At 65.9% G+C, this 57,671-nt stretch carries 49 protein-coding genes (1 of these 49 only partly in view); 31 read left to right on the top strand and 18 right to left on the bottom strand.

Annotated elements, in window-relative coordinates:
• Positions 1-201 precede the first annotated feature (201 nt).
• Positions 202-1,356 (top strand): sigma-54 interaction domain-containing protein, encoded by a 1,155-nt coding sequence (locus tag EIP75_RS17080; protein WP_125244489.1) that lies wholly within the window; start codon positions 202-204, stop codon positions 1,354-1,356.
• Between the two features lie 122 nt (positions 1,357-1,478).
• Here EIP75_RS17080 and EIP75_RS17075 read toward each other — a convergent pair whose 3' ends face one another.
• Positions 1,479-2,264 (bottom strand): cytochrome b/b6 domain-containing protein, encoded by a 786-nt coding sequence (locus EIP75_RS17075; RefSeq protein ID WP_125244488.1) that lies wholly within the window; start codon positions 2,262-2,264, stop codon positions 1,479-1,481.
• Between the two features lie 41 nt (positions 2,265-2,305).
• Positions 2,306-2,764 (bottom strand): rhodanese-like domain-containing protein, encoded by a 459-nt coding sequence (locus EIP75_RS17070; protein WP_125244487.1) that lies wholly within the window; start codon positions 2,762-2,764, stop codon positions 2,306-2,308.
• Positions 2,765-3,204: 440 nt separating this feature from the next.
• Here EIP75_RS17070 and EIP75_RS17065 point away from each other — a divergent pair, with 440 nt between their 5' ends.
• The 12 genes from EIP75_RS17065 (at position 3,205) to EIP75_RS17010 (ending at position 18,661) form a co-directional block, all read left to right on the top strand.
• Positions 3,205-6,030 carry a TonB-dependent receptor gene (locus EIP75_RS17065; protein WP_199758627.1) on the top strand — a complete coding sequence of 942 codons (2,826 nt, stop codon included), beginning with the start codon at positions 3,205-3,207 and terminating at the stop codon, positions 6,028-6,030.
• Positions 6,031-6,530: 500 nt separating this feature from the next.
• Positions 6,531-8,885, top strand: coding sequence for a DUF1549 and DUF1553 domain-containing protein (locus EIP75_RS17060; protein WP_199758626.1), 2,355 nt, complete (start codon positions 6,531-6,533; stop codon positions 8,883-8,885).
• A gap of 41 nt (positions 8,886-8,926) precedes the next feature.
• Complete coding sequence (locus EIP75_RS17055) at positions 8,927-10,372, top strand: DUF1501 domain-containing protein (protein WP_125244486.1); 1,446 nt, start codon at positions 8,927-8,929, stop codon at positions 10,370-10,372.
• 134 nt (positions 10,373-10,506) lie between these two features.
• Entirely contained in the window at positions 10,507-10,932 is a 426-nt protein-coding gene (locus EIP75_RS17050; protein WP_125244485.1) for a hypothetical protein, read from the top strand.
• Positions 10,933-10,956: 24 nt separating this feature from the next.
• Entirely contained in the window at positions 10,957-11,556 is a 600-nt protein-coding gene (locus EIP75_RS17045) for a peroxiredoxin (protein WP_125244484.1), read from the top strand.
• Between the two features lie 108 nt (positions 11,557-11,664).
• Positions 11,665-12,342 carry a c-type cytochrome gene (locus tag EIP75_RS17040; protein ID WP_125244483.1) on the top strand — a complete coding sequence of 226 codons (678 nt, stop codon included), beginning with the start codon at positions 11,665-11,667 and terminating at the stop codon, positions 12,340-12,342.
• A gap of 10 nt (positions 12,343-12,352) precedes the next feature.
• The gene (locus tag EIP75_RS17035; protein WP_125244482.1) at positions 12,353-13,399 is read left to right on the top strand and encodes an SMP-30/gluconolactonase/LRE family protein; all 1,047 of its coding nucleotides are present in this window, start codon (positions 12,353-12,355) and stop codon (positions 13,397-13,399) included.
• A gap of 44 nt (positions 13,400-13,443) precedes the next feature.
• On the top strand, positions 13,444-14,337 hold the full coding sequence (locus EIP75_RS17030; RefSeq protein WP_125244481.1) for a dienelactone hydrolase family protein: 894 nt from the start codon (positions 13,444-13,446) through the stop codon (positions 14,335-14,337).
• A 56-nt stretch (positions 14,338-14,393) separates the two neighbouring features.
• Positions 14,394-14,876: a c-type cytochrome gene (locus EIP75_RS17025; RefSeq protein ID WP_125244480.1), complete on the top strand. Its 483-nt coding sequence runs from the start codon at positions 14,394-14,396 to the stop codon at positions 14,874-14,876.
• A gap of 27 nt (positions 14,877-14,903) precedes the next feature.
• Entirely contained in the window at positions 14,904-15,620 is a 717-nt protein-coding gene (locus EIP75_RS17020; RefSeq protein ID WP_125244498.1) for a lectin, read from the top strand.
• A 159-nt stretch (positions 15,621-15,779) separates the two neighbouring features.
• Positions 15,780-18,002: a protein-disulfide reductase DsbD family protein gene (locus EIP75_RS17015; protein WP_125244479.1), complete on the top strand. Its 2,223-nt coding sequence runs from the start codon at positions 15,780-15,782 to the stop codon at positions 18,000-18,002.
• 38 nt (positions 18,003-18,040) lie between these two features.
• Positions 18,041-18,661, top strand: a complete 621-nt coding sequence (locus tag EIP75_RS17010; protein WP_125244478.1) for a redoxin domain-containing protein — start codon at positions 18,041-18,043, stop codon at positions 18,659-18,661.
• A gap of 34 nt (positions 18,662-18,695) precedes the next feature.
• Here the strand turns inward: EIP75_RS17010 and EIP75_RS17005 are convergent, their stop codons facing one another.
• The 14 genes from EIP75_RS17005 to EIP75_RS16940 all read right to left on the bottom strand — a co-directional run bounded on the left by EIP75_RS17005 (position 18,696) and on the right by EIP75_RS16940 (position 33,464).
• Positions 18,696-19,133 carry a DUF6491 family protein gene (locus tag EIP75_RS17005; protein ID WP_148100974.1) on the bottom strand — a complete coding sequence of 146 codons (438 nt, stop codon included), beginning with the start codon at positions 19,131-19,133 and terminating at the stop codon, positions 18,696-18,698.
• A complete protein-coding gene (gene ccmI / locus EIP75_RS17000; protein WP_125244476.1) occupies positions 19,130-20,065 on the bottom strand; it encodes a c-type cytochrome biogenesis protein CcmI in 936 nt (311 codons plus the stop codon). The genes EIP75_RS17005 and ccmI overlap by 4 nt, the downstream gene beginning before the upstream one ends.
• Complete coding sequence (locus EIP75_RS16995; RefSeq protein ID WP_338014937.1) at positions 20,062-20,511, bottom strand: cytochrome c-type biogenesis protein; 450 nt, start codon at positions 20,509-20,511, stop codon at positions 20,062-20,064. The genes ccmI and EIP75_RS16995 overlap by 4 nt, the downstream gene beginning before the upstream one ends.
• On the bottom strand, positions 20,504-21,031 hold the full coding sequence (locus EIP75_RS16990; RefSeq protein WP_125244475.1) for a DsbE family thiol:disulfide interchange protein: 528 nt from the start codon (positions 21,029-21,031) through the stop codon (positions 20,504-20,506). The genes EIP75_RS16995 and EIP75_RS16990 overlap by 8 nt, the downstream gene beginning before the upstream one ends.
• A complete protein-coding gene (locus EIP75_RS16985; RefSeq protein ID WP_125244474.1) occupies positions 21,028-23,049 on the bottom strand; it encodes a heme lyase CcmF/NrfE family subunit in 2,022 nt (673 codons plus the stop codon). The genes EIP75_RS16990 and EIP75_RS16985 overlap by 4 nt, the downstream gene beginning before the upstream one ends.
• Positions 23,046-23,543 (bottom strand): cytochrome c maturation protein CcmE, encoded by a 498-nt coding sequence (ccmE, locus tag EIP75_RS16980; RefSeq protein WP_125244473.1) that lies wholly within the window; start codon positions 23,541-23,543, stop codon positions 23,046-23,048. The genes EIP75_RS16985 and ccmE overlap by 4 nt, the downstream gene beginning before the upstream one ends.
• A complete protein-coding gene (ccmD, locus tag EIP75_RS16975; protein WP_125244472.1) occupies positions 23,540-23,764 on the bottom strand; it encodes a heme exporter protein CcmD in 225 nt (74 codons plus the stop codon). Before ccmD ends, ccmE begins: the two co-directional genes overlap by 4 nt.
• On the bottom strand, positions 23,761-24,564 hold the full coding sequence (ccmC, locus tag EIP75_RS16970) for a heme ABC transporter permease CcmC (protein ID WP_125244471.1): 804 nt from the start codon (positions 24,562-24,564) through the stop codon (positions 23,761-23,763). Before ccmC ends, ccmD begins: the two co-directional genes overlap by 4 nt.
• Positions 24,565-24,595: 31 nt before the next feature.
• Positions 24,596-25,264 (bottom strand): heme exporter protein CcmB, encoded by a 669-nt coding sequence (ccmB, locus tag EIP75_RS16965; protein WP_125244470.1) that lies wholly within the window; start codon positions 25,262-25,264, stop codon positions 24,596-24,598.
• On the bottom strand, positions 25,261-25,899 hold the full coding sequence (gene ccmA / locus EIP75_RS16960; RefSeq protein ID WP_125244469.1) for a cytochrome c biogenesis heme-transporting ATPase CcmA: 639 nt from the start codon (positions 25,897-25,899) through the stop codon (positions 25,261-25,263). The genes ccmB and ccmA overlap by 4 nt, the downstream gene beginning before the upstream one ends.
• Positions 25,896-27,347 carry a sulfatase-like hydrolase/transferase gene (locus EIP75_RS16955; RefSeq protein WP_125244468.1) on the bottom strand — a complete coding sequence of 484 codons (1,452 nt, stop codon included), beginning with the start codon at positions 27,345-27,347 and terminating at the stop codon, positions 25,896-25,898. The genes ccmA and EIP75_RS16955 overlap by 4 nt, the downstream gene beginning before the upstream one ends.
• 45 nt (positions 27,348-27,392) lie before the next feature.
• A complete protein-coding gene (locus EIP75_RS16950) occupies positions 27,393-28,850 on the bottom strand; it encodes an aryl-sulfate sulfotransferase (RefSeq protein WP_233584920.1) in 1,458 nt (485 codons plus the stop codon).
• Between the two features lie 160 nt (positions 28,851-29,010).
• Positions 29,011-30,225, bottom strand: coding sequence for an efflux RND transporter periplasmic adaptor subunit (locus EIP75_RS16945; protein ID WP_125244467.1), 1,215 nt, complete (start codon positions 30,223-30,225; stop codon positions 29,011-29,013).
• A 17-nt stretch (positions 30,226-30,242) separates the two neighbouring features.
• Positions 30,243-33,464: an efflux RND transporter permease subunit gene (locus tag EIP75_RS16940; protein WP_125244466.1), complete on the bottom strand. Its 3,222-nt coding sequence runs from the start codon at positions 33,462-33,464 to the stop codon at positions 30,243-30,245.
• 355 nt (positions 33,465-33,819) lie between these two features.
• On the opposite strand from EIP75_RS16940, the gene EIP75_RS16935 reads away from it, so the two are divergent.
• The 9 genes from EIP75_RS16935 to EIP75_RS16895 all read left to right on the top strand — a co-directional run bounded on the left by EIP75_RS16935 (position 33,820) and on the right by EIP75_RS16895 (position 46,908).
• A complete protein-coding gene (locus EIP75_RS16935) occupies positions 33,820-34,449 on the top strand; it encodes an energy transducer TonB (RefSeq protein ID WP_125244465.1) in 630 nt (209 codons plus the stop codon).
• Positions 34,450-34,545: 96 nt separating this feature from the next.
• Positions 34,546-35,418: a MotA/TolQ/ExbB proton channel family protein gene (locus EIP75_RS16930; protein WP_125244464.1), complete on the top strand. Its 873-nt coding sequence runs from the start codon at positions 34,546-34,548 to the stop codon at positions 35,416-35,418.
• 34 nt (positions 35,419-35,452) lie between these two features.
• Positions 35,453-35,875, top strand: coding sequence for an ExbD/TolR family protein (locus EIP75_RS16925; protein WP_125244463.1), 423 nt, complete (start codon positions 35,453-35,455; stop codon positions 35,873-35,875).
• A 33-nt stretch (positions 35,876-35,908) separates the two neighbouring features.
• Positions 35,909-36,343 carry an ExbD/TolR family protein gene (locus EIP75_RS16920; RefSeq protein ID WP_199758624.1) on the top strand — a complete coding sequence of 145 codons (435 nt, stop codon included), beginning with the start codon at positions 35,909-35,911 and terminating at the stop codon, positions 36,341-36,343.
• 20 nt (positions 36,344-36,363) lie between these two features.
• On the top strand, positions 36,364-37,623 hold the full coding sequence (locus EIP75_RS16915; protein WP_125244462.1) for a hypothetical protein: 1,260 nt from the start codon (positions 36,364-36,366) through the stop codon (positions 37,621-37,623).
• A 130-nt stretch (positions 37,624-37,753) separates the two neighbouring features.
• Positions 37,754-39,112 (top strand): MdtA/MuxA family multidrug efflux RND transporter periplasmic adaptor subunit, encoded by a 1,359-nt coding sequence (locus EIP75_RS16910; protein ID WP_125244461.1) that lies wholly within the window; start codon positions 37,754-37,756, stop codon positions 39,110-39,112.
• Between the two features lie 12 nt (positions 39,113-39,124).
• The gene (locus EIP75_RS16905) at positions 39,125-42,259 is read left to right on the top strand and encodes an MdtB/MuxB family multidrug efflux RND transporter permease subunit (protein WP_125244460.1); all 3,135 of its coding nucleotides are present in this window, start codon (positions 39,125-39,127) and stop codon (positions 42,257-42,259) included.
• On the top strand, positions 42,256-45,423 hold the full coding sequence (locus tag EIP75_RS16900; RefSeq protein ID WP_125244459.1) for an efflux RND transporter permease subunit: 3,168 nt from the start codon (positions 42,256-42,258) through the stop codon (positions 45,421-45,423). The genes EIP75_RS16905 and EIP75_RS16900 overlap by 4 nt, the downstream gene beginning before the upstream one ends.
• A 9-nt stretch (positions 45,424-45,432) precedes the next feature.
• A complete protein-coding gene (locus EIP75_RS16895; RefSeq protein ID WP_233584919.1) occupies positions 45,433-46,908 on the top strand; it encodes an efflux transporter outer membrane subunit in 1,476 nt (491 codons plus the stop codon).
• Between the two features lie 21 nt (positions 46,909-46,929).
• Here the strand turns inward: EIP75_RS16895 and EIP75_RS16890 are convergent, their stop codons facing one another.
• Positions 46,930-48,189, bottom strand: coding sequence for a sigma-54 interaction domain-containing protein (locus tag EIP75_RS16890; RefSeq protein ID WP_125244458.1), 1,260 nt, complete (start codon positions 48,187-48,189; stop codon positions 46,930-46,932).
• Positions 48,190-48,441: 252 nt separating this feature from the next.
• On the opposite strand from EIP75_RS16890, the gene ssuE reads away from it, so the two are divergent.
• The 7 genes from ssuE to EIP75_RS16855 all read left to right on the top strand — a co-directional run bounded on the left by ssuE (position 48,442) and on the right by EIP75_RS16855 (position 54,510).
• Complete coding sequence (gene ssuE / locus EIP75_RS16885; protein ID WP_125244457.1) at positions 48,442-49,074, top strand: NADPH-dependent FMN reductase; 633 nt, start codon at positions 48,442-48,444, stop codon at positions 49,072-49,074.
• Between the two features lie 59 nt (positions 49,075-49,133).
• On the top strand, positions 49,134-50,114 hold the full coding sequence (locus EIP75_RS16880; protein WP_125244456.1) for a sulfonate ABC transporter substrate-binding protein: 981 nt from the start codon (positions 49,134-49,136) through the stop codon (positions 50,112-50,114).
• A 58-nt stretch (positions 50,115-50,172) separates the two neighbouring features.
• On the top strand, positions 50,173-51,156 hold the full coding sequence (locus EIP75_RS16875; RefSeq protein ID WP_125244455.1) for a sulfonate ABC transporter substrate-binding protein: 984 nt from the start codon (positions 50,173-50,175) through the stop codon (positions 51,154-51,156).
• A 42-nt stretch (positions 51,157-51,198) separates the two neighbouring features.
• A complete protein-coding gene (gene ssuD / locus EIP75_RS16870) occupies positions 51,199-52,380 on the top strand; it encodes an FMNH2-dependent alkanesulfonate monooxygenase (protein WP_125244454.1) in 1,182 nt (393 codons plus the stop codon).
• 22 nt (positions 52,381-52,402) lie between these two features.
• On the top strand, positions 52,403-53,203 hold the full coding sequence (gene ssuC / locus EIP75_RS16865; protein WP_125244453.1) for an aliphatic sulfonate ABC transporter permease SsuC: 801 nt from the start codon (positions 52,403-52,405) through the stop codon (positions 53,201-53,203).
• A gap of 18 nt (positions 53,204-53,221) precedes the next feature.
• Positions 53,222-54,154 (top strand): ATP-binding cassette domain-containing protein, encoded by a 933-nt coding sequence (locus tag EIP75_RS16860; RefSeq protein ID WP_125244452.1) that lies wholly within the window; start codon positions 53,222-53,224, stop codon positions 54,152-54,154.
• Between the two features lie 137 nt (positions 54,155-54,291).
• Positions 54,292-54,510, top strand: a complete 219-nt coding sequence (locus EIP75_RS16855; protein WP_125244451.1) for a TOBE domain-containing protein — start codon at positions 54,292-54,294, stop codon at positions 54,508-54,510.
• A 136-nt stretch (positions 54,511-54,646) separates the two neighbouring features.
• Here EIP75_RS16855 and EIP75_RS16850 read toward each other — a convergent pair whose 3' ends face one another.
• Positions 54,647-55,342: an XRE family transcriptional regulator gene (locus EIP75_RS16850; RefSeq protein WP_125244450.1), complete on the bottom strand. Its 696-nt coding sequence runs from the start codon at positions 55,340-55,342 to the stop codon at positions 54,647-54,649.
• 290 nt (positions 55,343-55,632) lie between these two features.
• On the opposite strand from EIP75_RS16850, the gene EIP75_RS16845 reads away from it, so the two are divergent.
• Together EIP75_RS16845 and EIP75_RS16840 are read left to right on the top strand one after the other, a co-directional pair.
• Complete coding sequence (locus EIP75_RS16845) at positions 55,633-55,806, top strand: DUF3606 domain-containing protein (RefSeq protein ID WP_125244449.1); 174 nt, start codon at positions 55,633-55,635, stop codon at positions 55,804-55,806.
• Between the two features lie 87 nt (positions 55,807-55,893).
• Positions 55,894-57,671, top strand: the 5' portion of a protein-coding gene (locus EIP75_RS16840) for a DUF3772 domain-containing protein (protein ID WP_125244448.1). It continues 622 nt past the right edge of the window; 1,778 of the gene's 2,400 nt are visible here — the first part of the coding sequence; it begins with the start codon at positions 55,894-55,896; its stop codon lies beyond the right edge, outside the window.

Genomic DNA, 57,671 nt, shown 5'->3' with positions numbered 1-57,671 from the left:
GCTTTGCATATCCGCAGGCCGCATAAAAAGCCGATGGATAAGCCACACCTCTGGTCAAAAACGAACAGAGTTGCTGAGAACAAAACGTTCAGCTTCAGTTCAAAGACGCCACCCGCATATCACGACGCAAAAACCTTCCTTGGATTGGGAAGGCCGGCTGCCTAGACTTGGCGCCCACCAAAGCCCCAGCCTGAGTGCAACGTGAACAAGCTCCTCACATTCCCGGATCCACAGGCCCATCCGCTGTCGGTGCGCGCTCGCGCGCTGGTGTTCGAAGATCCCAAATCCGCACGCCTGCTCGACACCGTCGAGCGTGTTGCCCCGACCGAAGCGGCCTTGCTCATCATTGGTGAAACCGGCACCGGCAAGGAGTTGATTGCCCGGCACCTTCACGAACACAGCACGCGCAAAGGGCCCTTCGTGGCTGTCAACTGCGGGGCCTTCAATGAAACACTGATCGAATCAGAGCTGTTCGGGTATGAGGCTGGCGCATTCACAGGGGCGGTGCGGGCACGATCCGGCTGGTTCGAAGCTGCACATGGTGGCACCCTGTTCCTTGACGAGATCGGCGATCTGCCGATGTCCCAGCAAGTCAAGCTGTTGCGCGTACTGCAGGAAAAACAGGTGGTGCGTGTCGGCTCCCGCACCCCCATCGACATCGATGTGCGACTGGTGGCCGCCACCAACGTGGATCTCACGCAGGCTGTAGAGGCTGGGCATTTTCGACGCGATCTCTGGTACCGCCTGAACGTGGCAACGGTGGATCTGCCACCACTGCGCGATCGTCCTGGCGACATCCTGCCTCTGGCCGCCCACTTCATCAGCCTTTACAGCAGCAAGCTGCACCTGCCCACAGCCACCTTGGCCGACGATGCACGACAGGCCTTGTTGTGCTACCCATGGCCAGGCAACATCCGAGAGCTTGAGAACGTCATCCACTACGCCCTGATCGTGGGCGACGACGGCATCATCCGGCAACGTGATCTGAAGTTTCCGGTGGTGTCGTCGCCGGGAGCACCACAGCCCACGACACATCAATCCTCAAGCAACCTGCAGGGATCACCGATGCCAGGATCGGCCTTCGCAAATCACGAGATCAGCCTGGAGGATGTGCTGCATCGCCTGATCGACCAGGCCACGCCTGATCTTTTCGAGCATGTCGAAACCCTGCTGGTCAATACGGCTTACGAGTTCTGCGAACGCAATCAGGTCCGCACCGCCAGGCTGCTGGGCATTTCGCGCAACATCCTTCGATCGCACCTGATGCGTCTCGACATCCTGCCCAAGCGTCAGCCGACGCATGGCCGCAACGATGCCGATGCTTCTACCCCGGTGGACAGCACATTCGCCTGCTGAGACAGCGCATCTCTCAAAGCGGTTGTCTTTCCACGCAGGGTGCCTACCGGTGGCGCCGCAAGAGGTCTCATGCCGCTTGTCATCATCGCCACCGGCTGGCGCTCCCCTCCTCCAGAATCTCATCACCAGGACGGCGCCTGCTGGACTGCTGCGGGCACCTGCTCTACCGCAGGTGCAGGCTCCTTGTGTATGAAGGCGCCATTGGCCGCGTACACAGCCAGCCCGGCCGCCAACAACGACACGATCAGCGAAATGGGGCGCGCGCCGCCCGCAGACTTGTTGCCATGGGGCACCTCTTTCCAACCGGTCACCATGGGCTTGACCAGGTTGTCGCGCTTGAACACCACGTAAAAGGCAATGGCCGCCAAGTGAAGGCCGATCAGCACCAGCAGCAGGTTGGACAACTGGTGGTGCCAGCCCGTCGCCTTGTTGGACACCTCCTCATCCACCAATGAGAACAAGGGGCCGAAGAAGGCGTTGCTGTCGTTGCCCAGCAGCCCGGTGATGGCCTGGGCGGCCAGCAAGGTCAGCAAGCCCAACACGGACAAGGCCCCCAGGGGATTGTGGCCCGCCCCCTGCCACTGCCCTTTGAGGTAGTTCAGGATTACCCCTGGCGTGGGCAGGAACGTCAGGAAACGTGCATAACGCGAACCCAGAAAACCCCAGGCCAATCTGAACGTCACGAGGCCGACGATGAGCAGGCCAGCCTTGCCATGCAGCTCCATCCACTCTCCACCCAGCTTGCCCGTCACGATGGCCACGGAGACAGACAAGACCAGGGACCAGTGGAAGACGCGTGTCGGCAGGTCCCACAGATGAATGCGGATGAGCGCGCCCGTCTCGACGGGCGCCCGGTCCAGGACCAGCGCCGAATCGTCAAGATGCTCAATGACTTCTTGAGGCTTCATGATGGATTCCGTCCATGTGGAAGAAGGCAGACCTTTGTCTGTCAGCGAGCTGCGGACTGGGTCGGCGCCGTGATGTGCGTCACCGCCGTGCCCCCCTGCTTCTCATAGTCTTCAGACCCGGTGGCACCGGCCACGTCGAAACCCTTGCTGGTCAGCAGGTCGGCAGCGGCACCGGCACGCCCCGCATGGTTGGACACGGTCAGGATCTTGCGGTCCCGCGGCAGGTAGGCAATGTGCTTTTCGAGTTCCTTGTTCTGCACGCTGATGAAGACGGGGAAGCTGCCGTACTTGATCAGCTCGTCGGGACGACGAAGGTCGATCACCAACAGCTTGTCTGGCTGTGCCAGCAAGGCATCGACCTCGGCGCGCTCAAGACGCTTGGCCTTGTACTTCCAGGCCTGTGCAGTGGGCGCATTGGTGGATGCGGCGGTCTGCGCGTAGGCAGTGGTGGTGCCAAAGGCCAGCATGGTGGCCAGCAGCAGTGTCTTGCTTTTGTTCATGTGCATGTACCTTCGCCTGGACAGGCGTTCGATGTGTCGATGAGTCAGCGTCTCGAAAGCATCGGATCGATGTCTTGAGTGAGCCCATTCGAGCAACTATCGAGCCAGGCATTTTGAAGGCCATCGCCTGGAGAAGCCGTGTTCATCGGACTCCTGTCGCTGTTGCTCGTGCAGCACATCGCGCATGGCTGCTGCTGCCACAGCAACATGATGGCGACGAAACGACGGCCTGGTCTTTCGCGAAGTGGCCGCGGCCAGACAGCAAGGAACCGCCACATGACACCCTCCGATGCGCGACCGACCAATGGCGCCCCCTTGAGAGCAGGAGTTATGTCAGACGCTTGATTGCTTATGTGATTCGCGCATGCTCAATGGCATGTTAAGTGCTGTTAAGGCGCCCACGAAAACAAGGTCCATCTCTTCAACAGGAGTATCTTTCAGTGAGCCCTCATCACGCGCCGGCCCTCCGCCCTGCCTCGCAGGCCCCCTTCCGACGCTCGCCCATCGCAGCCTTGGCCACCATGATCGCGTTCATGGCGCTGGGCCCCGCCCATGCCCAGAATGCCGAGCCCTCGGTGGCCGATCTGCAGGCCGAGATCACACGGCTGAAGCAGGCGCTGGCCGCGGCTCAAGGCGCTCCCACTGCCGTGCCTCCGACGCCGGCAGCTGATACCCCAACCCCCGCTCCTGCTGCACAGGCAGATGCCGCAGGCACCGCGGCATCTGGTCAGCAGGAACAGCAGCTTGAAACCGTGGTGGTTCGAAGCCGCAACCGCATCGAGCGCGTACAGGATGTGCCTTTGTCCGTCTCCGTGATCGGCGGTCGAGAGCTCGAGCGCGAACTGGCACTGGACATCGGCGCCATCACCAAGCGTGCCGCCAACGTGGTTCGCAACACGGGCAACTCACGCACCTACAGCCTGTCCATCCGCGGCGTTGGCAAGGTCAGCCAGGTGGAGGCCCAGGACGCCAGCGTGGGCATGATCCTGGATGGCGTGAGCTATGCCTATGCCCCGCTGGGCAGCTTCGATTTCTACGACGTTGAATCGGTGGAAGTGGCGCGCGGGCCGCAAGGCACGCTGCTGGGCAAGAACACCACCATGGGCGTGATCAACGTCACCACGCGCAAGCCCAGCTTCACCCCCGATGCCAACTGGTCGTTGACACTGGGGCAACGCAACACCGTGATCGCCCAGTTTGCCGGCGGCGGCCCGGTGATTGATGACCTGCTCGCCTTCCGTGGCGCTGTGACAGTGAACAAGGGCGCTGGCCCCTACGCCAATGCCTACAACCACGATGAAACCTACTTCAACCGGGACCGCGTGGCCGGCCGAGTGCAGTTCCTGCTGACACCCAGCCCCGATTTCAGCGCGCGGGCAAGCATTGAAATCCAGCCCAAGTCCGGTGAGTACTACAACGGCCTGACGGTCAAGCAGCAGGTGCCCAGCCAATACCGCAATGGCGCCACCACTGGCAACACGGCACTGGATGTCCAAGGAAAGCTCGGTCGTGACTGGTTCACCAACCAGAGCAGCTACCGGTACGACACCGACTACCTGGGCAATCTCTATCCGAACAACGACAACCAGCGCGCGCTGCAAACATCCACCAACGGGGCCTCACTGGAGTTGAAGTGGAATCTGGGCAGCCATGACCTGACCTCGATCACCGCTTACCGCGACTACCACTTCCACGCTCGCAACGACAGCGATGCCACGCCCTTCGACGTTCAACTCAATGGCGGAGGCAAGAACGACGCATACCGCCAACGCAGCCAGGAGATCCGACTGAGCTCCAAACCAGGCGGCTTCGTCGACTACCAGGTTGGCGCCCTGTGGTTCGCGAACTCCGTGGACTTCGGCAAGGATGGCGGATGGAACGCGGGCTGGGGCACCGATGCCGGCGCCTGGTTCGCCAACAACGAACAGTATGCAGTCCTCAACGCCGATGCCGCAGGCCGGCTTCTGATGGTCAATTCGCTCAAGGGCCTGAACAAGGCCAGCACGCAATCAGTGAAGAACAAGAGCATTGGCATCTATGGCCAAGCCGACTGGCACCTCACCGAGCAGACCACCCTCACGACTGGCCTGCGCTTCACCCACGAGAATCGCCAGAACTCAGGCTCGAACTACATCGCCGCCGATGGTGCGGGGGTTGGTCTCAATCCCGTCAGCGGAGTCAATGGGTTCGTCCTTGGCGGTTTTGACACAGTCGTGTTCGCCGACAGCAAGACCAAAGTCGTCAACACCACCACCGGCGGTCAGCTGACAAGCGCGAACACCGCAGAGCAGTTGAGCCTGGCCGACACGGTAGCCAACAGGTACTTCGGCGCAACCATCACAAGCACGCCGGGCGCTGCGTACAACAGCCTGACCCAGCCGCAGAAGCTGCAGATCGCCGCAGCCAAAGCCATACGCTCGGACCAGTTGGGCAAGCTGTGGGCGCTGGTCAAAGCAGAGGGCTTCCGCAAGACACAGCCCAACTTCGTCATCAGCCCGACCTACAAGATCAATGAAGACAACACCACCTACGCCAGCCTGCAGTATGGCGAGAAGGGTGGAGCAGTTCAGATCGTCGATGGCAAGTCCTTCGTGGCCAAGCCAGAGAAGGTCACCTCCTATGAAGTGGGGTTGAAGTCGGCTTTCCTGAACAAGAGCCTGTTCGTCAACACGGCCCTGTTCTTCACCAACGTGAAGGACTACCAGCAGCCCGTGACGGAGATCGATCAGGCATCGAACAGCACGGTCAACTACACCGGCAACGCGCCCAAGGTAGAGGTCAAAGGCCTGGAGATCGATGGTTCTTACACAGGTTTCAAGAACATCACACTGCGCTTCGCTGGTGCTTACACGGACGCCAAGTTCAAGGAGTTTGCAACCTCACCGCAGCCGGCTGAGAACAACAACGCCAGCGTCAAGTTCACCGATCTGTCTGGTCAGGCTCTGACAGGCGCAGCCAAATACACCTTCAATGTCGGCGCAGATTACAGGCGCCCGGTATTTGGCGACAAGACATTCCATACCAGCTTCAACACCGCCTACAGCAGCAAGTTCAACAGCGATGCGGCGTTGTCGACCTACGCCTGGATTCCATCCAACTGGAAGACAGACTTCTCCATCGGCCTGGGCCGCCGTGACAACGGGTTCGACGTCAGCCTGATCGTCAAGAACCTGTTCAACGACGACACACCACAAGTGCAGACCTGGAACAGCTACACGCCTGGTGAGCCCCGTTGGTTCGGCATTCAAATCTCCGGGAAGCTCTGATCTTTCCGCATGAAACTGGCGGCGCGATTATCGCGCCGCCCGTGGCCCGGCTGTGCCGGGCCTTTTTTACGTCGATCTGCCATGTGCGGCTTTTGCAGCAGCTGACTGTGCTGACAAATCAATCGCATGTCATGAAATCCTGTTGATTATTCAACAACTGCGCGTTGTGCAACTCAAGCCACGCAAGCACAGAAGGAAGACCCCTCTGGCGGCTTGCCCAGATGGGACAAGTGCACACCGAAGCCCGTGAGCCATCGACTGCTGACGCCGCAACAAATGCACCTCGAATATGTTGAATATCCAGCACAAACGACCTCAAACATGCGTTCTTTCAAACACTCAACCAGCGCATACGCATATGCGCAAACATAAGTAAATAAATAAGGCGTCTGGCGCGATAGTTGCTGATTGAGGCTGGTTCGAATATGACCTTTCATTTGTCTTTTGCCCAACCAACCACGCCCGATGAAAACATCGTTCCACGTCCTGAGGGTCCGTCCATGAAGAACAACGCGCGATATCTCGCCATCCTCGTGAGCCTGACGGCGGCCTCCGCCTTCGCGGCCACCGACAAGGCCCCGGCGGCCACCGCCAAGCCAGCAGCCACCGCAGATGCCAAAGCTGCAGCCCCCGCCAAGGCCTGGTCGCCCTACCAGGTGATCAAGGCCCCTGAGGTGCCCGCCGTCAAGCAGAAGGCCTGGGTGCGTTCGCCCATCGACGCCTTCGTGCTGGCCAAGCTGGAAACCGCCGGCATCAAGCCCTCGGGCGATGCCGACCGCGCCACCTACGTTCGCCGCGTCACGCTCGATGCCTGGGGCATCCTGCCCACGCCGGAAGAAACCCAGGCCTTCGTCAACGACAAGTCGCCCAACGCCTACGAGAAGCTGGTCGACCGCCTGCTGTCGTCCCACCACTTCGGCGAGCGCCAGGCACGCCGCTGGCTGGACCTGGCCCGCTATGCCGACAGCTCCGGCTTCCAGAACGACAACAACCGCCCGAACAACTGGCGCTATCGCGACTACGTGATCAACGCCTTCAACAGCGACAAGCCGTTCGACCGCTTCATCAAGGAGCAGGTGGCCGGTGATGAGCTGTGGCCCGAAAGCCAGGAAGCCCGCATTGCCACAGGCTACCTGGGCGGCTACCCCGACAACGCCAACTCGCGCGACCTGGTGCAACGCAAGTACCAGATCGAGACCGACATGACCGACCTGGTGGGTGAGACCCTGCTGGGCGCCACGATCGGTTGCGCGCGTTGCCACAACCACAAGGCCGACCGCGTCAGCCAGAAGGAGTACTTCCAGCTGCAGGCCTTCTTCGCCAACACCGCCTTCGACGAGAGCTACAAGCTCAAGACCAAGGAAGCCGGCGATGAATCCTGGGAGAAGACCCAGGCCGCCTACCGCGCCGCCACCAAGCACATCCGCGACAAGCAGGATGCACTGCTGGCCGGCCTGGACGAGAAGGCCATCAAGTACCAGAAGGAACGCTACCTGACGGACAGCCGAGACTCGCTCTTCAAGCCCAAGGAAGAGTGGAACGCACTGGACAAGTGGGTGAACTGGCGCCACAAGACCGTGGCCCCGGACCGCGCCTCCAAGGTCGCGTACCTCAAGCTGTCGGCCGAAGACGCCGCCAGCCCTGAGTACGATGCCGCCAATGTGGAGAAGTGGAAGGAATACGAGAAGCTCCAGGCCGAACTCAAGCAGTTCGACAAGCTGCGCCCGCAAGAGATCAGCTCGACGAACATCACCACAGCCATCGAGCTCGGCAAAGAGGCCCCTCCCACCTTCCTGCGCTTTGGTGGCATCCATGAGCGCCCGACCGAGGAAGTACAGCCTGGCCTGCCCAAGCTGTGGAACCCCACCGGAGACACGCCGAAGATCGAGGCCACCGCCACGTCATCGGGCCGCCGCACGGCGTTGGCCAACTGGCTGACCAGCCCGAACAACCCGCTGACCGCCCGCGTCTACGTGAACCGCGTGTGGGCCCAGCTGTTTGAAAAGGGCATCGTCAGCACCGTGGCCGACTTCGGTCGCGCCGGCCAGAAGCCGACCCATCCCGAGCTGCTCGACTACCTGTCCGACCGCTTCGTGAAGGAAGGCTGGAGCGTCAAGAAGCTGCAGCGCGAGATCATGCTGTCCAGCGCCTACCGCCAGGCCTCGAGCGAGCGCACCGAGGTGGTCAAGGCCGATCCGGACAACAAGCTGCTGGCCTACTTCCCGCGCAAGCGCCTGGAGGCTGAAGAAATCCGTGATTCGCTGCTGTACGCCTCCGGCCAACTGGTGGACAAGGTCGGTGGCCCCGCCGTGTTCCCGCCCGTGCCCAACAACCTGGGTGCAGGCAACCTGTGGCAAAAGCCCGCCAAGGCAGAAGACGCTCACCGCCGCAGCATCTACACCTTCGTGCGTCGTTCGGTGCCCTACCCGCTGACCGTCAGCTTCGACCCGGCCAACACCGTGCAGCCTCACCAGAAGCGCGATGTGACCACCACGCCTCTGCAAGCGCTGACGCTGTTCAACAGCGACATCGTCTTCGGCTGGTCGCAAGCCCTCGCCGGCCGCGTGATCAATGAAGCCGGCAAGGATCCATCGGCCCAGTTCGACCGTCTGTATGAGGTGCTCTTCGCCCGCAAGCCGACCAAGGACGAGAAGGTGGCCCTCAAGGCTTTCCTGGCACAACAGGAAAAGATCGTGGCCGAGAAGGTGGCCGAAGCCACCAAGACAGGCACCTATTCGGTGGCCGTGCCCACAGGCCTCAAGCAGACGATCGCGCTGGACCCGGTGCGCGCTGCAGCCTTCGTGGACCTGGTGCACACCGTGGCGAACTCCAACGACTTCGCCTACCGCTTCTGATCATCGACGAACACACACACATTCAACAAGGAACAACGACCATGAGTCACCAATCTCGCCGCGATTTCCTCGCCAAGTCCAGTCTGTTCGCCGGTGGTACCGCCCTGGGTGGCCTGGGCCTGGGCGGCTTCCAGTCGGCGATGGCCTCCGAGCTGATCGACCCGCTGGCCCCCAAGCAACCGCACTTCACCCCCAAGGTGAAGTCGGTGATCTGGCTGCACCAGAACGGCGCTCCCAGCACGCTGGACCTGTACGACTACAAGCCAACGCTCGAGAAGCTCGCCGGCCAGGACATCCCCGAGTCCTTCATCAAGGGCATCAAGACCAGCACCCAGGGTGGCGTGGGCAAGTTGTTCGTGGCCAAGGACCGCACCTGGAAGCAATACGGTGAAAGCGGCGCCTGGTTCTCGAACCTGCTGCCCAACCTGGGCGAGCACGCCGACAAGATGGCCTTCATCAAGTCGAGCGTGACCGTGGGCGCCACCCACGACATCTCGATCCTCAAGCTCAACACCGGTGACCTGAGCCCGGGCCGCCCCTCACTGGGCGCCTGGGTGGTCTATGCCCTGGGCACGGCCAACCCCGACCTGCCGCCCTACGTGGTGCTGTACGACGGCGAGCGCGAGCCCACCGCCGGTTCGCAGAACTGGAACTCCGGCTTCCTGCCCGCCATCTACCAGGGCGTGGCCTTCCGCCCGGGCAACTCGCCCATCCTGTACCTGGACCGCCCGGACGTGCGCGCCGCGGAACAGCAACGCGCTTCGCTGGACCTGCTCAAGCGCCTGAACAACATCGGCGCCTCCAAGTACCCCAGCGACACCGAACTGCGTGCCCGCCTCAAGTCCTACGACCTGGCCGACCGCATGCAGGTGGCCGCACCTGCCGCCGTGGACCTGAGCAAGGAAACCGACGCCACCAAGGCCCTGTACGGCATTGGCGACGAAATCAGCGGCCGCTACGGCGAGACCCTGCTGCGTGCCCGTCGTCTGGTCGAGCGCGGTGTGCGCTTCATCCAGGTGGTGACGGGCGACATCCCGGTCAAGGAAGGCGACCGCGCCAGCTGGGACGCCCACGATGACCTGGCCGTCAACCACGCCGCCAAGGCGCGTCAGGTGGACAAGCCCATCGCCGGCCTGCTGGCCGACCTGAAATCGCGCGGTCTGCTGGACACCACCCTGGTGGTGTGGACGTCCGAGTTCGGCCGCACATCCTACGGCCAGAGCGGCAACGGCCGTGACCACAACCCCTGGGGCTACACCCAGTGGCTGGCCGGTGGTGGCGTCAAGGCTGGCTTCACCTACGGCGAAACCGATGAGGTCGGCCTGCAGACCGCCGACAAGGACAAGGCCGTGGACACCTACGACCTGCAGGCCACCGTGCTGCACCTGATGGGCCTGGACCACCTGAAGACCACCTTCCTGAACAACGGCCGCTCCGAGCGCCCGACGGTGGTGTACGGCAAGGTGGTCAAGGATCTCCTGGCCTGACGAACAGGACCCGGGCCTTCCCGGGTTCCGGATCGCCCGGCAGGTGCACGCCTGCCGGGCTTCCCGCACCTGCGCAGTCCATTGATGATGACACCGACAAGGCGGGCCTCTGGCACCGCCTGACTGACGACGACATGCACAAGATCAAGCGTTCACGCGCCTGGGCCGTTCTGGGCGCCAGGGGCACTGCAGCCATTCTGCTGGCCGCCATGGCCGTGGCCACCGGCACCGTGAGATCGGCCCAGGCCGAACTCGATCCCGACCTGATGCTCGCCATCGAAGACCTCAACAAGAGCCTGAGCTCCAACATCGCGCTCAAGGATGCCAAGGCCAGCACGGCCGACGCCAAGGAACTGGAAACCCTGTTCCACAAGGTGGAGGTGTTCTTCGTCGAGAAGGGCGAAGCCCCTGATGCGGTCGACCTGTCGAAGAAGAGCCGCGAACTCTCGGGCTCCATCATCAAGAACGTGGAGTCGGGCAACTTCGATGCCGCCACGGATGCGGCCACCAACCTGTCGCGAACCTGCCGCGCCTGCCACACCTTCTACAAGAAGTCCTGAGATCCCTCGGAGAGAAACCGAACCATGAACAAGATCATCCGCGCCAGCCTCTTCTCGGCCGCTTTCTCGGCTGTTTTCGCAGCCGCCCTGCCCGTTGCCGCCGCCCTGAAGGAAGGCGACAAGGCCCCCGAGTTCAAGACCCAGGCCTCGCTTGCCGGCAAGGAGTTCACCTTCTCGTTGAAGGACAACCTGCGCAAGGGCCCGGTGGTGGTGTACTTCTACCCCTCGGCCTTCACGGGTGGCTGCAACATCCAGGCGCACACCTTCGCCGTGAACCACGACAAGTTCGCCGCTGCGGGCGCGACCATCGTGGGCGTGTCGCTGGACAACATCGCTCGCCTGAATGATTTCTCGGCCGACCCGCAGTACTGCGCCGGCAAGATCGCCGTGGCTTCCGATGCCGACGGCAAGATCGCCAAGGCCTTCGACCTGAAGGTCCGTGAAGCCGTGGCTGGCCGCAAGGACACGCGCGGCGCCGACATCGACCACGCGTTCGCCGAACGCACCACCTTCATCGTGACCCCCGACGGCCGCATCGCTGCCACCGTGGGTGACTTGGCCCCCGCGGCCAATGTGGACAAGGCCCTGGACGTGGTCCAGAAGCTGGCCTCTGCCAAACGCTGACGAGGCACGCCTTTGCCTTTGAAGCAGTTTGCGTTTTCAAGCGCCGATGATCACCCTGCCCTCCGCCCGCCGAATCGCGGTGCAAGCCCCACGCGCAAGCCGGGGCTCATGGTCTTGGGGGCATTCATGATGATGGGTGCGCTGAGCACCAGCCCGGCTTGGTCTCAGGCCGCCAAGGGCAAGGCCAAGACCCCGCCCCCCGCAGCCACCGCCCAGGCGCCTGCCGCATTCAAAGGCGATGCCGTGGCGGGCCAGGACAAGGCCGATGCCGAGCGGTGCGTGGAGTGCCATGGCACCCACGGCCAGGGCACCCATGAAGCGCGCTTTGCACGCTTGGCGGGCCAGCACCCGGCCTACATCGTGCGGCAGGTCGAACACTTCCGCAGCGGTGCCCGAAAAAACGACGCCATGGCCATCGGTGCCCGCGCCGTGGCCGACGACGACCTGCGCGACATCGCCGCCTTCTTCGCCAGCCAGCCCCGTGTGAAAGGCAATGGCGCACCTGGCACACCCGCGGCCGTGCGCCTGGTCACCCAGGGTGATCCGGCACGCGGCATCCCCGCCTGCGTCAGCTGTCACGGGGCCGAATCACTGGGCCAGTCCTTGCCGGGATTCGTCGTGCCATCGCTGGCCGGGCAGGAATACCAATACCTGATCAACCAGTTCGGCGAATGGCGCCAGGGCTGGCGTGTCGACAGCCCCGATGGGTCGATGGTTCGCATCGCCAAGGCCCTGACGGAGACCGAAATCACCGAGCTTTCCCAATACTTCGCCAACCTGCCCTGAAAGAGACGCCATGACTCAACAACGACACCATCGGCCGCTCAACATCCTGCTGGCCGCCTGCGCCCTGGCCTGGCTGCCAGGCTCAGCCTTCGCACAGGTACAGGCCGCAGCCAGCCCGTTGCCCTCCACCATCACCGCCGGTATCCCTGGTGTGGTGGCCGCAGGCACCCGCATCGAACTGATCAAGGAAGGCTTCAGCGGCACCGAAGGGCCCGTCGCCCTGCCCGACGGCAGCTTCGCCTTCACAGAGACGCAAGCTGCGCGCATCACGCGCATCGCGCCCGATGGCACCATCTCCACTCTCTTGAGTGACACCAACGGTGCCAACGGCCTGGGCTTCGGCGCCCATGGCGAGCTGTACGCCGTGCAGGTGCAGCAGCCCCGCGTGGGCATCATCTATCCGCCCGAGCGCGCCAAGACCCTCGTCGAGCGCTACGAAGGTGCGCCGTTCGGCCGCCCCAACGACCTGGTGGTGAGCCAGCTGGGCCATGTGTACTTCACGGATTCTGGTGCCCAGGCTCCACGCCCGCCCCAGGCGGGCGCTTCGGCCACACCAGCGCCTGTGGCCAAGGCCGACCAGCCCGCGCCCAACAAGCCTGCCGTCTACCGCATCGGCAACGACGGCAGCGTCAAGCGTCTGGCCAACGACATCGAACGCCCCAACGGCATTCAGTTGAGCCCTGACGAGAAGGTGCTCTACGTGGCCAACACTGCCGGCGAGTACGTGCTGGCCTACGACCTGGCCGATGACGGCACCGTGGGGCCCAAGCGCAACTTTGCCAAGCTCGAGGGCTGGCGCACCACCGAGACGGGCACTACCAGCAGTGGTGCCGACGGCCTGGCCGTCGACGCCCGTGGCCGCCTGTACGTGGCCTCGACCGTCGGCATCCAGGTCTTCTCACCGGAAGGCCAGCCGCTGGGCATCATCGCCCTGCCCAAGGCGCCCCAGAACATCGCCTTCGCCGGCCCCGGCAAAAGAACCCTCTACGCGGTGGGGCGTGGCGCGGCCTACAAGATCGCCACGATCGCCTCCGGCTATGGTGGCCGTGCCAAGTAAGGCATACCACCTCTTCAAACATCCATTCAGCAAGGTTGCACGCCATGACGACACGACTGACCGCCGATGATTTCCACCCCGAAGTGCTCAAGCTCTTCGACCAGTATGTGCACGGCCAGCTGGGCCGCCGCGGCTTCCTGAACTCCGCGGCCAAGTACTCGGCCGGGGCCGTGGGCGCCGAGTTGCTGCTCTCGCAACTGGCGCCCAATTTCGCGAATGCGCAGCAGGTGCAGGCCGGCGATCCGCGCATCAAGGCCCAGTACGTCGAGATCGCATCGCCAAACGGCTATGGCAAGGTGCGCGGCTACCTGGTGTCGCCCGCCAAGGCCAGCGGCAAGCTCCCCACCGTGCTGGTGGTGCATGAGAACCGCGGCCTGAACCCGCACATCGAGGACATCGCCCGCCGCCTGGCGCTGGACAACTTCATCGCCTTCGCACCCGACGCCCTGTTCCCGCTGGGCGGCTACCCAGGCGATGAAGACAAGGCCCGTGAGCTGTTCCCCAAGCTGGACCAGGTCAAGACGCGTGCCGACTTCATCGCCTCTGCCGGCTACCTCAAGGCACTGCCTGAGGGCAACGGCAAGCTGGGCGTGGTGGGCTTCTGCTATGGCGGCGGCATCTCCAACTACCTGGCCACCCAGCTGCCCGACCTGAACGCCTCGGTGCCCTTCTATGGCGGCCAACCCAGCGAGGAAGAAGCCGCACGCATCAAGGCCCCGCTGCTGCTGCACTACGCCGAGAACGACGAGCGCATCAACGCGGGCTGGCCCAAGTACGAAGCCGCACTGAAGAAGGCAGGCGTCTCCTACCAGGCCTACATCTACCCGAAAGCCCAGCACGGCTTCAACAACGACACCACACCGCGCTACGACGAGGCATCGGCCAAGCTGGCCTGGTCTCGCACGGTGGAGTTCTTCAACAAGCACCTGCGCACCTGAGCGGGGCGCACCGATTCCGTCCTTGCCGTCCCCTTTCTTCAACCACAGGAAACACGATGAAACTGCGTCCCCCTTCCTTCCTGGCCTCGACGCTGGCCCTGGCCGTGCTGGCCGTTGCCGCTGGCGGTGCCGTCGCCCAGCAAGCACCCAAGCCCGAGGTGCTGATCAAGAGCCGCCAATCGGCCTTCCAACTGGTGGCGTTCAACTCCGGCCGCATCAAGGCCAACCTGGACGGCACCTACAACAAGGATGAGGTGGTGCGCGCCGCCAACACCATCGCCGCCATCGCGGGTTCGGGCCTCGGCGCGCTGTTCGCCCCTGGCACGGAAGCCGGCAAGGGCTGGCACGACACCACCGCCAAGCCCGAGTTGTTCAAGGATCTGAAGAAGTTTGCTGAACTGGGCGGCAACTTCAACAAGGAAGCAACCGAGCTGAGCAAGGTGGCCGCCGGTGGCGATGTGGGTGCAGTCAAGGAGCAGTACGCCAAGCTCAGCCGCACCTGCAAGGCCTGCCACGACGATTTCAAGGCCAAGGACTGAGCCGGTATGCCCGGAGGAGACAACATGATGACGAAGACCGCCCGCCGCAGCGCCTCCAGCCTGGCCCTGTGTGCCCTGCTGGCCGCTGCTCCCCTGGCTGTGCTGGCCCAACAGGCCGCCGCACCTGCCGCCACAGCCGAGGCGCCCAAGCCACCCTTCAGCTTCTTCGTGACCAGCACAGGCCTGGGCAAAGGCGCTGACCTGGGTGGCCTGGCCGGTGCCGATGCGCATTGCCAGAAGCTGGCCGAATCGGCAGGCTCGCCCTTCAAGACCTGGCGTGCCTACCTGAGCACGCAGGCGGCCAACGGCCAGCCTGCCGTGAACGCCCGTGACCGCATTGGCCAGGGCCCGTGGGTGAACACACGCGGCGCCGTGGTGGCCCGCAACCTGTCGCACCTGCACGGAGACACGCTGGACGAGGCACGCCTGGGCAACAACGTCAGCTGGTCCACGGCCTTCACCGAGAAGAACGAACCCGTCAAGCGCGCGGGCGACAAGCCCAACGAGCACGACATCCTGACCGGATCGACGCCCGAGGGCCGCGCCTTCACGGACACGGCCGACAAGACCTGCAAGAACTGGACGAGCGGTGCCGAGGACGGCTCAGCCCAGGTCGGGCACTTCGACCGCACGGGCGGCAGCAATGTCTCGTGGAACTCCACCCACCCGAGCCGTGGTTGCAGCCAGCCCAAGCTGGTCAGCAGCGGTGGCGCGGGCCTGCTGTATTGTTTCGCAGCCAACTGAGGCAGTCTGAAGGCCGGTATTCCTTTCACGGAACTTAACGGCCCTGCCCTGCATCTTCCACGGGGACGCCTGACCAGGCGTCCCCGCGTTGCCTCCAGGCGCCTCGCCAGCACCTTCGCTTTCCGCCCTCTGCAGCGGCCCAACTGCCGCACCGATCGAATGCGCCACGTGAACACCTTTGCCCGCCTGACCGCCTCCTCGCTGCTGGGTCTGATGATGACCTGGTGCGCGCAGCTGTCATGGGCCGCGCCGGTGCCCGAGGCCGACACCGGCCACGTGCGCGCCAAACTGGTGGCCTCCGTGGGCCAGGTGCACCCCGGTGAGCAGATCACCATCGGGCTGAATCAGCGCATCATCGAACACTGGCACACCTACTGGTCCAATCCCGGGGATTCCGGCCTCGCCACCACCATCGAATGGACGCTGCCCACGGGTGCTTCCGCCGGCGACATCCAATGGCCCATCCCCCACAAGTTCAAACTGGGGCCGGTGACCAACTACGGCTACGAGCGCGAGGTCACGCTGCTGAGCGCGGTCACGGTGCCCAAGGACGCACGCCCGGGCAGCAGCTTCCCACTCGAGGCCAAGGTGAACTGGCTGGTCTGCCAGGACACCTGCATTCCGCAGGAAGCGCATCTGAGCCTGAGCCTGCCGGTGGTCGCTGCCGGGCAGCCGTCCTTGCCGGGCAGCCCTCTGATCGACCAGGCCCGTGCCCAATTGCCTGTGGCCAGCCCGTGGAAGGTCGGGGCCCAGGCGCATGCGCACGGCGTCGCCTTGCGGATTGAGGATGCGGCCCTGGGCGGCGCTCAAGTCAAGGACGTGTGGTTCTACCCACTGACCTGGGGCCATGTGGCCCACAACGCAGAGCAAGCCCGCACCACAGACGCCCAGGGCGTCACCCTGCAGTTGCAGGCGGGCGAAACCCCACCGCAGCCAGGGCAGGCTCTGGCCGGGGTGCTCGTGGTCACGCAGACAGACGACCAGGGGGGGGATGTGCGCCGCGGCTATGACGTCAGCGTCACCGTGCCACCAGGCGGTGCTCCTGCACCCATGGCCACCCCGCTGGCGGCGGCCGATGCCACCGCACCTGCTTTACCCGAAGAAGCGCCCCTCGGCCTGGGCCTGGCGCTGCTGCTGGCCTTGCTGGGCGGGCTGGTGCTCAACCTGATGCCCTGCGTGTTCCCGGTGCTGTCGATCAAGGCCCTGGCCATGCTGAACCACCATGACCAGACGCCACGACAAGCCCGCCTGCACGGGCTGGCCTACACGCTGGGGGTGCTGGCCAGCTTTGCATTGCTGGCCGGGCTGCTGGTGGCTGTCAAGGCGGGCGGTGCCCAGGTGGGCTGGGGCTTCCAGTTCCAGTCGCCCCTGTTCGTGCTGGTCGTGGCCTACCTGATGTTCGCCGTGGGCCTGAGCCTGTCGGGGGTGTTCACCATCGGGGCCTCCGTCACCGGGGTGGGCTCGTCGCTGGCCGACCGCTCCGGCTACACCGGCAGCTTCTTCACCGGCGTGCTGGCCACCGTGGTGGCCACCCCCTGCACCGCTCCGTTCATGGGCGGCGCCATCGGCTTTGCGCTGACGCAGCCCACACCGGCTCTGCTCGCGGTGTTCCTGAGCCTGGGCCTTGGCCTGGCCCTGCCCTACCTGCTGCTGAGCTCCTGGCCGGCCCTGCAGCGCTGGCTGCCACGGCCGGGCTTGTGGATGGAGCGCGTCAAGCAGGCATTGGCCTTCCCGATGTATGGCGCGGCCGCCTGGCTGGTGTGGGTGCTGGCCCTGCAGGCCGGCATCGACGCGGTGGCCGCCGCGCTGGGGGGCATGGTGCTCATCGCCTTCGCAGCCTGGGTGTACGACAGTTCCCGACACAGCAGCGTGTTTGCGCGCCGGGGTGGCCTGGGCCTGGCGGCCGTGGCCCTGCTGGTGGCCATCGGAGGCACAGGCCTGGCGGTGCGTTCATTTGAAGCAACAGCCGGCGCCAGCCACACACTCTCAGCCAATGCCGCAGCGGACCGCGGCTGGGAGCCCTACTCCACCGAGCGCTTCGAGGCCTTGCGTGCCAAGGGCGATCCGGTGTTTTTGAATTTCACGGCGGCCTGGTGCATCACCTGCCTGGTCAACGAGCGCGTCGCCTTGAGCCGCCCCCCGGTAGCCGAGGCCTTCAAGGCCCAGGGCATCACCTACCTCAAGGGTGACTGGACGCGCCAGGACCCGCAGATCAGCCGGGTGCTGGACAAGTTCGGGCGCAGCGGTGTGCCGCTGTACGTGTACTACCCGCAGGGCCTGCAGAGCAAACCGGTCGTGCTGCCGCAGATCCTCACGCCCGAACTGGTGGTGTCGGCCGTCAAGGAAGGTGCGCCGGCCGTCACCTCATCCCTCACCCCTTGACCGCATCGATGCGGTCACCCTCAACCAGGAGCTCACCCATGTTGCGTCGACACTTCTCCAGCACCGTCCTTGCCAGCCTGGCACTGGCCTGCGCCTCGCTCACCGCACACGCCGCCGCCGAGATCGGCCAGACCGCACCCGTCTTCTCGGCCCAGGGCGCCGATGGCAAGACCATCAATCTGGCCGACTACAAGGGCAAGACGGTGGTGCTGGAATGGACCAACCACGATTGCCCCTTCGTCAAGAAGCACTACGACAGTGGCAACATCCAGGGCTTGCAGAAGGATGCCGCCGCCAAGGGCGTGGTCTGGCTGCAGGTGATCTCGTCGGCCGCTGGAGAGCAGGGCCAGGTGGACGGCCCGACCGCGATCAAGCTCAACAGCAGCCGCAGCGCCCAACCGGCAGGCACGGTGCTGGATCCCCAAGGCACGGTGGGCAAGCTGTACGGCGCTCAGACGACACCGCACATCTTCATCATCGATGCGCAGGGCAAGCTGGCCTACAAGGGCGGCATCGACAGCATCGCATCGGCCAACAAGGCCGACATTGCCAAGGCAGACAAGTACGTGGCCAACGCCCTCACAGCCATCACCTCCAACCAGAAGGTGGCCCAGGCCAGCACGCGCCCCTACGGCTGCTCGGTGAAGTACGCCAGCTGATGGATTGAAAAGGACGCCAGGGCTGGCGGTGCATTCACCGCTGGCCTTGGCCCTTGCCCGGTGGATCCGTCCGGGTCAATGAGGTGACCGGGTAGCGCACGCCCTTGACGAGCACACCGCTCCGGCGGCCGAAGCTACCAGAAGGGCCAGGGTCGAACCCCACCTGTTCGGTGTACGGCAGTTCGGTGGCTGCGCTCTGAAGCCGGGCCAGGTACCACTGGCCTTGACGATCCTGCAGCAACACGGCGGAGTCGCCTTGAGGTTGCCAGTTCTGGATGCCGCCCTGGCTCGCAAAGGCAATGGTTGCCTCGCCCCCGGTATCGACCGGGATCTGCGCCGTGGTTCCGTCAGCCAACGGCTTGTTGGCACAACCTGCCAGCAAGGCCAGACACACAGCGTATGAGAGCGTCAATGGCACGAGTGGCCGGGCCCCGCGGTTCAGCCGCGCTGTCAGATGACACGGCTCGATCATGGAGACTCCTTCTTCGCGTCAGGCCCAGGCGAGGCATCCTGCAAGGCTCTGGCCTTGTCGATGCTCGCCCCAATGGTGCGCGCCATCTCTGAATCCTGCGGCACCAGGGCCAGCAGATGCTGCCAAGGTCCCACCGCCTTGGCGTAGTCATGCCGCTCGAAAGCCGCACTGCCCGCCAGGGCCAGCGCCTGCAGGTTGTCCGGATCGAGCTTCAGTGCCCGGTGGATGAGCCGTTCCGGCTCGCCCGTCAGGGTCTGGCCCTGCGTCATGCCCAGCACCACGGCATAGTCGGCCAGCAGTTCAGGGGTTTCGGGCGCGTACTTCAGCAAATTGGCATAAGCCGCCGCCGCCTGATCGAAGCGGCGCAGTGTCTCGTATGACCTGATCAGCATCCGCCAGCCATCGGGATCGTCTGGCTTGGCCGCCAGCTTGGTGGCCAGGCGCTGCACCATGCCTTCGATCTGATCGGCCGTCATCCCGCCGCCATCGGGTGCAGCCCCTGCCACTGCGGTTTCCGGCGCAGCTGCGGACGAGGATGGGATCTGCGCCAGTCGGCGCGCAGGGTCGAGCGCCTCGGGAGTACCGGCCACCTGGTAGAGCACCGCCGCGATCACGGTGATGGCCACCGCCACCACTGCTGCCGTCCAGGGCTGGGGCGCGACGGCCGGCAAAGCAGCAGTCTCGACTGAAGCCTCGTCCGTTCTGCGGCTCAAGAGATCCCGCTGCGCAGCCACATAGGCTTGCTCGGACAGGGCTCCGCTGTGCAGGTCGGCATCCAGCTCACGATGCTGCGCGCGCAGCACCTCGAGGTTCAATGCAGCGGCATCGACACCGATGATGCCTGCCCTGTCCCGCCGCCTCAGCAACGGCGGCAACACGAACAGCAGGGCCAGCGCGAGCAGACCGGCCGCCGACAAGATGAAACCGTTCATTGGGGCTTGTCCTCGTGGGCACGCAAGCGCCGCCACAGCACCACCAGGCCGATCAGCAGCAGGGCGAAGGGACCGAACCACAGCCCCCAGGTCTGCGCCTTGACGGGCGGCCGGTAAAGTACGAAATCGCCGTAGCGCTGCACCATGTAGTCGATGACCTGTTCATCGCTCCAGCCCTGGATCAGCTTCTCGCGCACCTGTTGCTTGAGGTCGATCGCCAGGTCCGCGTGCGAATCGGCAATGGTCTGGTTCTGACACACCAGGCAACGCAGTTGTTCGGCCAGGTGTTTGGCGCGGTCATCGACGGCCGCCTGCCAGGCAGCAGGCGCCGAGGCCGGCGCGGCCAAGGTCCACGAGGCCTGCAACAAGCCCCAGGCCGACCAGGTCAGCACCCAGGCCAGCCAGCCAGCCAGCATCCAGACGGGTCTGCGGGCGTTCTCAGGCACGGCGCAGCTCCTGGATCAAGGGCAACAGCTTGTCCCGCACGATCTCGCGCGTGAGCGGCCCAGTGAGCTTCATGCGGATCACGCCCTGCTTGTCGATGACGAAGGTCTCGGGCACGCCATAGACACCGTAGTCGATGCCCACACGGCCATCGGCATCGAAAGCCACGTGCTGGTACGGGTTGCCCAGGCGATCCAGCCATAGGCGGCCCTTGGTCCGATCGTCCTTGTAGTCCAGCCCGATCAGGGGCACGCCGGCCTGGCGCGACAGATCGAGCAGCACGGGGTGCTCTTCATGGCACGAGGCGCACCACGAGGCCCACACGTTCAGCACCCAGACCTGGCCACGCAGGTCGGCCGGGCCGATGGTGGCCTGCTCGGACTCCAGCCGCGTCAGCTGAAAAGCCGGCGCCGGCTTGCCGATGAAGGGGGACGGGATCTCCTGCGGCTTGAGGCGCAGGCCCGCCCCCAGCAAGGCCAGCAGCACGGCAAAGATGGCCAGGGGCCAGATGAAGCGGGTCATGTTGGTGTCGTCGAGAGATCGTGATGCCCGGGGGACACGGCGATGTCGTTGCGCTTCGCCGCGGCGCCTTCGCCTGCCGCCTGGCGCTTGCGCAGCCGGTAACGCCGGTCGGAGGCGGCCAGCAAGCCACCCAGCGCGATCACCACCGCACCGCCCCACACCCAGGACATGAAGGGCTTGTGCTGCACGCGCACCAGCCAGGCCCCGTCCGGCGTGGCCTCGCCGAGCGACACGTAAACGTCGCGGGTCAGACCCCGGTCGATGGCCGCCTCGGTCATCGGCATGCGCTGCACGGTGTAGATGCGCTTCTCAGGGTGCAGATCCGGCAGGCGCTCATCCCCCTGCCGCAGCTCGAAGGTGCCGCGTGCACCCACGTAGTTCGGGCCACGCACCTCGTCGAGCGACGAGAAGGTCACGCGGTATGGCCCCGCCTGGGCGCTGGCACCCACGCGCAGCGACACATCCTGCGCGGTGCCCAGGCCGCGCGACAAGGTCACACCGACCACGAACAGGCCCATGCCTACGTGCGCTGCGATCATGCCCCAGTAGCCCAACTCCGGGCTGCGCAGGCGCTTGAACACGGGCGTGCCGGCGGGCAGCAAGCGCAGCCGATCCCACAGTTGCAGGGCTGTGCCCAGCACGATCCAGGCGGCCAGCGTCAAGCCGAGCACCACCAGCGCCGAGGCCTTCAGGATCAGCGCGAACAACACGGCCAGCACCGCCACACCGATCGCTGCCACCCGCACGCGGGCAAGCACCTTGCCTGCCACGCCCTGCTTCCAGCCCACGAAGGGCCCGATCGGCAGCAGCAACAGCAGCGGCACCATCAGCGGCCCGAAGACCGCGTCGAAGTACGGCGGGCCCACCGAGATCTTGCCCAGGTTGAGCGCATCGAGCACCAGTGGGTAAAGCGTGCCCAGCAGCACGGTGGCCGCGGCCACCAGCAGCAACACGTTGTTGAGCAGCAGCAAGGTCTCACGGGAGAACAGCGCGAAGCGCCCGCCCAGGCCGACCGACGGGGCACGCCAGGCATAGAGCGTGAGCGAGCCGCCAATCACCAGGGCCAGGAACACCAGGATGAACAGGCCCCGCTCGGGATCCGATGCGAAGGCGTGAACCGAGGTCAGCACGCCTGAGCGGACCAGGAAGGTGCCCAGCAATGACAGAGAAAACGCCAGGATGGCCAGCAGCACCGTCCAGTTCTTGAAGCTGCCGCGCTTCTCCGTGACGGCCAGCGAGTGGACCAGGGCCGTGCCCACCAGCCAGGGCATGAAGGACGCGTTCTCGACCGGGTCCCAGAACCACCAGCCGCCCCAGCCCAGCTCGTAATAGGCCCAGAAGCTGCCCATGAAGATGCCCAGCGTCAGGAAGGACCAGGCCACCAGCGTCCAGGGGCGCGACCAGCGTGCCCAGGACGCATCCAGCCGGCCGCCCAGCAGGGCCGCCACGGCGAAGGCGAAGGCCACGCCAAAGCCCACGTAGCCCATGTAAAGCAGCGGCGGGTGGATGATCATGCCCAAGTCCTGCAGCAGCGGGTTCAGATCGCGCCCATCAAGCGCCGCAGGCAACTGGCGATCGAAGGGGTTGGACGTGAGCAGCATGAAGGACAGGAAGCCGATGCTGACCAGGCCCAGCACGCCCAGCACCCGCGCCACGGTGTCGTCCGGCAATTGGCGGCTGAAGCGAGACACGGCAAACGTCCAGCCCGCCAGGATCAGCACCCACAGCAACAGGGATCCTTCATGCCCTCCCCAGGTGGCCGCCACCCGAAAGTGCACCGGCAAGGCCGTGTTCGAGTTGGAGGCCACATAGGCCACCGAGAAGTCATTGCCCACGAAGGCCTGCACCAGGCAGGTGAAAGCCAGTGCCACGAAGGCGAACTGGCCAGCCGCCGCAGGGCGGGCCACAGCCATCCAGCGGGCATCGCCCCGCCAGGCACCGAGCAATGGCAGCAGGGCCTGCACCGCAGCCAGGCCCAAGGCCAGCATCAAGGCGAAGTTGCCCAGTTCGGGGGTCATGGCCTGGTGTCCTTGGAAAGAGGGGGTGTGGCTTGCGGCGGCGTTGCGGCGCCCGCAGACTGCTGGCGTGCCTGCTCCAGCGCGTGGGCGGCCTCGGGCGGCATGTAGTTCTCGTCGTGCTTGGCCAGCACCTCTTCGGCCAGGAAGACCAGCTGCTGCGCGTTCTGGCCCAGGCGACCTTGGGCCACCACGCCTTTGCCCTCCTTGAACAGATCGGGCAGGATGCCTCGGTAGCTCACCGCCACGCGCTGGACCATGTCCGTCACGATGAAGTTGACGGTCAGGCCATCGGCCTGGCGGCGCAGGCTGCCGCGCTCCACCATGCCACCGATGCGAAAGCTGCGGTCACGCGGCGCCTCGCCAGAGACGATCTGCGACGGCGTGAAGAAGAACACCAGGTTCTTCTGGAAGGCCGAGAGCACCAGCCAGGCACCCACGCTCAGCACCGCCAGGCCCACCAGCAGGAACAGCAGGCGCTTGTGACGCGACTTCATGGTGCCCCCTGCGAAGCACGGGCCGCCACGCGGGCACGGCTGGCATTGCCTGCCTCCTTGAGTTGACGCGCCTGCGCCACCGCCCGCAGGGCGCCACGCCGGCGTGCCACCAGACCCAGCACCTCCAGCCCGATCAACGCGAACACCACGCCGACCGAACCCCACACATACAGGCCGTAACCACCCATGGCCCAGAAGGCCTGCCAGCTGCCCCAGCTCATGAGCGCACCTCCGGCAACCGGGCCGCCCAGTCGGTGTGGCTTTCCCGCTCAAGCACGATGGCACGCAGCCGCGCCAGCACCGCTGCGATGGCATAGGCCCACAGGCCCAGCGTGGTCACCAGCATGCCTGTGAGCATCACCGTGGCCATGCTGGAGCCCTTGAGGTTGATGCTCGAGCCCTGGTGCAGGGTGTTCCACCACTGCACCGAGAAGTAGATGATCGGCACGTTGACCGCGCCGACCAGGGCCAGCACAGCCCCAGCCTTGTCGCTCTTGCGCGAATCGTCGATGGCCGCCTGCAAGGCGATGAAGCCAATGTACAGGAACAGCAGGATCACGACCGAGGTCAGCCGGGCATCCCACACCCACCAGGTGCCCCAGGTGGGCCGCCCCCACAGTGATCCCGTCCACAAGGTGAGCACGGCGAACAAGGCACCGGTGGGCGCCAGCGCACGCGCCATCATGAATGACAGCCGGGTGCCCAGCACCAGGCCCACCGCCGACCAGAAGGCCATGGCGAGGTAGATCAGCATGGCCAGCCAGGCGGCGGGCACGTGCAGGTAGATGATGCGGTAGGCATCGCCCTGCTGGTGGTCCGTGGGTGCCACGAAGAACCCGATGTACAGGCCCGCCACCGTCAGAACGACGGCCAATGCGGCAAACCAGGGCAGCAGGCGCCCGGCCAGTGGGTAGACATGCTGGGGTGAGGCATGGCGCCACCACCAATGGCCGGCGCCCGCCAGGGCGACGCCGCGCGCGCCCGTGGCTGCGGCATCAGGGAATGTGGCGAGGTCTTTCATGGGGCTTGCAGAAGAATCGAGGCGAGCAAGGTCAGTCGAGCGAGATGCGCAAGGCGGCAGCCGTGGCCCAGGGCGCCAGGGCCACTGACGCGGCCAGCAGGCCACCGAGCAGCAAGAGGTGGGCGTCGGCACCCAGACCACTGGCCTGTGCACCCACGGCACCGGCACCGAAGATCAGCACCGGGATGGTCAGGGGCAGGACCAGCAGCGACAGCAGCACGCCACCGCCACGCGTGCCCAGCGTGAGCGCCGCACCCACGGCCCCCACCAGGCTCAGCACGGGTGTGCCCAACAGCAGGCTCAAGGCCAGCACGCCGATGGCGTTTGCATCCAGACCGAACTGCAAGGCCAGCAACGGCGACAGGGTCACCAGGGGCACGCCGGACACCAGCCAATGGGCCAGCACCTTGCCGGCCACGATCAAGGCCAGCGGCTCCGACGACAGGGCCATCTGCTCCAGGGTGCCGTCGGCCAGATCGGCGGAGAACAGGCGGCCCAGGGCCAGGGTGGAGGCCAGCAAGGCGGCCACCCACAGAACCCCTGGCGCCATGGCGCGCAGCGAGTTCTTCTCAGGCCCCACCCCCAGAGGGAACAGCGTGGTCACCATCACGAAGAAGACGAGCGAGGCCAGCACATCCGAGCGCCGCCGCACAGACAGCAGCAGGTCACGCCGCACCGTGGCCACCAGCACCGCCATCATGCCGAGGCCCCTTCGGACAGGTCGATCAGTCGCAGTGTGTTCGCGGGCAGGGCCAAAGGCTGGTGCGTGGTGTAGACCACCAGGCCACCCTGGCCCAGGTGCTCGCCCAGCAACTGGGTGAGCGTCTGCACCGAAGGCTGGTCCAGCGCGGTGAAGGGCTCGTCCAACACCAGCAAGGGCGGACGCGCGGGCAGGCACAAGCGGGCCAGCGCCACACGTTTGCGCTGCCCTTGCGAGAGCACGCGTGCCGGCAGGTGCGCCACGCCTGACAGGCCCAGCCGGGCCAGCGCCTCGCGGGCCTGCGCGGCGGTGCAGACTTGCCCTGCCAGCCGTGCCCCGTAGAACACGTTCTCCCAGGCCAGCAGGTCGTCCTTGACGCCGGCGGCGTGTCCGAGTACCAGCAACTCGCGGCGGTAGTCTTCCCGCAGGCGGCGTATGTCCTCGCCGTCCCAGAGGATGCGGCCCTGCGCTGGCTCGGTCAGGCCGCACAGCAGGCGCAGCAGCGTGGACTTGCCTGCGCCGTTCTGGCCCTGCACCCACAGGGCTTCCCCAGCCTCCAGCTGGAAATCCAGCCCGGCGAAGAGCACACGCTCCCCACGCGCGCCGGCCAGATCCTGGGCGATCAAGGAACTCATCGACGGGTGTTGGCACTGGGGCTGCCATAGTGATCGGCCTGGGTCTCGGCATCCACCCCGAAGGTGCGGACATCGTCGGTGATGGGCAGCATGCCGGTGTTCCAGCTCTCCCATTGCTGCCTGAGCCGGGTGAACACCTCGGGATGGCGCCTGGCCAGGTTGGCGCGTTCACGCGGATCCTTGGCCACGTCGAAGAGGAACTCGTTGCCGTTGATGCGCAGGTACTTCCAGTCACCCGAGCGCACGGCACGTTGCTCCAGCACCTTGTAGCGCCAGAACAGCGTGCGCTCACGCGGGGGCGTCTCCGGCTCGATCAGCGTGGGCAGGATGCTTTCGCCGTCGGGCACGTAGGCCGGATCGGGCTGAGCGCCGGCCGCTGCCAGCAAGGTGGGCAGCCAATCCATGCTGATGGTGACCTGATCGCTGACGCGGCCGGCGCGGATGCGCGCGGGCCAGCGTACGATCAAGGGCACGCGCACACCGCCTTCGAGCAGTTCCGTCTTCTGGCCGCTGAAGGGCCAGTTGCGCGAGAAGCGTTCGCCGCCGTTGTCACTGGTGAAGACCACGATGGTGTTGTCGTCCAGGCCCTTGTCTTTCAGGGCCTTGAGCACGCGGCCAATGGCCGCATCCAGAGAGCCCACCATGCGACCGTAGGTCTCGAGCGAGCCGCCGTCGTAATGGAACAGGCTCTTGATCTCTCGCGAGACGGCCTCGTCCTGCGGCCCCTCCCAGGGCCAGTGCGGCGCGGTGAAGTGCAGCGACAGGAAGAAGGGCTGAGCCGCGCTTTGCTGCCCGATGTAGTCGACCGCACGGTCGCCCAGCAGGTCGGTGTAGTAACCCACCTTGTGCACGGGCACTTCGCCTTCGTACAGGTCCTCGGGCACGCTCTCGCCGCCATTGGGCTTGTGCGTGAAGTAGTCGATGGCACCGCCGTAGTTGCCGAAGAACAGGTCGTAGCCGCTCTTGAGCGGGCCAAAGGTGGGCAAGGCCCCCAGGTGCCACTTGCCCAGCAGCGCCGTGCGGTAGCCGGCCGCCTTCAACAGCGAGGGCAATGTGGGGTGTTGCGGCGGCAGGCCCAGAGCACCAACGCCGGCACCGGCCAGGGGCTCTTCCAGCCCACCGCGCAGGCGGTATTGATAGCGGCCCGTGATCAAGCCGAAGCGTGTGGCCGAGCACACGGCAGAGTTGGCATAGGCCTGCGTGAAACGGATGCCCTGGCGGGCGAGCCGATCAAGCTGAGGCGTCCTGAAATCGGTCTGGCCGTACACGCCCAGGTCACCCCAGCCCAGGTCATCGGCCAGCATGAAGATGACGTTCGGTGGACGATGTTTCGCACGTCGCACAGGTTGTGCCAGCACAGAGCCACCACCCAGCACACCGCTGGACGACAGGGACAGGGCAGACAGGCCTCCGAGCAGGCGGCGGCGACGGGCATCAGGCGTGGTCATGGGTGGGGACAGCTACAGCGGGAGATGACGCAATGCTCTGGCAACTCAGGGCTGCGCAGGGATCCGGAAAGTGCGGATGTCCGGAGCCTGCACCGCCTTCTCGGTGCGCGGCGTGCCGGCCGGCACCCAGTCGTACGGGACAGGCTGCGCGCGGTACAGGGTGTTGGTCTGCACGGCCTGGCCATCGCCACCGTTTCGGCTTTCCCCGAAATAGGGGCTCACGTACTCCCACACGATCTCGCCCTTGGGCGTGACCTGGAAGACGCGGCCATTCATGCCTTCATCGATCAGGGTGTTGCCATTGGGCAGACGGCGGGCGCTGCTGATGAAGGAGCTGTAGAAGCTCCAGGCCACGCGCCCTGAATTGGCGCCTGTGTATTGCCAGACGATCTCATTCTTGACAGGGTCGATCTCCAGCACGCGTGATCGCGCCTGTGTACCCGGGCCCACACGGGGATAACCGGCTTCGCCCTGGTTGTCGAAGACCAGCAGATGTCCCGCGCCCGGCAGGCCGTGCGGGATGATGTGCGCATCATGCTGGCCGATGATCTGGTCGACCGGGCGTGGCAGCTTGTTGCTGGTGGCGGGATTGGCCGCAGGGTAATCAGGGCCGAGGCGCCAGACGATGGCGCCTGTCTTGCGATCGATGATGCCGATGATGTTGGCATTGCGCGAGTCGAACAGCAGGTTGTCCGGGTGGAAGCGCTGATCGCCGGCATCGAACCACTTGTTCGGCCCGACCACTGACAGATTGTTGAAGTGAAGGTAGTCGAACGGAACCGTCTTGTCACCACGCGTCAGCGTGTCTTTCAGCAACTTGAGTGAGTCGGCCGAGAACCCGAACTCGGACAGGTGATCACCGGCCGTCCATTGCCACACGATCTGCCCGGAGGGGGTGACCTCGTAGATGGCATCGTCGAGCACCTTGTCGGCCTTGAACCCTGCCAGCGGGCGCACGACGTTGACCAGGATCACGGTGTTGCCGTTGGGCAGCCGACGCCAGTCATGGTGCTGGCGCGCTGATCCTGCGCTCGCAGTGCCTTCCGTGGCCACGCCGGTGCCACCGTAGGCATCCTGCACGCCCACGCCCTTCCACTCCCAGACGACCTTGCCGTTCCAGTCGAGCTCGCCCACCGATTGGTTGCGCAGGCCATTGCCCCCGCCCTGATTACCCGCCTGGTTGGCCAGCTGCACCAGCACGTGGCCGCGCCGTCCCTTGTTCACGGCCGGGTCGAGCAACACGGATGGGAAGCCCTCATACGGCCAGACCTTCACGTCGTTACCGTTCATGTCGATCAGGTGCGTCTGCTTGTCCTGCGCCGAAAACAGCACATAACCGTTCCAGGCCTTGCTGGGGTCATATCGCGTCACGCCCGTGGGGTACACGCTGGGAAAAGCATGTGCCAGAGTCGTCAGCCCCATCACGACGCAGGCTGCCACCCATCGACGGCCGCGAGCGGGGGCGGACAAGCGTGAAGACGACGGCAGATCGGTGCGGGGCATGGAGCGATTTCCAGTAGGGACAAGAGGCCTCGCACTCTAGCGACGCACTCCCGCTCATCCAACGAAGGAATTCACACATGCATATGAGCGAGACCCTCATGTTGCACACGCACACATCCGCTCTTCGCATGAAGAGCCCTGCCCTGCGAATGGCCGTTGATCAGCCCTTGTTCTCTCGCTTGGCAGGCGCAGACCCGGACTTGGCGGGCGCTTCCACGGGCGCCTCACGAGCCAGTACAGTTTCGCCCTGCTCGATGGCATCGGGTGGATTCAGCACTACGGCGTCCTCGGGCGTCACACCCGAGAGCACCTCGATGCTGCGGCCGAAATCGCGTCCCAGCTTCACCGGCCTCAGATCGATCGTGCCGCCCGCCGTGACCACGGCCACGCGAGGCCCATCCTGACGGAACTGCAGCACCTGAGGTGGCAGCGACATGCCACCTGCACCACCACCCTTGAGCGGCAGCGAGACCTCTGCATAGGCGCCAGGCAGCAGGTCGCCACCCTTGTTGGGCAACACGACCTCCACCTGCATGGAGCGTGTGGCCGTGTCGATCGCGCCCGCCGAGCGGGCCACGGTACCCTTGATGGGCTGACCGCCTCGTTCCACCAGACGCACATCCACCTGCTGCCCGACCTTCACGCCGGACGCATAGGCCTGTGGCACGGCCACCGTCAGCTTCAAGGGGTTGGTCTGGGCGATGTAGAACAGTTCGCGCGTGGCCGTGCCACTGCCGGCAGACACCAGTGCGCCGGTTTCGATCTCGCGTCGCACGATCACGCCATCAAAGGGCGCAGTGATGCGGTTGAAGCTCTGCAACTGCTGCAGACGCCTGATCTGCGCCTCGGTGGCCGCGAGATCGGCGCTGGCTTGCTGGTGGGCCGCACGACGTTCATCGAGTTCCTGCTGCGACACCGCATCGCGCTCGCGCAGGCCTTCCCAGCGCCCCAATGACGATGAGGCCAGGGCCAACCGTGCCTTGATCTGCTCGCGGCCAGCCAGCGCCTGCGCCAGATCCTGGTCCACCTCGGGGGTGTCGATCACGGCCAGCAACTCACCCTTGCTCACGGCCTCTCCGATGTCGCGCGTCCATCGCTGCAGGTAGCCGCTGGTGCGTGCATACACCGCGGCTTCGGTCGAGCCCCGCAAGGTGGCCGGCAAGGTGATGCTGCGTTGCGTGGGCGCCAGCTTGGCCCGGGTGGTGAGCAGGCTACGGACAGCCTGCTCCCGGGTCGTGTCGTCCAGTTGGCGGGCCTGGGCCAGGTGCAGGTAGGTCCGCAGGCTGGCACCGCCGGTCAGCAACAGCAGCACAGCGATGCCGACCTGGACGGTGCGCTTCACGGCGCGGCGGGATGAAGAAGGCAAGGCATTCATGGCGAAATCACTGAAGCTCAGGATGCATGGGGAACGAGCGCAGGCGCACCGCCCGGCAGAGAGGCATGCCTGGCCGCACGGCGCTGGCGCCAATCGTGCAGGCCACCAAACACCAAGGGCACGAAGATCAGCGTGGACACCGTCGAGAGGAACAACCCGCCGATGACGGCACGGCCCAGCGGTGCGTTCTGCTCACCGCCCTGCCCCAGCCTCAGGGCCATCGGCGTCATGCCGACCATCATGGCCACCGCCGTCATCAGCACCGGGCGCATGCGGGTCGCGCCGGCGTCCAGCGCAGCGCTCAGGGGCGGCACACCGCTGGCCAGCCGCTGGCGAGCAAAGGACACCACCAGGATGCTGTTGGCCGTGGCCACGCCCACCGTCATGATGGCGCCGGTCAGCGCCGGCACGGACAGGGTCGTGCCGGTCAGGAACAGCATCCACGCGATCCCGGCCAGGCCCGCTGGCAGGGCCGCGATGATGATCAGGGCATCGAGCCAGGACTGGAAGTTGACGACGATCAGCAGGTAGACCAGCACGATGGCCACGGCCACACCAGCTGCGAGGCTCGCGTGCGCCTGCTGCATGGTGACCACCTGCCCACGCACGGTGATCTCGGAGCCCCGGGCCAGCTTGGGCCGAACGGCCTCGATCTCACGCTCGATGTCGGCATAGACCGATCCCAGGTCACGGCCATCCACATTGGCCAGGATGTCCAGCACCGGCACGATGTTGTAGTGCGAGACGTTGCCCTGCTGGCTGGAAGGCTTCACCTGGACCAGGTTGCCCAGCAACTGGGCATCGTGCGCGCCGCCCCCCACGGGCGAGCTGACCGGTATGCTCATCACAGCCTCCAGGCTGTCGACCTCGTGCTGGGGTGTCTGCACCGCCACGTTGTAGATGTTGCCGTTGTTCGGGTTCATCCAGTAGGTGGGCGCGGTCTGAAAGCTCGAACTGAGCGAAACCATCACGCTCTGCGCCACGTCCCGGGCCACCAGCCCCGTCTGCGCCAAGCGGGAGCGGTCCATCTCCAGCGCGATGGCGCGGCGATCGAAACGCTGCAGCATCACCACATCGGCTGCGCCAGGGATCTTGCGCACCCGGTTCAGGAGCTCGGTGGCGATGGCCAGGTTTTCGGCCGTCTTGTTGCCCTGGATCTGGATGTCGATGGGCGCGCTCAGGCCGAAGTTGAGCGTCTGACTGACCATGTCGGCAGGCTGCACATAGAACTCATGGCTCGGGAAATCGCGTGGCAGCGCCTGCCGCAGCGCGCGGATGTGCTCGGCAGTCGGCCGATGGCCTTCGGCCAGCGAGATCATGATCTCCACGTCACTGCTGTCGAAGGCGCCGTTGTTGTTGTAGAGCGTGTTGTAGGGCGAATACGGCCCGCCAACGATGTCGACGATGTTGCCGATCTGGCTGCTGCCCATCACCTGGCGGATGCGTGCCTCGATGCGGTCGACCAGTGGCGGCATCTCTTCCAGGCGTGTGCCCAGGGGAGCGCGCACGTGCAGGCGGATCTGGCCGGCATCCACCACCGGGAAGAAATCCCGCCCGAGCACGGCGTACAGCCCGCAGGAGGCCACGCAGAACAGCAGCATCAAGCCACCGGCCACGCGCTTGCGCAGCAGCAGCGAGGCCAGCACCTCTGAGTAGCCGGCGCGCACACGCTCGAACCAGCGATCAAAGCCCAGGTGGATGCGCCGCAGGCGGCCCGGCTCGCGCGGCGCCTGCCCGGCCTGCTTCTCATGCTGCTGCGCCTGGTGGCGCATCAGGTACATCACCAACGTAGGCACCAGCGTGCGCGAAAGCACGTAGGACGACATCATGGCGAACACCACCGCCTGGGCCAGCGGCACGAACAGGCGCCCGGCCACGCCCTCCAGGAAGAACATCGGCACGAACACGATGCAGATGCACAGGGTGGACACGAAGGCCGGCGCGGCGATCTCGGCCGCCCCGTCCAGGATGGCCTGGATGGGCGGCTTGCCCATGTGCAGATGCCGCTCGACGTTCTCGATCTCGACCGTGGCGTCGTCCACCAGGATGCCCACCGCCAAGGCCAGCCCACCCAGTGTCATCATGTTGATGCTGCCGCCGATCAGGTGCAGCAGGATGACGGCGCAGAAGATCGACAGAGGGATGGACGCCGCCACGATGGCGGTGCTGCGCCAGTTGCCCAGGAACAGCAGCAGCAACGCCGCCGTCAGCGTCGCGGCGATGAGGGCCTCATGCACCACCCCGTTGATCGCAGCCGTCACGAAGGAGGACTGGTCCACCAGCGCGGTGACGTTCGCATCTTCCGGCAGGGTCTTGACCGCGCGGGGCAGCTCTTCGCGGATGGCCTTGATGATGTCCAGGGTCGAGGCGCCGCCGTTCTTCAACACGGTCATCAGCAGGCCCCGCTCGCCATCGCGGCGCACCACCGTGTTCTGCGGCGAGTAGCCATCGCGCACCTGGGCCACATCGCGCACGTACACCGTGGCGCCATCGACCGTCGTGATGGGGATGTCGCCCAGCGCGGCCATGGTGTCGGGCGAGCCGTTGAGGGTCACGCTGGCCTCCAGGCCGCCGATCTTGGCCGTGCCCGAGGGCAGGATCAGGTTCTGCACGCTGAGCGTGTTGACGATGTCCACCGGTGACAGGCCCCGCGCCATCAACGCCTGGCGGTTGATGTCGACCGACACGAGGCGGCTCTTGCCCCCGTAGGGCGCCGTCACGGCCACACCCGGCACGGTGATCAGCCGGGTGCGCAGCACATTGAACGCCTGCTCGTTGAGCTCCTGGTCGCTCAATGTCTTGCTGCTGACGCCCAGCTGCAGGATGGGCAGGTCGGTGGCCGAGTACTTGACGATGGTCGGCGGCGTGGCACCTGGCGGCAGGGAGCGCAGTGCCGCCTGCGTGCTGGCCACCAGCTGCGAGATGGCCGTGGCCGTGTCCACCTGGGGCTGGAAGAACACCTTGATGATGCCCAGCCCGGCCGCGGTCTGCGACTCGGTGTGCTCCATGTCGCTGACCGCGTTGGCCAGGTTCCGCTCCACCGGGGTGACGATGCGCTCGCTCATCTCCTTGGCCGTCAGGCCGTTGTAGCTGAGCATGATGGCCACCACGGGGATGTCGATCTCCGGGAAGACATCCACCGGCATCTTGCGCAAGGCCAGCGGTGCCGCCAGCAGGATCAGCAGCGCCGCGACGATGAAGGTGTAGGGGCGGCGCAGCGCGATCTGAACAATCCACATGATTCATCCCCGCATGTGGTGCGGGGGCCGCCCTGTTGTTGAGAACAAGAGATACAAGTTTGCAAGCTTCGAGCCAGGACTTCGGACAGTGCGCATGGCTATGGGCAAGGTGAGCGCACGCTGAAAAAGCATCTGCCCTGCTGCCTGATTTCAAGCAGCCTGCTGCGTCGCTGCTGCTGCAGCAACAGCATTTGCACCCCACCCGATGGCCCATGACGGAATCACGATTTCATATATGAAATGCGCAGTTGATTCGCGTCTGGTCGCTTCATACCATCGCGGCTGTTCCAGGGTTTCGCCCATGTCCACGGGCTTGCCGCCCTGCTCCCCCTTCAATGTCCGCACCCAGACAGCCATGAATTTCTCGCAATCGCAGCCGGATCCACGCCAGAACCTGGTCGGCATTTCCGCGGTCGTCCTGTTCCATGTGATCGTCGTTTACGCGTTGGTCTCGGGACTGGCCAAGAAGGTGGTGGACGTGGTGCGTGCACCCATCGAGACCAAGGTGATCGAAGAGATCAAGGAAACACCTCCGCCTGCGGAGGTCGTGCCTCCGCCCCGGCTGGAGGCGCCACCACCGCCGTACATCCCGCCGCCCGACATCACCGTGGCGGCGCCGCCACCGGCCCCCACCATCGTCGCCACGGTGCCGACGCCTCCTCCAGCCCCGGTGCCCTTCACACCGGCACCTGCGCCCGCCGTGGAAGCACCGCCCGCACCGCCCGCGCCTGCCGCCGTGCAACTGGGCGTGGCGTGCCCCAAGCGCGTGGAACCCGTTCGCAGCGCCCGCCAGGAAGGTGTGGCCGGAACCGTCCGTGCCCGCATCACCATCCGCGGCGGCCGTGTTGCCAACGTCGAGATCCTCAGCTCCACACCCAAAGGCCTGTTCGACGCCTCGGTCAGGACTGCGCTGATGCAGTACAGCTGCGCCGACGTCGGCCACGACCAGGTGGCCGTGCAGAACTTCCAGTTCACCGCCGACTGAGCGTCAGGCGGCCTTCCAGAAGCCCGCCCTCACGTTCCCTCAAGTTCCTGTTTATCAGCACATCTACACAAGAGCCGCTTCCCGGAGATTCCTGACATGTTCCCTCGTTTGAAGTCCATCATCGCCGCCCTGACCGTGACCGCCGCCGCAGGTGCATCCATCGCTCCGCACGTGGCCTTCGCGCAGGCCGCCCCGGCCGCACCAGCCACCACGGCCACAGCCACCACCGGTGCAGCACCGGCGGTGCAACTGGCCCAGGCCGACACCTCGGAGCCGGGTCTTTCCGCTCCCACCAGCCAGGAAACGGTCGACAACCCCTATGGCCTTGGTGCCCTGTGGGCCCAGGGTGATTTCGTCGCCAAGGGCACGCTGCTGATCCTGGTGATCTTCAGCATCGGCAGCTGGTACATCCTGGTCACCAAGCTGTATGAGAGCCTCAAGCTCAGCCGCGAGGCCAAGGATGCCCGCAAGAATTTCTTCAAGGCCGCCAATCTGCAGGAAGGCGCCGGCAAGCTCAAGGAAGGCAGCGCCTTCCGCTTCGTGGCCGAATCGGGCATCACCGCCAGCAACCACCATGAGGGCGAACTGACCGAACACATCGACCGCAACACCTGGATCACCACCAGCGTGCAACGCTCGGTCGACGAGGTGCAGGCCCGCCTGCAAAGCGGCCTGGCCTTCCTGGCCACCGTCGGCTCCACCGCCCCTTTCATCGGATTGTTCGGCACGGTCTGGGGCATCTACCACGCACTGACCGCCATCGGCATCGCCGGCCAGGCCTCCATCGACAAGGTGGCGGGCCCGGTGGGTGAAGCCCTGATCATGACCGCCATCGGCCTGGCCGTCGCCGTGCCCGCCGTGCTGGGCTACAACTGGCTCGTGCGCCGCAACAAGGTGACGCTGGACGCCGTGCGCGGCTTCGGTGCCGACCTGCACGGCGTGCTGATCGGTGCCAAGACGGCCCGCTGAGCGTTTCCTGCCCAAGCCACACACAGGAGCGCCCATGGCCATCTCCATCGGATCCGGCGGCGACGACGAAGTCAACGCCTCCATCAACACCACGCCGCTGGTGGACGTGATGCTGGTGCTGCTGATCATCTTCCTGATCACCATCCCGGTGGTCACGCAGACGGTCCCCGTCAAGCTGCCCCAGGAAAGCAACATCGCCCGCCAGACCCGGCCCGAGAACATCGAGATCGCGGTCGATGCGGAAGGCCAGGTGTTCTGGAACGCCCAGGCGGTCCAGGGGCCTGATGACCTGCTCGACCGGCTCAAGGCGGCATCTGTGAAGCAGCCCCAGCCGGAAGTGCACATCCGCGGTGACCAGAAAGCTCGCTATGAGTTCATCGGCCGCGTGGTGTTTGCCGCGCAGCGGGCAGCCATCAGCAAGATCAGTTTCGTCACGCAGCCAGCGGCCAAGGGCTGATCCCGCCTTCGGCACACGACACAGAGGACCCCCATGGGCATGAACATCGGCTCGGGCAGCAGCTCGAGCGAACCCGAAGTGATGATGGACATCAACACCACGCCGCTCATCGACGTGATGCTGGTGCTGATCATCATGCTGATCATCACGATTCCCGTGCAACTGCACTCGGTCAACCTGAACATGCCGACCGGCACACCGCCGCCGCCCACCGCACCACCGCCACCAGTGATCACGGTGGACATCGACTTCGATGGCACGGTGAGCTGGAACGGCGAGACCGTTCCCGACCACGCGAACCTGGAGGCGCGCCTGCGCCAGGCCTCCACGCAGGCGGATCACCCCGAGGTGCACATCCGTCCCAACAAGCTTGTCGAGTACAACGCCGTGGCCACCGTGCTGGCCAGTGCACAGCGCCTGGGCGTGACCCGCCTTGGCGTGATCGGCAACGAGCAGTTCATCAAGTAGCCGCCACCAGGAGCACCGACATGACGACGACCACGACCCTCCCCCCCCAACGCAAGGCGCGCACGGCCAGCGCCCTGATCGCCGCGCTCGTGCTGGGCACGGGCCTGGCAGTCCAGGCTGCCGAAGGCCTGCGCCCCGAAGTGGGCAAGCCCCTTCAAGCCGCGCAGGACCTGATCAAGGCACAGAAGTTCAAGGAAGCCTTGGCCAAGGTGCGTGATGCAGACGCCGTGTCGGGCAAGAACGCCCAGGAGAGCTTCACCATCGAGCGCATGCGCCTGGCTGCAGCCTCTGGCGCGGGTGATCTGAACACAGCCACGGCGTCGCTCGATGCGCTGGACAAGAGCGGCAAGCTGGCACAGCCCGAAAAGCTGCGCTACCTCGAATCGCTGGCCGGCAGCGCCTACCGCGCCCAGGACTATGCCAAGACCAACCAGCTGGGGCAGCGCTACTACAAGGAAGGCGGCAACAGCGCTTCCGTCCGCACGCTGTTGGTGCAGGCTCAATACCTGTCGGGCGACTACACCGGCGCTGCCAAGGCCTTGACATCCGAAGTGCAGGCTTCGGAAAAGGCCGGAGGCCCGCCCTCCGAGGCCAGTCTCAAGCTGCTGCTGTCCACGGCCTCCAAGCTCAACGATACCGACAAGTACGTCTACACCGTCGAAAAGCTGCTGACCTACTACCCCAAGAAGGAATACTGGGGTGACCTGCTGTCGCGCCTGCAACGCAAGCCCAACTTCAGCGAGAAGTTCGCCCTGGACACCTACCGCCTGGCACTGGCCACGGGCAGTCTGCGCAATGCCAACGACTACATTGAGATGGCCCAGTTGGCCGCCCAGGCGGGTTACCCCGCCGAAGGCAAGCAGGTGCTGGACAAGGGCTATGCCTCGGGCGTGCTGGGCTCCGGCCCGGGCGCCGAACGGCAGCAACGCCTGCGTGACCTGCTGACCAAGCGCAGCTCCGAGGACAAGGCTGCGCAACCTGGCGTCGAAGCGCAGGCCATTGCCGCAGCCGATGGCAATGCCCTGGTCAAGCTGGGCTTCAACCTGGCGTTGAGCGGTGAAAGTGCCAAGGGCCTGAGCCTGATGCAGCAAGGCCTCAGCAAGGGCGGCCTGGCCGCTGCCGAAGCCAGCAAACTGCGCTATGGCATCGCCCAGGTGCTCAGCGGCAACACCAGCCAGGCACACGCCACCTTCCGCACCGTGACTGGCACCGACGGCGCAGCAGAACTCGCCCGCCTGTGGTCCTTGTTTGCACGCAGCAAGCCCAGCAACGCCGCTTAAAGCACCTCACCACCTCGCCCATCGGCGCCCTGCGCTCTCCTGAGGCCGACCTGTCGGCTCGGGAGAGCGTTGCTGCGTCAGGGGCCTGGATTCGTACAAAGACAACACAAGCTGTCCCCGGTTTCCCAGCATGAGCCCCACTGTCATCGCGCGTTTCGCCCAGCCCGGCACGCTGCGTCCACTCCTGTCCCGACACCATCAGGCCCATCAACCCACATCCCAATATGGCAAGGCCTCCCCTTGGTTGATCGGCATCCTGCTGGCCCTTGGCGTGGGAGCCGGTTGGTGGGCGTGGGCAAGCCACTCGCGCGATGCCAGCAGCCAGGCAGGTCAAGGTGGGCCAGGCCTCGGTGCCAGCGCTCGCGCGCAGGGCACTGGCCCCGGTACGCGCCAACGCGCTGGCGGCCCTCGCCCGCAACCCGTGTCACTGGCCGAAGTCCGCCGCCAGGACATCCGCATCACCGTCGCGGCCATCGGCACCATCGCCGCTGCCAACACCGCCTTGGTGAAACCCAAGATCGAGGGCGAGCTCAAGGCCATCCACTTCCAGGAAGGCCAATGGGTGAAGGCGGGCGACTTGCTGGCGGAGATCGACGCACGCCCCTTTCAGATCGCGCTGGCGCAGGCACAAGGGCAGCTGACACGCGACCAGGCCCAGCTTCAGAACGCACGGCTCGACCTGGAGAGGTTCAGGGAGCTGCTCGGCAAGGACGGTATCGCCAAGCAGCAGGTCGACACCCAGGATGCCTTGGTGAGGCAGTTGCAAGGCACGGTCCAGGCCAACCAGGCCGCGGTCGACAACGCACAGCTGCAGCTGTCGTACACCCGCATCACCGCCCCCATCTCGGGCCGCGTCGGCCTCAAGCAGGTGGATCTGGGCAATGTGGTCCGCCCCAGTGACATTCAAGGCCTGGTCTCGATTTCTCAGACTCAACCGGTCAACGTGGTCTTCGCGGTGCCCGACGGACACATCCCCCTGATCGCCGGCAAGCTCAAGGCCGGTGCCCCGCTGGGCGTGGAAGCCTGGGACCGCGATTTCAAGCTCAAGCTGGCCGACGGCAAGGTTGGCAGTACCGACAATGCCATCGATGCGGGCACGGGCACGATCAAGCTCAAGGCCTTGTTCGCCAACGCCGATGGCGGCCTGTTTCCCAACCAGTCCGTCAATGTGCGGCTGCAACTGGGCACGGATGAGGGCACGTTGGCCGTGCCAGGTGCTGCGGTGCAGCGCGGCGCACAAGGCGCCTATGTCTATGTGCTCAAGCCGGACACCACCGTGGCGCTGCGCACGGTGCAGACGGGCGCTCTCGATGGCGACTGGATCGGCGTGCGCGGCAACCTGAAGGCCGGGGAACGTGTCGTCGTCGATGGGGCAGAACGCCTGCGCGATGGCTCGTCCGTGGCCATCGTCGAGGCGTCGGCCCGAGATCTGCCAGTCCAGAACCAGCGGCGGCCCAAAGGCAACGCCCCGCGCGGCAACGCAGGCTGATCGGCGCACACCATGAACCCCTCCCGCTTGTTCATCGAGCGACCAGTGGCCACGGCATTGCTGATGGTCGCTGTGATGCTGGCCGGGCTGATGGCCTGGCGCCTGCTGCCACTGTCAGCCCTGCCCGAGGTGGATTACCCCACCATCCAGGTCAGCACGCTTTACCCAGGGGCCAGCCCGGATGTCGTGGCGTCCAGCGTCACCGCGCCGCTGGAGCGCCAGTTCGGACAGATGCCAGGCCTGGACCAGATGAGCTCGTCGAGTTCCGGGGGGGCGTCGGTCATCACGCTGCGCTTCTCGCTGGACGTGGCGCTGGATGTGGCCGAGCAGCAGGTGCAGGCGGCCATCAACGCAGGCACCTCGCTGCTGCCCAATGATCTGCCGATGCCGCCCACCTACAGCAAGGTGAACCCGGCCGATGCCCCTGTGCTCACCATCGCCGTCACCTCGCCCTCGTTGCCGGTTCACCGCGTGCATGAGCTGGTGGAAAGCCGGCTGGCGCAGAAGATCTCGCAGACCTCGGGGGTGGGGCTGGTGTCCATCGCCGGGGGGAGGCGTCCCGCCGTGCGCATCCAGGTCAACCCGGTGACTTTGGCCTCGCTGGGCCTGTCGTCCGAAGACCTGCGCACCATCATCGCCAATGCCAATGTCAACCAGGCCAAGGGCAGCTTCGATGGCGCAGCCCGCGCCTCCACCATCGATGCGAACGACCAGTTGCGCTCTGCGGCCGATTACCACCGGCTGATCATCGCGTACAAGGCCGGCGCGCCCGTGCGCCTGGGCGATGTCGCGCGGCTGGTGGACGATGCCGAGAACCTGCGCCTGGGCGCCTGGGCAGACACCACCGCGGGCGTGATCCTCAACGTGCAGCGGCAGCCCGGGGCCAACGTGATCGAGACGGTCGATCGGGTCAAGGCCTTGCTGCCTCAGCTGCAAGCCACCCTGCCCGCCTCCATCGATGTCCGCGTGATGAACGACCGGACCGTCACGATCCGGGCGTCCGTGCGCGACGTGCAGTTCGAGCTGATGCTGGCCATCGCGCTGGTGGTGATGGTGATCTTCCTGTTCCTGCGAAGTGCCAGTGCCACGCTGATCCCGGCCGCGGCCGTGCCGGTGTCACTGGTCGGCACGCTGGGCGTGATGTACCTGGCGGGCTTCTCGATCAACAACCTCACCTTGATGGCGCTGACGATCTCGACCGGCTTCGTGGTCGATGACGCGATCGTGATGATCGAGAACATCGCGCGCTACGTGGAAGAAGGCGAGTCGCCGATGGCCGCGGCCCTCAAGGGATCCAGGCAGATCGCCTTCACCATCATCTCCCTGACCATCTCGCTGATCGCCGTGCTGATCCCGCTGCTCTTCATGGGCGATGTGGTCGGACGCCTGTTCCATGAGTTCGCGATCACGCTGGCCGTGGCCATCCTCATCTCGGCGGTAGTCTCCCTGACCCTGACCCCGATGATGTGCGCCCGGCTGCTCAAGCATAAGCCGCCTGAATCGCACGGACGCTTCCACCAGTGGGTGGGCAGCGTGCTGGATGGTGCGGTCAATGGTTATGCCCGCCTGCTCGACCGGGTGCTCAGGCACCAGGCCCTGACCATGCTGGGCTTCGTGCTGACGCTGGCCTTGACCGTGCTGCTCTACCTCGCCGTGCCGAAAGGCTTCTTTCCGCGGCAGGACACCGGCGCCATTCTCGGCATCACGGAAGCCGCGCCCTCGGTGTCCTATGGGGCGATGGCCGATCGGCAGCGCCAACTGGCCGCGCTGATCCTGCGCGACCCGGCCGTAGAGAGCGTGTCTTCCTTCATCGGTGTCGATGGCGTGAACGCGTCGCTCAACAGTGGCCGCCTGATGATCTCGCTCAAGCCCCTGGCCGAGCGAGGCGAGTCGGCTCACGAGGTGGGCCGCAGGCTGTCGGGCGCGGCGCGCGAGCTGCCCGGCATCGCGCTGTACCTGCAGCCGGTGCAGGATCTGACCATCGAAGACCGTGTGGCCAAGATGCCCTACCAGCTCACACTCAGCTCGCCCGATCACGGTGAACTGTCGCGTGCGGCCGAGCAACTGGTCGCACGCCTGCGCACCCTGCCGCAGTTCAGCGAGGTGACCTCTGATCTGCAGAACGGCGGCCTGCAAGCCTATGTGGAGATCGACCGCGACGCCGGGGGCCGCCTGGGCTTGACGGTGGCCGCCATCGACGCGGCGCTGTACAACGCCTTCGGCCAGCGCATCGTGTCCACCATCTTCACGCAGGCCTCTCAGTACCGCGTGGTGCTCGAGGCCGATCCGGAGCATCAGCTGGGCCCCCGTTCGCTGGAGAACCTGTATGTCACCGGGGCCAACGGTGCGCAGGTGCCGCTGTCGACCGTGGCCCGGATTTCCGAGCGGGCTGCGCCCCTGGTGATCAACCACCTGGCCCAGTTCCCGGCCGCCACCGTGTCCTTCGACCTGGCGCCAGGCGTGTCGCTTGGCGAGGCGGTGTCCGTCATCCAGGCCGACCAGGCCGCGCAGCCCCTGCCGCCCAGTGTGGAGCTGCACTTCCAGGGCGCGGCCCGGGCCTTCCAGGCCTCGCTGACCAACACCCTGCTGCTGGTGCTGGCCGCCGTGGTCACCATGTACATCGTGCTGGGCGTGCTGTATGAAAGCACCATCCATCCCCTGACCATCCTGTCCACCCTGCCCTCGGCTGCGGTGGGCGCGCTGCTGGCGTTGATGGCCTCGCGGCTGGATCTGGGCATCATCGCCGTGATCGGCATCGTGCTGCTGATCGGCATCGTCAAGAAGAACGCGATCATGATGATCGACTTCGCGCTGGAAGCCCAGCGGGAGATGGGCATGTCGCCGCTCGATGCCATCCGCCAGGCCTGCCTGCTGCGATTCCGGCCGATCCTGATGACCACGCTGGCCGCACTGCTGGGGGCCCTGCCGATGATGCTGGGCACCGGCGTGGGCAGCGAGATGCGCCACCCGCTGGGCGTGACGATGGTGGGCGGGCTGATCGTGAGCCAGCTGCTGACGCTGTTCACCACACCGGTGATCTACCTGCAGTTCGATGCCCTGGTTCAACGGTTTTCGCGGCGAACCGCCGGCACCGATGACAACGCCGCGAAAGGCACAACGGACGGCACCGAGGCGGCCCACCCATGAACGTGTCGCGCATCTTCATCCTGCGCCCGGTGGCCACGGCCCTGCTGACCCTGGGCCTGGCCCTGGCGGGCGTTCTGGCCTTCTTCCTGCTGCCGATCGCGCCGCTGCCGCAGGTGGACTATCCCACCATCTCGGTGTCTGCCTCCCTGCCGGGCGCCAGCGCCGAGACCATGGCCTCGACCGTGGCCTCGCCGCTGGAGCGGGCCCTGGGCAGCATCGCCGGTGTCACCGAGATCACCTCGTCGTCTTCATTGGGCAGCAGCCGCATCACACTGCAGTTCGAGCTGGACCGCGATGTCAACGCCGCCGCGCGCAATGTGCAGGCGGCCATCAACGCCTCTCGGGCACTGCTGCCCTCCGGCCTGCCGGGCAATCCGACCTATCGGATGGTGAACCCGTCGGACACGCCCATCATGATCCTGGCGCTGACGTCGGACACGCTGGGCGCCGGTGCGGTGTTCGACGCGGCATCCACCACCCTGGCGCAGCGCCTGTCCCAGGTCGATGGCATCGGCGATGTGGCCGTGGGTGGGGGCTCCCTGCCAGCCGTGCGCGTGCGGGTGGATCCGAACCGGTTGGCCGCCAACGGCCTGGCCCTCGACCAGGTGCGCGTGGCCTTGACCACGGCCAACGCCAACCGGCCCAAAGGCAGCGTGGCGCATGGTGATCAGCAGTGGCAGATCGGCGCCAACGACCAGGCCCGTACGGCGGCCGACTACGCCCCGCTGATCCTGAGCTATCGCAATGGTGCGGCCGTGCGGCTGCAGGATGTCGCCAAGGTGACGGATTCCGTGCAGGACGAGCGTGCCCACGGCCTGGCCGATGCGCGCCCTGCCGTGCTCCTGTTCCTCTACCGTTCGCCTGGCGCCAACATCGTCAAGACCGCCGACCAGGTGCATGAACTGCTGCCTCGCCTGCGCGGCCTGATCCCGCCCTCTGTGGACCTGTCGGTGACCATGGACAGCACGCCCACCATCCGCGCGTCCCTGCGCGAGGTGCAGGCCTCGCTGGCCGTGGCGGTGGCCTTGGTCATCGTGGTGGTCTACGCCTTCATGCGCAACCTGCGGGCCGCCGCCATCCCCAGCGTGGTGGTGCCCGTGGCCGTGGCGGGAACCTTCTGCGTGATGTATGCGCTTGGCCTGAGCATCAACAACATCTCGCTGATGGCCTTGACGGTGGCCACCGGCTTCATCGTCGACGACGCCATCGTGGTCCTGGACAACATCCGCCGCCACCTTGACCGGGGCAAGACCGCGCTGCAGGCGGCACTGGACGGCACGCGCGAGATCTGGTTCACGCTGGTGTCCATCAGCCTGGCCCTGATGGCGGCCTTCATCCCCATCCTGTTCATGGGCGGCATCGTGGGCCGCGTGTTCCGCGAGTTCGCGGTGGTGGTGATGGGGGCCATCGTCGTGTCGCTGCTGGTGTCCCTCAGCGCCACGCCCATGCTGGCGGCGCGTTGGCTCAAACCCGCCGTGCGGGGCCAAGGCGCCTTGTTGAAATCCCGCTCTACCCTGCCTCGACGGTTGCACCACGCCTATGGCCGCAGTCTGCGCTGGACCTTGCGGCACCAGCCCGTGGCGCTGTTGGCACTGGCCGCGGTGGTCGGACTCAACGTCTACCTGTACCAGGTGATCGACAAGGGTTTCCTGCCACAGCAGGACACCGGCCGGTTGGTGGGCGGCATGGACACCGAACAAGGGGCCTCTTTCCAGATCGCCAAGGCCAAGTTCGACACCTTCATGGGCATCATCCAGAAGGACCCTGCGGTGGCGCATGCCACCGGCCACATCGGTGGCAGCCAGCGCGGCGGTCCCAGTGTGGTGGTGTCGCTCAAGCCGCGGGCCGAACGCGACGTGTCGGCCCAGCAGGTGGTGGACCGGCTTCGCCTCAAGCTCGACAAGCTCCCCGGGGCCAGCATGTACCTCCGTGCGGGGCAGGACATCCGCATCGGCGGGCGCGGCTCCAGCGCCGAGTACCAGTACACGCTCCAGGCCGATGAGCTGGCCGACCTGCGCTACTGGGAGCCCCGCGTGCGAAACGCGCTGGCCAGGCTGCCCGAGCTGACCGACATCAACAGCGACCAGCGTGACCGGGGCCTTCAGACCTCTCTGGTGGTCGACCGCGATGCGGCCAGCCGGCTGGGACTGACCATGCGCACCATCGACAACACGCTGAACAACGCCTATGGGCAGCGGCAGGTGGGCGTGATCTACAACCCGCGCAACCAGTACCGTGTGGTGATGGAGCTGGACGAGCCCTATCTGCAGGGCCCTGAATCGCTGGACCAGCTCAAGCTGAGCACCGCCTCGGGAGCCCAGGTGCCCCTGCGCACCGTGGCCCGGGTAGAGCCGACGCTGGCCCCCCTGTCCGTCAGCCGCCAGAAGGGCTCGGTGGCCACCACCATCAGCTTCAACCTGCCAGAGGGAGGATCGCTCTCGCGTGCCACCGAAGCGGTCAATCGCACGATGAGCGAACTGGGCGTGCCCGTGTCACTGCGTGGCACCTTCGAAGGCACGGCCAACGCCTTCCAGGAAGCGCTTCGCAGCCAGCCTTTGCTGATCCTGGCCGCCATGGTCGCGATCTACCTGGTGCTGGGCATGCTGTATGAAAGCCTGGTGCATCCCATCACCATCCTGTCCACCCTGCCTTCGGCCGGCGTGGGCGCCCTGCTGGCCCTGATGCTGTTCAAGACGGAGTTCTCGATGGTGGCCTTGCTGGGCGTCGTCCTGCTGATCGGCATCGTGATGAAAAACGCCATCATGATGATCGACGTGGCCATCGCTCGGCAGCAGCGGGCCCGAGCCACCGGCGCCAGGCTCAGCGCAGCCCAGGCCATCCACCGTGCCGCACGCCTTCGGCTGCGTCCCATCCTGATGACCAGCATCGCTGCGCTGCTGACCGCCATGCCACTGGCGCTGGGCCATGGCGAAGGCGCAGAGCTGCGGCAACCACTGGGCATGGCCGTGGTCGGAGGCCTGGTGCTCAGCCAGTTGCTCACGCTGTACACCACGCCAGTGGTGTTCACCTGCATGGATCGGCTGCGCACCCGGCGTGCTCGCCAGAGCCAGGCGCCGACCACAGCCGCACATGTCGCCGCCGAACCACCGCCAACACCCCCTGCGTGGCCCACCACCCATGGCGATGCGCCTTTGCCCGCCTGACCTCCTTCAATGACAATGTTCTCCCGCCCCATGCAGGCTCACCCCTCCGCCCTGACGACCCTGTGCACAGCGTGTCTGGCGGCCCTGATGTTCAGCGGCTGCGCGAACACCACCCGCGTCGCAGCACCCGAGCCCGACCCCGTGCCACTGAGCTTCAAGGAGATCGGCCCGTGGCAGCAGGCAGACGCAGGCACTCAGGCTGTCACGGTGCCGGACCAGTGGTGGCAGTTGTTCAACGACCCTGTGCTCGACGACCTGCAAAGCCGCCTGGTGGTCGGCAACCAGAACCTGCACGCCGTGCTGGCCCAGGTGACGCAGGCGCGCGCCGCGCTGAGCAGCAACCAGGCAGCGCGCCTGCCCACGCTGGGGCTCAATGCCTCTGCCACCCGAGGTGACAGCCTCAACAGCGACAACAGCGGCAGCCAGCCGCCGCGCAACACGGTGTCACTGTCTGGCACGGCAGCATGGGAGCTCGACCTGTGGGGGCGGCTGTCACACGGCGTGGAAGGCGCACAAGCCAGTTACCAGGCCAGCCTTCAGGACCTGGCTGCAGCGCGCCTGTCGGCCCAGTCCACGCTGGCCCAGACCTACTTTGCCCTGCGCACGGCCGAGGCCCAGCAGGCACTGATCGAGCGCAGCATCGCGGTCTACCAGCGCTCGCTGGAGCTGACCCAGGCTCGCCACCAGTCTGGCGTGGCCCCGCTCACGGACGTGCTTCAGGCACAGACCCAGTTGCGGACAGCCCAGGCGCAAGGCATCGAGGCGGGCGCTCAGCGGGCACAGCTGGAGCACGCCATCGCGGTGCTGCTGGGGCAAGCCCCATCGACGCTGAGCCTGGCGGCCACGGCCGGCCTGCCGGAGGCGCCCACGGTGCCTTCCCTCCTGCCATCCACGCTGCTGGAGCGGCGCCCGGACATCAATGCGTCGGCCCAGCGCGTGCGCGCAGCCTACGCACAGATCGGCGTGGCCCGGTCCGCCTACTTCCCCAGCATCACCTTGGGTGCCACGGCCGGGTACCGGAACAGCGCGCTCGAAGGATTGCTCAGTGCGCCACACCGGTTCTGGTCCCTGGGGCCCGCCCTGGCCCTGGCGCTCTTCGATGGAGGGGCCCGGCGTGCAGCCACGGAACAAGCCCAGGCCAGCGCCGACCAGGCCACCGCCAACTACCGCCAGACCGTGCTCAACGCGTTGCAGGAGGTCGAAGACAACCTGGTGCTGACCGCCCGGTTGCGCCAAGAAGCCGATCTGCAACGAGAGGCCCTGGGCTTTGCCTTGCGCAACCTGGAGATCACGCAGGATCAATACAGGGTCGGCACGGTCAGCTACCTCAACGTGGTCACGGCCCAAAGCACCGCGCTGGTCAGCGAGCGCACCTTGCTGGATGTCCGGGCACGCCAGCTCACCGCCGCCAGCCACCTCCTGCGCAACATCGCCGGCCGATGGGATCCGGCACAGGATGAACGATTGGCCGCCAACGGCCAGTGAAGATGGCCGCAGGCACGCGTCTCAACCTGCTGCCTGACCAGCCGGGCTTTCAGCGGGCAGGTCCGGATCATGGACGTCCGCGCCCGATGCCGGATCATCCGCGTCACCACCCAGCAGGCCATGCCGCTTGAGCTGCGTTCGCAGCATGTTGCGGGTGATGCCCAGGCTTCGCGCCGTGCGCACCTGGTTCTGCCCGCACAGGCGATAGGCCGTGTGGATCAAGGTGGATTCCACCAGATTGAACAGGTCACGCCGGCCTTCGGCGATCAACTCGCTCCAGGCCTGGGCCAGGCGATCAAGGGGCGCAGCATCGTCTGCAAGAGCACGGCCACCCGAGCCAACGCCAACGCCAACGCTTGCGGCATCGGCTGGATGGCGCGTCACGGCCCCACCGCCGGCGGTCGGGGCCAGGCCTCCTCGTCCCCACGCGGCCTGCGAGGCTGCGCCCTGCTGCAGTGCAGCCTTTTCGACTGGCGCACCCAGAGGCACGAGCTTCAGGTCCTCCGTGCGGATCACGTGATCCCGGCAGACGATCAGCGCAAAGTGGATGACATTCTCGAGTTCGCGGATGTTGCCCGGCCATGAATAGGCCAGCAGGGCCTGCTGCGCCTCTTCACTGAGTTGCACCTCGGCCAGGTCCAGCCGCGATCGGTACACGGCGATGAAATGCCACGCCAATGGCAGGATGTCGGCCCGCCGCTCTCGCAGCGGCGACAGGCGCACGGTGGCCACACTCAAGCGGTAGTACAGATCGGCACGGAAATGCTGCGCCTCGACGGCGCGCGCCAGGTCGATGTTGGTGGCCGCCACCAGGCGCACATCGAGCGCAATGCTGCGCCGCGATCCCAGGCGAACCACCTGGCGCTCCTGCAGCACCCGCAGCAGTTTGACCTGCAAGGACATGGGCAGATCACCGATCTCATCAAGGAACAGGGTGCCGCCATGGGCCGCCTCGAACCAGCCCGCACGCGCCTGCGACGCCCCCGTGAAGGCGCCCGACTCATGTCCGAACAGTTCGGCATCGATCAGGGTTTCGCTGAAGGCACCGCAGTTGACGGGCACGAAAGGCCCGGTGCGTCCACTGGTGGCATGGATGTGCCGTGCGATCAGCTCCTTGCCCGTGCCGGTTTCACCGGTGATCAGGGCCGTGGCTTCACTGCGGGCGATGCGTTCCACATGCAACAGCAAGGCCTGGGAGCCTGGATCGTGGAAGACCAGCGCCTTGGCACGGATGGACAGAGGCGCGGCAGGGGATTCCGGCAGGGTCAGCACAGTGTCCAAGGCGGGGCCTTCCGTGGGCTTTGGGGGCGGTGTTCTGGGAAAGACGAGACCTTAAGACAGTTGTCCGCAATACGGAACTGCGTTTTCTGAGCTTGGAAGGGTATGTGCGCGAATGGCACTAGCTCATGCGCTTTGCACCATATGCGCAAACCGCGGAAGCATCTCCGCAAACATTTGTTGGCGACATATGGGGCCCTGGCTATCGTTCAGCCCATCGGTTCACACCGGCTCAATGACAAACAGAAGATCACCATGAAGATCATCGGCCTCTCCGGCAGCCCCACCGCCGTTTCGCGCTCCGGCTGGTTGCTGCAGCGATTCCAGGATCTGCTCACGGCCCAGGACGGCCCCTTGCTGCAGCTGGACAGCCTGCGTGCCCGCGACCTGCCCGCCCAGGCCTTGCTGCACGCCGATTTCAGCGACATCACTTTGCAGGATGCCCTGGCCCGAGTGGCAGCGGCAGACATCGTCGTGATCTCCACGCCCATCTACAAGGCAGCCTACAGCGGTCTGCTCAAGGTGTTCCTGGATCTGCTGCCGCAGGATGGTCTGCGTGGCAAGGCCGTGGTGGTGCTGGCCACGGGGGGCAGTTCGGCCCACCTGCTGGCGGTGGACTACGCGCTCAAGCCGGTGCTCTCGGCCCTGGGTGCCCGCGAGATCGTCGACACCGTCTACGCCACCGATGCGCAACTGCCGCGCCATGAAGCGCACGGTTACGCCAGCACGCCAGACATCGATGAGCGCCTGGCCCGTGCTGCTGGCCATCTGCACCGCCGCCTGGCCGCCGTGCCCAGCCTGCACCCCTTGCCCGCCACGCTCAATTCCTTTCCGAAGCAGTCTGCACCGCAACACCCCTTGCCCGCGGGCGTGCGCATCAGCGCCTGAAGCCGGATTCATCACAGCCATCAATGCAGTCATCAATACCACGACAGGAGACCTTCTCGATGCAACGCACTCACACCCGCCGCGCGCTGGCCCACAAAATCAGTCGCTGGACCGTGGCCGCCGCCCTCGCCACCACCAGTGCGTTCACTGCCACCACGGCCTGGGCGCAAAACACCACCGTGCGCATCGGCTTCCAGAAGTACGGCACGCTGACCGTGCTCAAAGCCAAGGGCGACCTCGAAAAGCGCCTGGCCCAGATCAAGGTGGATGTACGTTGGGTGGAGTTCCCCGCCGGTCCGCAACTGCTTGAAGGCCTCAACGTCGGCTCCATCGACTTCGGCACCGTGGGCGAAGCCCCACCCATCTTCGCGCAGGCCGCCGGCGCCGACCTGGTCTACGTGGCCAACCAGCCCCCGGCCCCTGAAGCCGAAGCCATCGTCGTGGCCAAGGGCTCGCCCATCAAGAGCGTGGCCGAGCTCAAGGGCAAGAAGGTGGCCTTGAACAAGGGCTCCAATGTGCACTACCTGCTGGTCAAGGCGCTGGAAAAAGCCGGAGTCAAGTACAGCGACATTCAGACCGTCTACCTGCCACCCGCCGATGCGCGCGCCGCCTTCGAGCGTGGCAGCGTCGATGCCTGGGTGATCTGGGATCCGTTCCTGGCCGCGGCCGAGAAGCAGATCGGTGCCCGCGTGCTGACCGATGGCAAGGGCCTGGTCGCCAACACCCAGTTCTACCTGGCCTCGCGCCCCTACGCCGAGAAGAACCCCCAGGTGGTCAAGGCCATCATCAACGAGCTCGAGAAGCTCGATGTGTGGGCCGCCAAGAACCCGGCCGCCGTGACCGACGTGCTGGGCCCGCAGATCGGCCTGGACCGTCCCATCACCGAGCTGGCCGTGAGCCGCTTCGCCTACGGCATCCAGCCCATCAACGCCAAGACCGCGGCCGAGCAGCAAAAGATCGCCGATGCCTTCCAGGCCCTCAACCTGATCCCCAAGCCCATCCGCATCGTTGACGCGCTGCCACCGGGCGTCGCCAAGTAAACCAACCATCCACCCGCGGCGCCACGCTGCGGGATCATCAACACACAGGGACTTCACCATGCCGAACCAACGCACCTTCCTCGATGCCAGACGTCGCATGTTGGGCACCACCGCCGCGCTGCTGGGCCTGAGCACCCTGCCCCGCTGGGCCCTGGCAAACGAGGCCGCCCCGCCGCTGCTGCGTGTGGGCTTTCAGAAGAGCTCGGTCAACCTGGTGATCCTCAAGCAACAGGGCGCACTCGAAAAGCGCTTTCCCAACAGCAAGGTGCAATGGGTCGAGTTCCCGGCCGGCCCCCAGATGCTCGAAGCCCTGGCCGTGGGCAGCCTGGAGTTCGCCATGACCGGCGATTCGCCGCCCGTGTTCGCCCAGTCCGCCGGCAAGGATCTGTATTACGTGGGCGCCGAGCCGCCCAAGCCCCTCAGCTCGGGCATCCTGGTCAAGGCCGACTCGCCCTTGCGCACGCTGGCCGACCTCAAGGGCCGCAAGATCGCCTTCCAGAAGGGCTCCAGCGCGCACTACCTGACCGTGCGTGCGCTCGAGAAGGCCGGCATCTCATGGTCCGATGTCACCCCGATCTGGCTGGCACCTGCCGAGGCCCGTGCGGCGTTCGAGCGCGGCAGCGTCGATGCCTGGGCCATCTGGGACCCGTTCTACGCCGCCACCGAGGTGGACGTGAAGCCACGCGTGCTGACCAATGGCGTGGGACTGTCCAACAACAACTCCTTCTACCTGGCCTCCAAGCCGCTGGTGGAGCAGCATCCACAGACCGTGAAGGCCCTGTTCGATGAGCTGACCCGCGCCGATGCCTATGTGCAGAGCCACCGCAAGGAAGCCGCCCAACTGGTGGCTGATTTCAGCGGCCTGGGCCTGGCCACGGTGCACCGCTTCATCGCACGCCGCCCGGTGTCGCCCGTCAAGCCGATGTGGCCCGAGGTGATCGCCGACCAGCAGCGCGTGGCCGACGCCTTCTTCAAGCAGAACCTGATCCCCAAGTCGGTCAAGGTGGCCGACATCGTCTGGAAGCCGGGCCGCACCGCCTGAGCACCTTCTTTCCAAACACCTCATTCCTGCAAGGACACGACCATGAAGATCCTCTGGTTCATCCCCACCCACGGCGATTCGCGCTACCTGGGCACCACCAAGGGCGCCCGCGCCGCCACCTTCGACTACTTCAAGCAGGTGGCCGTGGCCGCCGACAGCCTGGGCTACGAAGGCGTGCTGCTGCCCACCGGCCGCTCGTGCGAGGACTCGTGGATCCTGGCCGCCAGCCTGATCGACGTGACGCGCCAGCTCAAGTTCCTGGTGGCCCTGCGCCCCGGCATCATCCAGCCCGCGCAGACCGCCCGCATGGCCGCCACGCTGGACCGCATCTCCGGTGGCCGCCTGCTGGTCAACCTGGTGACGGGTGGTGATCCGGAAGAACTCGAAGGCGATGGCCTGTTCCTGCCGCACTCCGAGCGCTATGAGCTATCGCGCGAGTTCCTGACCATCTGGCGTGAAGTGCTGGCCAAGAGCCACGATGGCGAGGCCGTGGATTACGACGGCAAGCACCTGCAGGTCAAGGGCGCCAAGCTGCTCTACCCGCCGATCAACAATCCGTATCCGCCCGTGTTCTTCGGCGGCTCGTCGCCCGAGGCGCACGACCTGGCCGCCGAACAGCTCGACACCTACCTGACCTGGGGCGAGCCACCGGCCGCCGTGGCCGCCAAGGTGGCCGATATCCGCGAGCGTGCTGCCAAGCACGGCCGCACGCTGAGCTTCGGCATCCGCCTGCACGTGATCGTGCGCGAGACCGAGGACGAGGCCTGGCGCGCTGCCGCAGAGCTGGTCTCGCACCTGGACGAAGCCACCGTGAGCGCCGCGCAGAAGAAGTTCGCGCAGATGGACTCTGTCGGCCAGCGCCGCATGGCCGAGCTCAACAAGGGCAAGTTCAACAAGGACAACATCCGCGAAGGGCTGGAAGTCTCGCCCAATCTGTGGGCGGGCGTGGGCCTGGTGCGCGGCGGTGCCGGCACGGCCCTGGTGGGCGACCCACAGCAGGTGGCCGACCGCATCAAGGAATACGCCGACCTGGGCCTGGAGTACTTCATCCTGTCGGGCTACCCGCACCTGGAAGAAGCCCACCGCTTCGCCGAACTGGTGTTCCCGCTGCTGCCCCTGGATGTACAGAAGAAGCTGCCTGGCAAGACCTTGACCGGCCCGTTCGGCGAGATCGTGGCCAACAGCTTCGTGCCGCCCGCGGCCAAGCAGACCTCGGCCAGCTGACCCTCGCAGCACAGGAGTTCCCATGAGCCTCGCCCTGTCGACCTGGCGTCAACGCTTCGACCTGAAGAACGCCCTGCCCTGGGTACTGCCCGTGCTGCTGATGGCCGTGTGGGAGCTCAGCGCCCGCACGGGGTGGCTGTCCACCCGGGTGCTGCCCGAGCCCCTGGCCGTGATCCAGGCAGCCACCCGCCTGGCCGTGAGCGGCGAACTGTGGGAGCACCTGTGGGTGAGTGCCGCACGTGCGCTGATCGGCCTGGCCATCGGCGGCGGGCTGGGCCTGCTGCTGGGCCTGATCACCGGCAGCCTGCGCTGGGCCGAGACCTTCCTGGACACCACCTTGCAGATGGTGCGCAACATCCCGCCGCTGGCCTTGATTCCTCTGGTCATCCTGTGGTTCGGCATCGACGAGACGGCCAAGTTGTTCCTGGTGGCGGTGGGTGTGTTCTTTCCGCTCTACCTCAACACCTTCCACGGCATCCGATCGGTGGACCCGGGCCTGATCGAGATGGCGCGCAGCTATGGCCTTCGCGGCTGGCAGCTCTACCGCCAGGTGATCCTGCCGGGTGCCTTGCCCTCCATCCTGGTCGGCCTGCGCTTCTCACTGGGCCTGATGTGGGTGCTGCTGATCGTGGCCGAGACCATCTCGGCCCAATCGGGCATCGGCTACATGACGATGAACGCCCGCGAGTTCCTGCAGACCGATGTGGTGCTGGTGGGCATCCTGCTCTACGCGTTGCTGGGCAAGCTGGCCGACGTGCTGGCGCGCGGCCTGGAGCGCGTGGCCCTTCGCTGGCATCCGGGCTACCAGCCCGCCTCGACCTGATCCCGGACATTGAGCACCATGAGCACAACGCTGACAAACCCATCTCCTGTGGCGACAGCTGCCGGCACCGTGCTGGACATCACGGCGCCGAAGCGCCGCACGCCCGAGCACACGCCTGCGGCCCAGGCATCCGGCAGCACACACGGTACGGCCGTGGCACTGCGTGGTGTGGCCAAGGCCTATGGACCACGGCAGGTGCTGCAGAACATCGACCTGGACATCGCCCCCGGCGAGTTCGTGGCCATCGTGGGCCGCAGCGGCTGCGGCAAGAGCACGCTGCTGCGGCTGCTGGCCGGGCTGGACGGCATCAGCGCGGGCCGCATCGACCTGGACGGCCAGCCGCTGCGCCCGGACCATGTCGCCGACCAGGGCCTGCGCCTGATGTTCCAGGACGCACGGCTGCTGCCCTGGAAGAAGGTGGGCGAGAACGTAGCCCTCGGCCTGAGCGGCCCTGATGCACGCCAACGTGTGCTGCAGGCGCTCACCGCCGTCGGCCTGGCCGAGCGCATCGACGAGTGGCCCGCCCGTTTGTCGGGCGGACAACGCCAGCGCGTGGCCTTGGCCCGCGCCCTGGTGCACCGCCCCCGCCTGCTGTTGCTCGACGAGCCGCTGGGCGCGCTGGACGCGCTCACGCGCATCGAGATGCAGCAGCTGATCGAAGGCCTGTGGCGCGATCACGGCTTCACCGCCGTGCTGGTCACGCATGACGTGGCCGAGGCCGTGGCCCTGGCCGACCGCATCCTGTTGATCGAGGACCATGTGGTGGCGCTGGACGAAGCCGTGCCGCTGCCTCGCCCCCGCCACCGGGGCCACCATGCCTTCGCCGCCCTGGAAGAACGCATCCTGCAGCGCGTGCTGCAGCAGCCTGACCTGGACGAGGGTCACCCAACCCTGCCCGGAGCTCTGCCGGAAACCATCCCCAACGTCGGTCAGGTGCGTTGGGCCGTCTAGGCGGTCCGCCTGCACAACCACTGCATATCCGTTTTCATCAGGGCAGACTGCAATTTCATTGCTTCACGCCCAGGGCCCGGCTGGCTAGTCTGAACCCCGACCCAATTTTTTACACCAGACACAGAAAGGCACATCACATGACCATCACCGCGATCAATGTCCGTAACCAGTTCCGGGGCAAGGTCAAGGAAATCGTCGAAGGCCCCGTGGTCTCCGAAATCGACGTGGAGACCCCGTCGGGCCTGATCGTCACCTCCGTGATCACCACCCGCTCCGTCAAGGAACTGGGCTTGGTGGTGGGCAAGGAGGTCATCGCCCTGGTCAAGTCCACCGAGGTGTCCATCGCAGCCCTGTGAACAGCCCAGCAGCCCCGCCATGGGCGGCTGCTGATGCAGCACATGCAGGTGCAACAAAGCCCGGCCACCGTGAGGTGCCGGGCTTTGTTCTTGGTGGGAAGATCTGCGGTCGGGGGCCTCGCGGGCCCCACAGAACTCAGCGTGCGGGTGTCGTCGTCACCGGCCGGATCACCAGGAAGGATTGGGCCTCGGCCGAGCCGGCATTGCGGATCGACAGCGCATCCGTGCCTTCGAACTGCAGCGATTCGCGTGGATGCAGGGCGTGCACCTGGCCATCGACCAGTACCTCCAGCACGCCACGGGCGACGCTCAGGTGCACGCGGCGCGCGTGCGCAGGTGCAGACCATGCCATCGTCGCATCGGTGGCCAGGCGCAGCTCATAGAACTCGTCGCCCTGGCCGTCGTGGGCCTGGTGCAGCGGGCGCAGCTCGCCCTCGCCACGCGAAAGCAGCGCACCCGTGTCTGCTGCCGGGCGGATCACCAGCACGCGCGATCCATGGTGGGCCTCGAGGAACCAGCTCACGGAGACCTTGAAGGCCTGGGCCACCTGCCACAGCGTGCGGATGCTGGGCACGCTCTTGCCTTGTTCGATCTGGCCGAGCATGGCGCGCGAGACACCACTGTGCAGAGACAGCTCATCGAGCGACCAGCGGTGCTTCTTGCGCAGCCAGCGCAGGTTGGTGCCGACCAGGGCTGACACGGCGCCCTCGCTGAGGGCCGGACGGTGCCGTGGTGTGGCCGCCGGTGGTGTGCTGTGCGCCAAAGGCTGCCAGCCCCCAGGAACGGGAACGGGGGGTTTCTGTTCGGCCAACGCCGCGCCGGTGGTGCTCATCTTGCCTTCTTTCCTGCATGGCCCGGCGTGATCGCGGGGTCACTCGGACGATACAAAGGCAGGACAGGAAGGAAAACGATGGAATTCGCATGCACTTGCTCGGATTATGCATTTAGTGCGTGTTGGGTGGGGCCACGCATGTGCGAGAGATTGAGCGGCCCAGCGTCAGCCTTGCCTGACAGGCGTGTGCGGCGAAGGCTGATTGCCCCGATGCTGGCCCGGCCCCAAGCTTCATGCGGTCGTCGCTGAGCACGACATGAGCCACTTCACCGCCCAATGGAGACAAGAACATGGACTGCAGCAAACACACGAGCCTGGCGGATGCCCACATCAATATCCACCAACTGTTTGATGTGGTGTGCTGGGCAAGGTATTTCGGCGTGGCGCAGGGCCAGATCCGGGCGGCTGTGGCCGCCGTCGGCAATCGTGCCTCCAGCGTGGCGGCGTTCCTCCAGGCGGTCTGAAGCCTTGGTGCGTTCTGCCAGGTTTCTTCCTGTACCTTCCACGGCTGGCGCACCCCTTGTGCGCAGCCCGATGAAGGTGATACCCCGATGATGACTTTGACGGCCCGCTACTTGCTGGCGCTGATCGCGCTTGTCATTTACCAAGCCCTGCCAACCGCTGCGCTGGCGCAGCAGGATCGGCCGGTTGACGCGGCCGCCCTGCTGGAAGAGGCCAGAAAGGACATCGGCGCAGTTCGAGCTGCCCCACGCGAGTCCATCTCTGACGCTCAGCTCAATGAGCTGAGGAGCCGGGCGCTCGCGGCGCAGGCAAAGGCAGACAAAGCCGAGGCCGACATGGCGCCGAATCTGGCGGATGTCACGGCCCGGCTGGCAGAGCTTGGAACGCCCACGCCGGGAGCAGCGGAGGCAGCCGATGTCGCGGCCCAGCGCAAGGAGCTGGCCCGTACACAGGCCACCCTGGATTCACAGGTCAAACTGGCGCGTCTGCTGTCGCTCGAAGCCCAGCAGGCCGCCAAGGCCGTGGTTGCCCAACGCCGTCAGCAGTTTGGGGAGCGGCTGAGCGAACGCACACCCTCCCCGCTCAGTGCCACGTTCTGGACCGACCTGAAGCGCGAGCTGCCTGCCGATGCCGCAAAGCTGCGCCAGTTCACCAGCGCCCTCGTGCCCGCCATCGCATCGGTCTCGGTTCCTGTCTGGATCGGCATGGTCGTCCTGATGGCGGCGATCGTGGCAGGCCATGTCGTCCTGCGACGGGCCCTGGTGCGCGTCGCCTCCAATCGCATCCCCCCGGGGCAACTGCGTCGATCGATGCACGCGCTGGGCGTGGTGCTGTTGTGGGTGCTGACGCCGGGGCTCATGGCCCATGTGGTCTCTGTCGCCTTGAGCACCGTGGAAACAGCCCCGACCGATGCCATCGCCCAATTGACGGCCCTGGAAGGCATCATCTGGTTCGGCGGATTCACCTATGGTCTCGGCACGGCCTTGCTGATGGCAGGAAGTCCGTCCTGGCGACTGCCCAGCATCTCCGACGAGCTGGCCTTGAGGCTGAAGTGGTTTCCACTGGCGCTCGCGCTGGCCAGCGTGGTCGGTTGGTCATTGGCACGCGTGGCGCTCACCATCGAAGCCAGCCTGGCCGCCACCGTGGCGCTCAATACACTGATGGCTTTGAGCTACATGCTCATCGCCCTGGCGGCGCTGCTGAGGCTGGGCCGGGGCCGTCAGCCTGATGGCAGCTCAGTTGATTCCGCAACTTCCAGCGAGACGGCTTCCGCGGCACCGGAGGCCTCTGTGCCGGTGTGGGTCGCGGTGCTGCGCACAGCCGCATGGGGGTTGCTGGCCGTGACCTTCGGCGCCCTGCTGCTGGGTTATGTGGCGTTCTCGGCGTTCATCTCGAACCAGTTCGTCTGGTGCCTGATCATCGGCGGCGCCGCCTACCTTCTGGCGGTGGTCGTCGACGATCTCTGCCGCTCACTTCTGGGCAACACCAAGGCGGGCCAGGCCGATGGCAAGGAGCCGGCGGCGCAAGAGGAAAAGACCGACTACCTCGCCAGAACGCGCGCGCAGGCCGCTGTGCTCGTGTCGGCCATCGTGCGGGTCGGCATCTACTTCCTGGGCCTGCTGCTGATCCTGGCGCCTTATGGCGAAGGCCCCCTTGAGCTGCTCAACCGCGCCGGTCGCATCAACGAGGGGCTGTCGATCGGTGAGGTAAGCCTGAAACCGGGCGCGCTGCTTCAGGCCGCACTGCTTCTGGTGCTGGGCCTGGCGGCCGTCCGCCTTTTCAAGCGCTGGCTGACCGACAGGTTCATGCCCACCACGCAGATGGACGCGGGCATGCGGATGTCCATCATCACGCTGTCGGGCTACGC

Origin of the sequence: Aquabacterium soli (assembly GCF_003933735.1) — a bacterium.
In the GTDB taxonomy this organism is placed as follows: Bacteria; Pseudomonadota; Gammaproteobacteria; order Burkholderiales; family Burkholderiaceae_C; genus Aquabacterium; species Aquabacterium soli.
The sequence above is the reverse complement of the archived record's forward strand: the minus strand, read 5'-3'. Positions and strand labels throughout refer to the sequence as shown.

Excerpts from the sequence above, each read along its gene's own strand:
- EIP75_RS17015 (WP_125244479.1), top strand. The coding sequence starts at position 15,780 with ATGCGCCACGTGAACACCTTTGCCCGCCTGACCGCCTCCTCGCTGCTG.
- EIP75_RS16985 (WP_125244474.1), bottom strand. The coding sequence starts at position 23,049 with ATGACCCCCGAACTGGGCAACTTCGCCTTGATGCTGGCCTTGGGCCTG.
- EIP75_RS16935 (WP_125244465.1), top strand. The coding sequence starts at position 33,820 with ATGAATTTCTCGCAATCGCAGCCGGATCCACGCCAGAACCTGGTCGGC.
- EIP75_RS16875 (WP_125244455.1), top strand. The coding sequence starts at position 50,173 with ATGCCGAACCAACGCACCTTCCTCGATGCCAGACGTCGCATGTTGGGC.
- EIP75_RS16895 (WP_233584919.1), top strand. The coding sequence starts at position 45,433 with ATGACAATGTTCTCCCGCCCCATGCAGGCTCACCCCTCCGCCCTGACG.
- EIP75_RS16905 (WP_125244460.1), top strand. The coding sequence starts at position 39,125 with ATGAACCCCTCCCGCTTGTTCATCGAGCGACCAGTGGCCACGGCATTG.
- EIP75_RS17035 (WP_125244482.1), top strand. The coding sequence starts at position 12,353 with ATGACTCAACAACGACACCATCGGCCGCTCAACATCCTGCTGGCCGCC.
- EIP75_RS17070 (WP_125244487.1), bottom strand. The coding sequence starts at position 2,764 with ATGAACAAAAGCAAGACACTGCTGCTGGCCACCATGCTGGCCTTTGGC.
- EIP75_RS16855 (WP_125244451.1), top strand. The coding sequence starts at position 54,292 with ATGACCATCACCGCGATCAATGTCCGTAACCAGTTCCGGGGCAAGGTC.
- EIP75_RS16880 (WP_125244456.1), top strand. The coding sequence starts at position 49,134 with ATGCAACGCACTCACACCCGCCGCGCGCTGGCCCACAAAATCAGTCGC.
- EIP75_RS17020 (WP_125244498.1), top strand. The coding sequence starts at position 14,904 with ATGACGAAGACCGCCCGCCGCAGCGCCTCCAGCCTGGCCCTGTGTGCC.
- ssuC (WP_125244453.1), top strand. The coding sequence starts at position 52,403 with ATGAGCCTCGCCCTGTCGACCTGGCGTCAACGCTTCGACCTGAAGAAC.
- EIP75_RS17030 (WP_125244481.1), top strand. The coding sequence starts at position 13,444 with ATGACGACACGACTGACCGCCGATGATTTCCACCCCGAAGTGCTCAAG.
- EIP75_RS17040 (WP_125244483.1), top strand. The coding sequence starts at position 11,665 with ATGGTCTTGGGGGCATTCATGATGATGGGTGCGCTGAGCACCAGCCCG.
- ssuE (WP_125244457.1), top strand. The coding sequence starts at position 48,442 with ATGAAGATCATCGGCCTCTCCGGCAGCCCCACCGCCGTTTCGCGCTCC.
- ssuD (WP_125244454.1), top strand. The coding sequence starts at position 51,199 with ATGAAGATCCTCTGGTTCATCCCCACCCACGGCGATTCGCGCTACCTG.
- ccmC (WP_125244471.1), bottom strand. The coding sequence starts at position 24,564 with ATGAAAGACCTCGCCACATTCCCTGATGCCGCAGCCACGGGCGCGCGC.
- EIP75_RS17060 (WP_199758626.1), top strand. The coding sequence starts at position 6,531 with ATGAAGAACAACGCGCGATATCTCGCCATCCTCGTGAGCCTGACGGCG.
- ccmI (WP_125244476.1), bottom strand. The coding sequence starts at position 20,065 with ATGAACGGTTTCATCTTGTCGGCGGCCGGTCTGCTCGCGCTGGCCCTG.
- EIP75_RS16915 (WP_125244462.1), top strand. The coding sequence starts at position 36,364 with ATGACGACGACCACGACCCTCCCCCCCCAACGCAAGGCGCGCACGGCC.
- EIP75_RS16910 (WP_125244461.1), top strand. The coding sequence starts at position 37,754 with ATGAGCCCCACTGTCATCGCGCGTTTCGCCCAGCCCGGCACGCTGCGT.
- EIP75_RS16845 (WP_125244449.1), top strand. The coding sequence starts at position 55,633 with ATGGACTGCAGCAAACACACGAGCCTGGCGGATGCCCACATCAATATC.
- EIP75_RS16850 (WP_125244450.1), bottom strand. The coding sequence starts at position 55,342 with ATGAGCACCACCGGCGCGGCGTTGGCCGAACAGAAACCCCCCGTTCCC.
- EIP75_RS17055 (WP_125244486.1), top strand. The coding sequence starts at position 8,927 with ATGAGTCACCAATCTCGCCGCGATTTCCTCGCCAAGTCCAGTCTGTTC.
- EIP75_RS16950 (WP_233584920.1), bottom strand. The coding sequence starts at position 28,850 with ATGCCCCGCACCGATCTGCCGTCGTCTTCACGCTTGTCCGCCCCCGCT.
- ccmE (WP_125244473.1), bottom strand. The coding sequence starts at position 23,543 with ATGAAGTCGCGTCACAAGCGCCTGCTGTTCCTGCTGGTGGGCCTGGCG.
- EIP75_RS17050 (WP_125244485.1), top strand. The coding sequence starts at position 10,507 with ATGCACAAGATCAAGCGTTCACGCGCCTGGGCCGTTCTGGGCGCCAGG.
- EIP75_RS16925 (WP_125244463.1), top strand. The coding sequence starts at position 35,453 with ATGGCCATCTCCATCGGATCCGGCGGCGACGACGAAGTCAACGCCTCC.
- EIP75_RS16945 (WP_125244467.1), bottom strand. The coding sequence starts at position 30,225 with ATGAATGCCTTGCCTTCTTCATCCCGCCGCGCCGTGAAGCGCACCGTC.
- EIP75_RS17075 (WP_125244488.1), bottom strand. The coding sequence starts at position 2,264 with ATGAAGCCTCAAGAAGTCATTGAGCATCTTGACGATTCGGCGCTGGTC.
- EIP75_RS16900 (WP_125244459.1), top strand. The coding sequence starts at position 42,256 with ATGAACGTGTCGCGCATCTTCATCCTGCGCCCGGTGGCCACGGCCCTG.
- EIP75_RS16940 (WP_125244466.1), bottom strand. The coding sequence starts at position 33,464 with ATGTGGATTGTTCAGATCGCGCTGCGCCGCCCCTACACCTTCATCGTC.
- EIP75_RS17005 (WP_148100974.1), bottom strand. The coding sequence starts at position 19,133 with ATGATCGAGCCGTGTCATCTGACAGCGCGGCTGAACCGCGGGGCCCGG.
- EIP75_RS17045 (WP_125244484.1), top strand. The coding sequence starts at position 10,957 with ATGAACAAGATCATCCGCGCCAGCCTCTTCTCGGCCGCTTTCTCGGCT.
- ccmA (WP_125244469.1), bottom strand. The coding sequence starts at position 25,899 with ATGAGTTCCTTGATCGCCCAGGATCTGGCCGGCGCGCGTGGGGAGCGT.
- EIP75_RS16955 (WP_125244468.1), bottom strand. The coding sequence starts at position 27,347 with ATGACCACGCCTGATGCCCGTCGCCGCCGCCTGCTCGGAGGCCTGTCT.
- ccmB (WP_125244470.1), bottom strand. The coding sequence starts at position 25,264 with ATGATGGCGGTGCTGGTGGCCACGGTGCGGCGTGACCTGCTGCTGTCT.
- EIP75_RS16930 (WP_125244464.1), top strand. The coding sequence starts at position 34,546 with ATGTTCCCTCGTTTGAAGTCCATCATCGCCGCCCTGACCGTGACCGCC.
- EIP75_RS16990 (WP_125244475.1), bottom strand. The coding sequence starts at position 21,031 with ATGACCCGCTTCATCTGGCCCCTGGCCATCTTTGCCGTGCTGCTGGCC.
- EIP75_RS17025 (WP_125244480.1), top strand. The coding sequence starts at position 14,394 with ATGAAACTGCGTCCCCCTTCCTTCCTGGCCTCGACGCTGGCCCTGGCC.
- ccmD (WP_125244472.1), bottom strand. The coding sequence starts at position 23,764 with ATGAGCTGGGGCAGCTGGCAGGCCTTCTGGGCCATGGGTGGTTACGGC.
- EIP75_RS16920 (WP_199758624.1), top strand. The coding sequence starts at position 35,909 with ATGGGCATGAACATCGGCTCGGGCAGCAGCTCGAGCGAACCCGAAGTG.
- EIP75_RS17010 (WP_125244478.1), top strand. The coding sequence starts at position 18,041 with ATGTTGCGTCGACACTTCTCCAGCACCGTCCTTGCCAGCCTGGCACTG.
- EIP75_RS16860 (WP_125244452.1), top strand. The coding sequence starts at position 53,222 with ATGAGCACAACGCTGACAAACCCATCTCCTGTGGCGACAGCTGCCGGC.